The organism is Paracoccus onchidii, from assembly GCF_028294535.1.
Taxonomy (GTDB): domain Bacteria; phylum Pseudomonadota; class Alphaproteobacteria; order Rhodobacterales; family Rhodobacteraceae; genus Paracoccus; species Paracoccus onchidii.
In genome coordinates, this window is the sequence record NZ_JAQBIE010000017.1 from 1 (window position 1) to 56,503 (window position 56,503).

Here is a 56,503-nt window from a genome sequence, read left to right on the forward strand (position 1 = left end):
GGCAGCCTCAAGGATTGGCGGCGTGTGGCGACCCGCTATGACCGATGCCCCGTGGTGTTCCTATCGGCCATCGCCCTCGCGGCGACCGTAATCTATTGGTTATGAATCCTGACCCTAGCGGTGTCGCTAGTGCTATGTTGGATGTGGATGGGCCATGCGGGGTGAGGTTCCCGGGATTGAGCAGCGGCGGTTTTAGTGCGAAGATCAGCAGCTCAAGATCGTATTGGCGGTTGGCGTTGAAGGTGCGACGGTCACCGCAGCGCCACGAGGTCTTCCACCGGCAGATCTACGCTTGGCGGCGCGAGTTGAAAAAGTAGGCTGTGATGGCCGGACGATGGCGCGATTTTCTTCGCCGATCAGCGTTCCTGCCGCGGAGCGCACGCCCGCAGGGCGGCCCGCCGGGCCCTTGCGCGGTTAGCAATGCCAGAAAGACATCGACTGATGGCGCCCAGACCGGGGCGCGCCTCCTGCGTACGCACAACTGATCCAATTATTCCACCTGCGGATAACCCGGCTCCAGAAGCAGTTGCTCTGCCTTCCAACTCTGGACCACCCGAGGCTGGGGTTTTCGGGCTTTGCCCACGGTGACGGGCTGGTTGCGTCACGGTGAAAGTGAAGCGCGCCCGGGGCTTTGGGTCCGATGGTGCTGTGTGGTCTGTCGTCGTTGTCGTGTCCACGCCAATCCTCCAGCTTTTCACCGGCATCTGCCAGGTTCATGAACCAATGCGCATTCAGGCATTCGGATCCAGGCTTGCTGTTGAATGGAAGGAGGATCAGAAAACAGTCTGGGGGACTGTTTTCCCGACGCAAGATGAACCCCGTTGTCAGTCGGTTGGCCCGGTCGTGAGACGTCGCCGTGAGCAGTCCAGGGTCATACCCTTTGCGCAGGCCCGGAAAACGAGGTCACGAGACAGGAATCCGGTTCCGTTATCGCCCCTTGTCGTCTTCGGACAACCGATCTGGGCACATCTTTTCCAAGGTCTGGGCGACGCCTTCGCCACGCGAGCTGACGCGGGCATCCCGGGCCAGACAGAGGCGCGTGGGTGTCGACGGCCGTCAGAATGCACCGCTTTTGCCCCGAGCGAGCTGATCATGGACATTCGCCCGGACATCGCTTGGCCCGACGGCTTCTGCCCGATCCTCTCGCAGCGTCGCCTTCACACGCCTTTTCGGCGTCCTGTTTCTCAACTGCATGCCCATCGCCCTGTAAACACGAGAGGTTTTCTTGATGCTGCGGCGCCAACCATCGCGATCAGGGACAACATGCACGCGTCGATATCCGTATCGAACAGGCGTTTCGCAGATCTCCTTGATCCGCGCCTGTCACACGCTGCCGGATCCGTGCGGCGGGACTGGTCGCACTAGCCGGAGCAGTCAATTCGCAGGCCCCACAAGCCCTGCGGATCGAGACCGCCCAAGCCGCGCAACGCGTCCGTTCCGGCCTCAGCGTTTTCGGCGGATGACATCCTGAAGCATTTCGCGCGCCGGCGTCAGGTCCGCAACGATCTTCTTGAGCGGCGAATTCTCGTCCGCAAGCAGCGTCAGCCGGCGCATCTCGTCGGGCAATGGCCCGCCATACCGCTTCCACTTGAAACAGGCCGCCTGACTGATCCCAGCCTTCCGGCAGATCTCGACAACCGGCATTCCGTCTTCGCCTTACCGCAAGATGAACGATTTCTGCGCGGCCGTGAACTTCGATGCTTTCATGCGTTTGCGCCCCTTTCCCAGCCAGGAAAGTCTACCTGAAAACTCCAGATCCAAATGAGCCAGTTCTCAGGGGGAAAAGCAGGGGGCGGGCGGAGCAAGACAGTGACATGTTGCGCTTACGGCATCAGGCGCCAGAAGAAGATCGCGGCCATGCCGAAGCCGATCACCGCGATCAGCAGGCGCAGGACCTGTCGCGGAATGAGGCGCGCGACAGGGGCGCCCGCATAGCCGCCGATGATGGTGCCCAAGGCAAGCACGGCACAGGGAAGCCAGACGATCTTGTCGCCCCCCGAAAAGACGATGGCTGCAACAACCGACAAGGCGAAGCTGAGCCAGCTTTTCAACCCGTTCATCTGATGCAGATCTGTCATGCCCCACATGGCGAACACGGCCAGCATCACGATCCCTAAACCGCCGTTGAAATAACCGCCATAGATTGCCATCGGCAGCAACGTGGCCAGGCTGAACGGGGTGACGGCTCGGCTCCAACGGAGTGCCTGGCGGCGGAAGGTGTCGGACCAGTAGAACAGGATCGTGGCGGCCAGCAACAGGAAGGGGACCAAGACAGAGAACGCATCGTTTGAGCTGACCAGCAACAACACGCAACCCATAGCCCCGCCCAACATTGTCCATATGGTCAATGACCACAGGGGCGCGTCATTCATTGCCCTCAAGTCCTGTCGAAATCCCCAGGTTGCCGCCAGATAGCCGGGCAGGGCAGCGACGGTCGAGGTGGCGTTTGCAGCGACGGGTGGAACGCCAATAAAGACCAGTGCGGGAAACGTGACAAATGTCCCTCCGCCAGCGACCGCATTCAACATGCCGCCAACCACCCCGGCGCAGAACAGCAGGGCGAATTCCAGCAGCATGCGTGAACTCCGACGACGGGGAAGACTGGAGCGGGTGAAGGGAATCGAACCCTCGTCGTTAGCTTGGGAAGCTACTGCTCTACCATTGAGCTACACCCGCCGCGACGTTTTTCCTATCGCTTCGGCAAACCACCTGCAAGTGTTGTTTGAGGCGACCGGGCTTTGGGCAATCAGGCTGGCGCCGGTGCCATTGGTCGCAAATGCCACATGGCGTGACGCATTTGCCGTTTTCGACCGGATTGCCGCGCGATTAGGCTGATGGTGGCAAGAATGAGGACCGAGATGCCGGATGAAGTCATGGTGGTGTTTACGCCGTCGGGGCGGCGCGGACGCGTCGAGGCAGGGATTTCTGTTCTTGATGCCGCACGCAAACTGGGCGTCGACCTGAACTCGGTCTGTGGCGGCAGGGGGATTTGCTCGAAATGCCTGATCGCACCAACGATCGGTCAGTTTGCCAAACATGGCATGACATCGGGCCCGGATGCGCTGAGCGACTTGAACGAGGTCGAACAGCGCTATGACCGCATTCGTGGTCTGCCTGACGGGCGGCGTCTGGGGTGTCAGGCCAGGTTGCTGGCGGATGCGGTCATCGACGTGCCGCCGGGAAGCCAGCTGCACCGTCAGGTCGTCCGTAAATCCGCGGCCGAGCGGGTGATGGAGATGGATCCCGCGGTGCGAAGCTATCTGGTCGAGGTTTGTCAGCCGTCGCTGGAGGACCCCAGCAGCGATTTTCAACGCTTGTCGGATGCGCTGGCACATCAATGGGGGATCCGCGGGCTTGCGGCTGATCTTGCCGTTCTGGTGCGGGTGCAACAGGTATTGCGCAAAGGTGGTTGGCAGGTGACCGCCATCATCGGGCATCAGGATGACGGATCGGCCCGCCTGATCGATCTGCGACCCGGCTTTGATCAAAATGCCCTGCTGGGCCTGGCGATCGATCTGGGAACGACAACGATCGCGGGACATCTTGTCAGCCTGGATGACGGACGGGTGTTGGCATCGAGTGGATTGATGAACCCCCAGATCAGGTACGGAGAAGACCTGATGAGCAGGGTCAGCTATGGCATGATGAACGCAGGCGGCGCGCAGGAAATGACCGATTCCGTGCGGGTGGGGTTGGCCGAACTGGTGGCGCAACTTAGCGCCGAGGCAGGGCTTTGTGCGGAACAGATCGTTGATGCGACCATCGTCTGCAACCCGGTCATGCATCACCTGCTGCTGGGGCTGGACCCTGTTGAATTGGGTCAGGCACCGTTTCCACCCGCTATTTCTTCGGCGTTGCATCTTGCGGCCAGCGAATTGCAGATACCGATCAATCCCGGTGCAACGGTGTATATGCTGCCATTGATTGCGGGGCATGTCGGCGCGGATGCCGCGGCTGTCGTGCTGTCCGAGCAGCCGCAAAAATCGTGCAAACCGGTTCTGGTGGTTGATGTCGGTACGAATGCTGAACTTGTTCTGGGTGACCGGACGCGGGTTCTGGCCTGCTCATCCCCCACCGGACCGGCCTTCGAGGGCGCGCAGATCAGCCATGGACAACGTGCCGCGCCGGGGGCGATCGAACGGGTCCGGATCGATCCACAGACCAAAGAACCCCGGTTTCGGGTTATCGGTATTGATGCATGGTCAGATGAGCCCGGCTTTGCAAAGGTGGTTGGTCCGGGCGGGGTGACCGGCATCTGTGGATCCGGGATCATTGAAATCGTTGCAGAAATGCGGATGGCCGGGATCATGGATCAATCGGGGCTTATCGGTTCGCCCGAACAAACCGGCACCCCCCGTTGCATTGCTGATGGCCGGACCTTTTCCTATGTGCTTCACGATGACTCGGCGCAAGGCGGGCCGGTCATTACGGTATCACAAGGTGATATTCGCGCGATCCAGCTTGCGAAATCCGCGGTTCATGCGGGTGCACGCCTGCTGATGGATGAGTTTGGAATAGACGAGCTGGATCGGGTTGTGTTGGCGGGGGCGTTCGGTGCCCATATCTCGCCGCTTCACGCGCTCGTTCTCGGGATGATCCCGAATTGCGATCCTGCGCGCGTCACCAGTGCGGGGAATGCGGCTGGTACCGGGGCCAGAATGGCGCTGTGTTCGCGTGCCGCGCGCCGCGAAATCGAGGCCCAGGTTCAGCGGATCACGCGTATCGAAACCGCAATCGCCCCCCTGTTCCAGCAACATTTCGTGGCAGCAAACGCGATCCCGCATGCGACGGACCGCTTTGAGAAACTGGCGGGCCATGTCAGTTTGCCCGAAATCAGTTTTCAGGCGGCCGCAGGACGAAACCGGCGCAGGCGACGTTAGCTGCGCAGACCCGTGACCTTCAACAATCCCTTGCGCTTGGCCTCATAGTAGTAGCCGCGTGCATACCACATCACCGTGTCATCGGGATCGCCTTCGGCCACCAGCCAGGCACCGCGCAAGTATTTGACGCCATAGCGCAGATTGGTATCCGCATCCAACAATCCCGACGCAGGACCGCGATACCCCATCGTGCGGGCGGTCTGGGGCAGGATCTGCATCAGACCGTAATAGGGGCCATTGCGGGCCTCGGGGCGATGCGTGGATTCACGGATGACGACGCGTTGAACGATTTCGGCGGGAACGCCGTAATGGCGCGACCAATAGTTGATACGACTACGCAGATACGGGGTCTCGTTCGGATACAACCCGTTTGCGCCCAACCCCGGCGGCACCTGTTGTGATCGGGGCTGGCTGCGCCCGCAGGCTGCCAAAGCCAGACAACCCAGCAGCATTGCGCGACGACCAAGCCCATGGCGGTGGTCGCCGCCATGGGGAAGGGGGGCTGCAAAAACCCGCCGCAGTTCAGACATGGATTGCGCCGTCTCCGCATGCCAATGCAGCTTCGCGAACGGCTTCCGATGTCGTCGGATGAGCGTGGCAGGTCAGTGCGACATCCTCGGCCGAGGCACCGAATTCCATCGCAACGCAGATTTCGTGGATCATCTCGCCGGCGTTGGGGCCGACGATATGGCAACCCAGAACACGGTCGGTCTCGGCATCTGCGATCAGCTTGACGAAGCCATCCGCCTGCATCATGGCCTTCGCCCGTGCATTGCCCATGAACGGAAATTTACCAATCTTGACCTTGTGACCGGCCTCTTTCGCCGCGGCTTCGGTCAAGCCGACATTGGCCACTTCGGGCGTCGTGTAGATGACGCCTGGAATGACGTCATAATTGACATGGCCATGCTTGCCCGCGATCACTTCGGCAACGGCCATGCCCTCGTCTTCGGCCTTGTGGGCCAGCATCGGACCGGGGACACAATCGCCGATGGCATAGATGCCTTTGACATTCGTTGCCCAATGCTTGTCGATCTTCACGAAACCCCGATCGGTCAGTTCCACGCCCAGTTTGTCGAGTCCGACATTGTCGACCTTTGGGCGACGCCCGGTGGCCACCAGAACGCACTCGGCCTCGATGCTGTGTTCGCTGTCATCTTTTTTCAGCGCATAGGTCACGGTTGCCTTGCCCTTGCCGACGCTGGTGCCTTTGACCGCGGCACCCAGGACGAATTTTAGACCTTGCTTGGTCAGAACCTTCTGGAACTGTTTCTGGACCTCGGCATCCATTCCGGGCGTGATGACGTCAAGATATTCGACTACCGTGACCTCGGCGCCGAGGCGGGAATAGACGGACCCCAGTTCCAGGCCGATCACCCCCGCGCCAATGACGACCATCGATTTCGGGATCTTGGGCAATGCAAGCGCACCGGTTGAATCAACAACAATTCCGGTGTCGTTATCCACGTCGACTCCGGGAAGGCTGGAGGGCACGGAACCCGTCGCAAGGACGATGTTCTTGGTTTCATGCACCGTATCGCCAACCTTGACCTTTCCGGCGGCTTCGATGGTGGCCCATCCCTTCAGCCAATCGATCTTGTTCTTCTTGAACAGGAATTCGACGCCCTTGGTATTGCCGGCCACGGTTTCGGCCTTGTAGTTCAACATCTTTTCCCAATCGACTTTCACCTTGGCGCCGGTCAGGCCCATCTTGTCAAAGTTCTCATGGGTTTCATGCAGCATGTGGCTGGCGTGCAGCAGTGCCTTGGACGGGATGCATCCCACATTCAGGCAGGTGCCGCCAAGGGTTTCGCGACCTTCGACACATGCGACTTTCAAGCCAAGCTGTGCGGCACGGATCGCGCAGACATAGCCGCCGGGTCCGGCGCCGATCACGATCAGATCATAGGTGGACATGGCTTTCTCCTTCTTGTCCCTCGGACCCCGCGAGGCGTCCACATCATAGGTCGGGCTGATGGCTGAAGATCAGGTCAGGCCCGGATTACGGTGACCGCGCCTAGATCAGCGCCGCCAAAATCATTGTCATGGTGGCCGCAAAGCCGATCGCCCAGATGATCGAACGCCACGGCACCCAGCCGAAGACATATGCCGGAACATAAAGGACCCGGGCAGCGAGATAGATCCAGGCACATAGGGCTGTCATTCCCGACGCGGCGTCGCCAAGCGTCACGACAACCACCGCGATGATGAACAGGATCAAACCTTCGAAATGGTTGTTGAGTGCGCGCTGCAACCGACCGGGAATGCCGGTCAATGCAGGTGTGCGATCACGGGGACCCATTGCCACATGCGGTCCGACCTGACGGTTCGCGGCAACCGAATAGGCGACGAACTGCAATCCTTGCAGCAATCCCGCCAGCGCCAATGCAGTCAACTCGGTCGTCATCATGCGGTCTCGACGAAATGATAATCAGTCTTGATGACCCCGCCATGGCTGTAAAAAACACCTGCGGCCCCTTGCAGATAGTCGCGCGCCGCCTTCGTGTCGCTGACGCTGAACAACGCCCAGGCATTGCGGTCGTCTTCCCGCCACAGCTGCAACAGCGAAAGGCCGTTATTGGCACGATCTTCGGCATCCGCGTCGAATGCCGTCTTGAAGGCGGCATATTCGGCAACGTTGTATCGGGCAATCATCTGCATGGCGTTTCACCCCTTCCATCCTGAACCGGGCATCCCGGCGCGGCAAAGAAATGTCGTCGCCAAGATCGTGTGCCCGTGTTCAAACGACCCAACAGGAAAGCGGTTCCGAACCAGGCTATCCGCGCCGGGCTGCAAAATGTGTTCGGACGGGGAAAAGCAAGCATTGCACGACCCTCGGGCGGGAAGTGGCCGGGCGTATACCGCCCGACCGATGATGATATCAAAGATCCATCAGCAGGCGGCGCGGATCTTCCAGCGCCTCTTTCACGCGCACCAGGAAGGTCACGGCGCCTTTGCCGTCGACGATGCGGTGGTCATAGGACAGCGCCAGATACATCATCGGGCGAATGACGATCTCGCCGCCGACGACCATCGGGCGTTCCTGGATCTTGTGCATGCCCAGGATGCCGGACTGCGGAGGGTTCAGGATCGGCGAGGACATCAGCGAGCCATAGACGCCACCATTTGAGATGGTGAAGGTGCCGCCCTGCATTTCCGCCATCGACAGCTTGCCGTCGCGACCCTTCTTGCCAAGCTCGCCGATTTCCTTCTCGATCGCGGCAAAGCTTTTCTGATCGGCATCGCGCACGACCGGAACGACCAGCCCCGAGGGCGTGCCCACGGCGACGCCCATGTTGACGAAGTTCTTGTATACCACGTCGGTGCCATCGATTTCGGCGTTGACCTCGGGGACTTCCTTCAGCGCGTGGCAGCAGGCCTTCACGAAGAAGGACATGAAGCCCAGCTTGACCTTGTGCTTCTTTTCGAAGGCGTCCTTGTATTCGTTGCGCAGGCCCATGACGCCGGACATGTCGGCCTCGTTATAGGTGGTCAGCATCGCCGCGGTGTTCTGCGCGTCCTTCAGACGGCGGGCGATGGTCTGGCGCAGACGGGTCATCTTGACGCGCTCTTCGCGGGCCGCGTCCTCGGGCGCCCACGGCGCGCGAGGTGCTGCCGCCGACGGTTTCGGTGCAGCGGCGGCCTTGGCCACGTCTTCCTTCATGACGCGCCCGTCGCGGCCCGATCCCTGCACCTCGTCGCGGCTGACGCCTTTTTCGGCCATGGCTTTCTTGGCCGAAGGCGCATCCTCGACATCCTTGCGCGGGGTCATTTCCTCGGGGCCGGCATTCGCTGCACGTTCCGATGGCGCGGCGGGGGCGGGCTGACTGCCGGCGGCACCTTCGGCGATAACGGCCAGCTTGGCGGTCGCATCGACGGTCGCACCTTCCTCGGCGAGGATTTCGGTCAGAACACCGGCACTCGGGGCGGGAACTTCGACCGAAACCTTGTCGGTTTCCAGCTCGCACAGCATTTCATCGGCGGCAACCTGATCACCGACCTTCTTGAACCAGGTGGCAACGGTCGCTTCGGTGACGCTTTCACCAAGTGAGGGGACCATCACGTCCACGGGTTTGCCGCTCATGTTCTTGTTGTCCTCCGAGGAAGTCTGCGCCGCGCTCTGTTCGGCTTTGGGTTGGGATTTCGGGGTGGCACTGCTTGCGGCGCTGCCGGCTTCGTCGATTTGCGCCAGCAATGCATCGGGGGCTACGGTGTCGCCTTCCGCGGCAACAATCTCGGCCAGCACCCCGGCGGCGGGGCTGGGAACCTCGACCGTTACCTTGTCGGTTTCCAGTTCGCACAGCATCTCGTCGACTTCGACACGGTCGCCAGGCTTCTTGAACCAGGTGGCAATCGTGGCTTCGGTGACGGATTCGCCCAATGTGGGCACACGCACTTCGGTGGTCATCGGATCATCCTTCGATAACAAGCGCTTCGTTCACCAGCGCCTCTTGTTCTGCTTTGTGGCGCGAGGCCAGACCTGTTGCGGGCGATGCCGCCGCATTGCGGCCGACATAGCGTGCCCGAGCATGCTTGGCGCCCAGACGCTCGAGAACCCATTCCAGATAGGGTTCCACGAAGCTCCAGGCCCCCTGGTTCTTGGGCTCTTCCTGGCACCAGACAACTTCGGCCTGGGTGAACCGGCCCATTTCCTTGACCATGGCCTGTGCCGGGAAAGGGTAGTATTGTTCCAGGCGCAACAGATAGACATCGTCGATGCCTGCTTCGTCGCGGGCTTTCAGCAGATCATAATAGACCTTGCCCGAACAGATGACGACCCGGCGGATCTTGTCGTCTGCGACCAGCTTGGTGGGTGAATTTCCACGCTCGGCATCGTCCCACAAAATACGGTGGAAGGTTGAACCCGACTGGAATTCTTCGGCTTTGCTGACCGCCATCGGGTGCCGCAACAGCGATTTCGGCGTCATCATCACCAATGGCTTGCGGAACCCGCGGTGGATCTGACGGCGCAGAATATGGAAATAGTTTGCCGGTGTCGTGCAGTTCGCGACAATCCAGTTGTCTTCCGCACACATTTGCAGGAAGCGCTCAAGTCGGGCCGAGGAATGCTCGGGGCCCTGGCCTTCCCAGCCATGGGGCAGCAGCATGACCAGACCGGACATGCGCAGCCATTTCTTTTCACCCGAGCTGATGAACTGATCGAACATGATCTGCGCGCCATTGGCGAAATCGCCGAACTGCGCCTCCCACATGACAAGGCTGTTGGGTTCTGCCAGCGAATAGCCATACTCGAAGCCCAGAACGGCATATTCCGACAACATCGAGTCGATGACTTCGTAGCGGGCCTGACCTTCGACGATATTGTTCAGCGGGTAATAACGGTCTTCGGTCTTTTGATCAATGAAGGCCGAGTGACGCTGGCTGAAGGTGCCGCGTGTGCTGTCCTGACCAGACAGGCGAACCCCATGCCCTTCGGTCAGCAACGATCCGAAGGCGAGTGCTTCGGCCGTGGCCCAGTCAAATCCTTCGCCCTTGGCAAACATCTGCTTCTTGGCTTCCAGCAGGCGACCGACGGTCTTGTGCATGTTGAAACCGTCGGGCGCTGTGGTCAGCGCCTTGCCGATATTCCCCATAGTGTCCGTGGGGATTCCGGTGTCGCCGCGGACATATTCGGCACCCTCGCGTTCAAAGCCCGACCACTTCCCGTCCAGCCAGTCGGCCTTGTTCGGCTTGTAGTTCTTGCCGATCTCGAACTCTTCGTTCAGATGCGCCTGGAAGGCCGCTTTCATGTCCTCGATTTCGCCTTCGGGGATCAGCCCGTCGGCGACCAGACGGTCGGTATAAAGTTGCAGCGTGGTCTTGTGCGATTTGATGCTGGTATACATCGCCGGGTTGGTGAACATCGGCTCGTCGCCTTCGTTGTGACCAAAGCGGCGATAGCAGAAAATGTCCAGAACCACGTCCTTGTGGAATTTCTGACGGAATTCGGTTGCCACGCGGGCTGCATGGACCACGGCCTCGGGGTCGTCGCCATTCACGTGGAAGATCGGTGCCTCGACCATCAGCGCGATATCCGTGGGATAGGGCGAGGTGCGGCTGAAATGCGGCGCGGTGGTAAAGCCGATCTGGTTGTTCACGACAATATGGATCGTGCCGCCGGTGCGGTGGCCACGAATGCCCGACAGCTGCAGACATTCCGCCACGACGCCTTGCCCGGCAAATGCCGCGTCGCCATGCAGAAGAATCGGCAGAACCGCGGTGCGTTCGGCCAGATCGCCGAGCTGGTCGCTCTTGGCGCGCGCCTTGCCCAGAACGACCGGGTTTACGGCTTCAAGGTGGCTCGGGTTCGCGGTCAGCGACAGGTGGACGCTGTTTCCGTCGAACTCACGGTCCGAGCTGGCGCCGAGGTGATATTTGACATCGCCGGATCCATCGACATCCTCGGGTTTGAAGCTACCGCCCTGGAATTCGTGGAAGATGGCACGGTAGGGCTTGGACAGCACATTGGCCAGAACCGACAGGCGGCCGCGGTGGGGCATGCCGATGACGATATCCTGCACACCCAGCGCGCCGCCGCGCTTGATGATCTGTTCCATCGCTGGAATCAGGGCTTCGCCGCCGTCAAGGCCAAAGCGTTTGGTGCCCATGTATTTGACATGCAGGAACTTTTCGAAACCTTCGGCTTCGACCAGCTTGTTCAGAATAGCGCGGCGGCCATTCTTGGTGAACTGGATTTCCTTGCCATAACCCTCGATCCGCTCTTTCAGCCAGGCGGCTTCTTCGGGGTTCGAGATATGCATGTATTGCAGCGCGAAGCTGCCGCAATAGGTGCGTTCCATCAAATCTGTGATCTGACGGATGGTCGCAACCTCCAGCCCCAGAACGTTGTCGATGAAAATCGGGCGGTCCAGATCATCGGGACCAAACCCGTAAGTGGATGGCTTGAGTTCTCCGTGATCGGGCGCGTTGCGCAAACCCAACGGATCCAGCTGGGCGTGAAGATGGCCCCGGATCCGGAATGCCCGGATCAACATCAGGGCGCGGATGCTGTCCAGAACTGCCTGGCGCATCTGGTCCGTGGTCAGGTTTACACCCTTGGCCTCGGCCTTGGACGCGATTTTCTTCATCGCAGCATCGGCTTCTGCCTTGCCTGACATCGGCCATTCGCCGGTCAGCGCGGCCGTGTTGTCATCGGCGGGCATCGGCGGCCAATCGGGGCGCGCCCAGCTTGCGCCCTGAGATTCGCGCACGGCATCCGCCTCGGAATCTCCCAAACCGCGAAAGAACTCGTCCCATGCCTGATCTACGGCTGCCGGGTCCTTGGCCCATTGGCCATAGAGCTGTTCGACATAGGCCGCGTTGTGACCCTGCAAGAAGGAGGAGTCGTGAAAATCTGAATTTTTGGGTTGGTCATTCATGGCGTTTCCCCGGTCAGGGCAGGAGGGTGGCTGTAAGGGTCTCAGGCACAGGTAATGTCGATGATGGCAGCGCCGGGATCGGCATAGGGATCAAGGCGCGGGATATGCTCGATTCCGGCGACAGGGCGTCGTTCAAGGGCGCAAAGCGCGCGGGCGGCGCCTTGTTCGGCATTCGCAGGGGCGCGGGAAGGGTGGTAGATCAGGCGCCAGCCATAGTCGCGCCGTGCGACGGTGCGCACGGATTCGGCGGGCAAGGTGCTTGCCTGATGAAGATCGGTGCTTGCGGGGATCCCGCCGGGCAGAATGTCGGTCGTCATCCTGTCACCGCAGGCCGAAAGGCTTAGCAGGGCAGCGACAGATACCGGCGCAACCCGCAGTCGGGCAACGCGGACCCGGCCATTTCTGGCCATCTCTCGGTCGGCGCTGGGATGTTGTTCGGTCACTTTTTTCCCCGAAGCCTCGGTTTGCCGTGCCCCACAGTCCAGAGGGGGACACGGCTTGTCAAATTATCCGCCGCAGGTGACGGTCAGTTTCTTGACGCCATCCGCGAATTCCGGAGTCGTGGGATCCACACCGTCGGTCGAGAATACATCGCTTTCAAGGTTGGAGCAGATCTGCGCAGGTGCGGCAGCAACCTGTTCCTCGGTCACGGCGTCGTCGCGATAGAACACGATGACGCGGTTTTCCGCCTTGGAGGCGGCGATGATCGCTTCGCCGGGCATGCCGGTGGCCGCATTCAGATCTTCTGCAGACCAATCGGTGACCGAGACTTCGACGGCAGGTTCCGTCGGCGCGCAAGCGGCCAATGCGGTGGCGGCCAGGACGGCTGCTGTCGCAAAGAGTTTCATGGTTCGTCTCCCTACTTGGTAAAGGTGCATGCTGCCCGCAACTTCCGGGGCAGCATGCACGCATCGTGCATCAGGAATTGATTGCCTTCAACACGGCTTCACCCAGACCGGCGGGGCTGTCGGCGACGATGATCCCGGCCTTCTTCATGGCCTCGATCTTCGATTCCGCGTCACCCTTGCCGCCCGACACGATCGCGCCGGCATGGCCCATGCGACGGCCCGGAGGCGCCGTGCGGCCCGCGATAAAGCCAGCGGTCGGCTTCCACTTGCCCTTCTTCTTCTGCTCGGCCAGGAACTCGGCGGCTTCTTCCTCGGCCGAACCGCCGATCTCGCCGATCATGATGATCGACTCGGTCTCGGGATCGTCCAGGAACATTTCCAGCACGTCGATATGTTCCATACCCTTGATCGGGTCACCACCGATGCCGACGGCGCTGGATTGGCCCAGCCCCACATCGGTCGTCTGCTTGACGGCCTCGTAGGTCAGGGTGCCCGAACGCGACACGACGCCGACGCTGCCGCGACGGAAGATGCTGCCCGGCATGATGCCGATCTTGCATTCGTCGGGCGTCATGATGCCCGGGCAGTTCGGGCCGATCAGGCGCGAACCGCTACCTTGCAGCGCACGCTTGACGCGCATCATGTCCAGAACCGGGATGCCTTCGGTGATGCAGACGATCAGCGGGATCTCGGCGTCGATGGCTTCCAGGATCGAATCCGCCGCGAAGGGGGGCGGGACATAGATCGCGGATGCGTTGGCACCGGTCTTTTCCACGGCCTCATGGACCGAGTTGAAGACGGGCAGGTTCAGGTGCTCGGTCCCGCCTTTGCCCGGCGTGACGCCACCGACCATCTGCGTGCCATAGGCGATCGCCTGTTCGGTGTGGAAGGTGCCCTGCGAGCCGGTCAGGCCCTGGCAGATGACTTTCGTGTTCTTGTCAACGAGAACGGCCATCATGGTCTCCTTGCGTGTGGTGCGACGCTGCGCACCGAATTTCCAAAGGACGCCGCGCCACGTTCGGGCGCGGCCTGCTGCTTAGCCCTTGACGGCCTTGACGATTTTCTCGGCGGCATCCGACAGGTCGTCGGCCGCGATCACGTTCAGACCGCTGGAGCCGATGATTTCCTTGCCCTTCTCGACATTCGTGCCTTCCAGACGAACAACCAGCGGAACCTGCAGGCCGACCTCTTTCACGGCGGCGACGATGCCTTCCGCGATGATGTCGCAGCGCATGATGCCGCCGAAGATGTTGACCAGAATGCCTTTGACGTTCTGGTCGCTGGTGATGATCTTGAAGGCCTCGGTGACCTTTTCCTTGGTCGCGCCGCCGCCGACATCCAGGAAGTTGGCCGGCTCGGCGCCGAACAGCTTGATGATGTCCATGGTGGCCATGGCCAGACCGGCGCCGTTCACCATGCAGCCGATTTCACCGTCCAGCGCGATGTAGTTCAGGTCGAATTTCGACGCGGCCAGCTCCTTGGGATCTTCTTCGGTCTCGTCGCGCAGCGCGAGGATGTCGGCCTGACGATACAGCGCGTTGTTGTCAAAGCCCATCTTCGCGTCGAGGCATTTCAGGTTGCCTTCGGTGGTGACGATCAGCGGGTTGATCTCCAGCATCTCCATGTCCTTCTCGATGAACATGCGATACAGGTTTTTGACCAGCGCGACGCATTGCTTGACCTGCTGGCCCTTCAGGTTAAGGGCAAAGGCGACGCGGCGGCCGTGGAAATCCGACAGGCCCGAGGCGGGATCGACGCTGAAGCTGACGATCTTTTCCGGGGTCGAGGCTGCGACTTCCTCGATGTCCATGCCACCCTCGGTCGAGGCGACAAAGCTGACGCGGCTGGTCTGACGATCGACCAGCAGGGCCAGATACAGTTCGGTTTCGATATCCGAGCCGTCTTCGATATAGATGCGGTTGACCTGCTTGCCCGCGGGGCCGGTCTGATGCGTGACCAGCGTGCGGCCCAGCATCTGACGGGTCAGTTCCTCGGCTTCTTCCACCGACTTGGCCAGGCGGACGCCGCCTTTTTCACCGGCTTCGGCTTCCTTGAAGCTGCCCTTGCCGCGACCACCTGCGTGGATCTGCGCCTTTACCACCCAAAGCGGGCCGTCCATTTCGCCTGCCGCAGTCTTTGCCTCGTCGGCTTTCATGACGATGCGGCCATCGCTGACCGGCGCGCCGTACTGACGCAGCAGCGCCTTGGCCTGATATTCGTGGATGTTCATCTCGACCCCCTCATTCGGTTCGACAGATTTGAGGGTTTATTGGCACAACAAATGACAAGGTAGAAACAGTTTCCCGTCATTTTAGCGAAAAAGCGCCTGTGCGGGCATGTTGTGATCACGCCATCAAATGCTGTGATCACAAATTCCCTGATGTTAACGCAAGCAGACGAATCTGGATGATCTCGCGGGTTTTCCATGAACCCTTGGGCGTCAGGGTGGATCGAATCGCCGCCCGAAACAGAAAACGGCGCGCCATCCGCGGCGCGCCGTTTCGAAAACTTGCTTCAAGGCGTGTTGATCACGCCAGGCTGCTGTCGATCCCCTTGCAGGCTTCGACCAGGCCCTTCACGGCGTCAATCGACTTGTTGAACATGGCCTGCTCGTCCTTGTCCATCTTGATGTCGATGACCTTTTCGATGCCATTTGCGCCGATCACGGTCGGAACACCGACATACATGCCTTTCAGGCCGAAGGCGCCATCGACATAGGCCGCGCAGGGCAGGACGCGCTTCTGGTCCTTGAGATAGGCTTCGGCCATCTCGATCGCGCTGGTCGCGGGCGCATAGAAGGCGCTGCCGGTTTTCAGCAGGCCGACGATCTCGGCACCGCCATCGCGGGTGCGCTGCACGATTGCATCCAGTTTTTCCTGCGTTGTCCAGCCCATCTTGACCAGATCCGGCAGCGGGATACCGGCAACGGTCGAATAGCGCGTCAGCGGAACCATGGTGTCGCCATGCCCGCCCAGCACAAAGGCCGAAACGTCTTTCATCGACACGTCGAATTCCAGCGACAGGAAGTGGCGGAAGCGCGCCGAATCAAGGACCCCGGCCATGCCGCAGACTTTGTTATGGGGCAGGCCGCTGAATTCGCGCAGCGCCCAGACCATCGCATCGAGCGGGTTGGTGATGCAGATCACGAATGCATTCGGGGCGTGTTTGGCAATGCCTTCGCCGACCGATTTCATGACCTTGAGGTTGATTCCCAGCAGGTCGTCGCGGCTCATGCCCGGCTTGCGCGGAACGCCTGCGGTCACGATGCAGACATCGGCGCCCGCAATATCGGCGTAGTCATTGGTGCCTTTCAGCGAGGCGTCGAAACCCTCGGATGGGCCCGATTCCGCAATGTCCAGCGCCTTGCCTTGCGGCGTGCCCTCGGCGATGTCGAACATGACGACGTCGCCCAGTTCCTTCATCGCTGCCAAATGCGCCAGCGTGCCGCCGATCTGCCCTGCACCGATAAGTGCGATCTTGGGTCGGGCCATGGTTAACCTCCGGTTTCATGGATGGATTCTTGCGCGGTGGTTAAGGGGTTGCGCAACGAATCGCAAGTCTATGTCGCTGCAACGCGGCGGCAAGGTCACGAACACTTGTGTCTTTCGGTCCGCCGACGCATGCATTGCGCAACGTCGAACGGAGGGTGTGCGATGATCGAACTGACATTGCAGGGCTGGCTGATTGCGGTGTTGGCAGCCATGGCGGTCGGCCTTGCCAAAGGCGGGCTGGCGATGGTCGGCATTCTGGCCGTGCCGCTGTTGTCATTGGTCATGTCGCCCGTGCAGGCGGCCGGGATGATGCTGCCTGTATATGTGCTATCGGATATGGGTGGGTTGCTGGCCTTCAGGCGGGCACTCGATCCGACGGTGCTGCGCACGGCATTGCCCGGCGCGATTGCAGGTGTGGGGCTTGGCTGGGCGACCGCCCATGTGGTTCCCGATCGCGGGGTCACGACCATTGTCGGATTGATTGGTTTAAGTTTCGCCATCAATGCATTGATTAAACCGGACTTGTCTTCACAAGCCCGCAAGCCGGACATTGCCCGTGGCAGCTTTTGGGGGGCACTGGCAGGATATACCAGTTTTGTCAGCCATGCCGGGGCACCGCCTTATCAGGTCTATGTTCAGCCCTTGCGCCTGCCCAGTCTGGTCTTTGCGGGAACGACCACCTGGTTTTTTGCCGTAGTCAATTTCGTGAAGCTCATTCCCTACGCGGCGCTCGGGCAGTTGTCTGCCAACAATCTCAAGGTTGCGGCGGTGTTGACGCCGGTCGCTTTGGTGTCGGTCTGGATCGGTTTGCGTATCGTGCGCGTGGTGCCACAGGCATTGTTTTACAAGCTGATCACCTGGGGTCTGGCTTTGATTTCCCTGCGCCTTGTCTGGCAGGGCCTTATGGGGTGATGCCGCAGTGCGGCGAAAGTTCTTGCCATTTCTGACGCGCCGAGGCAGTTTTTCGCAAGATAATTTCTCGGAGGATTTCATGGCACGCCCCTACAGGTCCGTACTTTACATTCCAGCCGCAAATGCCCGCGCCATGGAAAAGGCGCAAAATCTGCCAGCTGATGCAATCATCTTTGACCTCGAAGATGCCGTATCGCCGACAGAAAAGGCCATCGCCCGTGAGGGGTTGGAAAGCGCGCTGGCTGGTGATTACGGAAGTCGCGCAAGAATCCTGCGCATCAACGGATTGGACAGCGAATGGGGCAGGGATGATGCATTGGCCTGTGGGGGGCAGTTGAACGGGGTTGTGGATGCCGTGCTTGTCCCCAAGGTCAATGCGGCGGCGGATCTGGACCTTGTTGCCGGGATGGTTCCCGATCTTCCGCTATGGGCCATGATGGAAACGCCGGTTGCAATGTTGAACGCTGCGGAAATCGCCGCCCACCCGCGCCTGGAAGGCATGGTCATGGGCACCAATGATCTTGCCAAAGAGTTGAACAGCCGTTTTCGCCCCGATCGTTTGCCGATGCAGGCGGGGCTTGGGTTGTGTCTCTTGGCGGCAAAGGCGCATGGCAAGGTGATCGTGGACGGCGTTTACAATGCCTTCAAGGACGATGACGGGCTGCGCGTCGAATGCGAGCAGGGGCGTGACATGGGCTTTGACGGCAAAACCCTGATCCACCCGGCGCAATTGTCCATTGCCAATGAATGTTTCGCCCCCTCCGAGACCGAAATCGAACTGGCGCGCCGCCAGATCGATGCCTTTGAACAAGCCATGGCTTTGGGCAAGGGCGTCGCGGTGGTCGATGGCAAGATTGTCGAGAACCTGCATGTCGTCACTGCGCGCAAGACCATTGAACGCGCGGATGCGATTGCAGCCATGGCCGGATAAGGGCAGGGTGTCCGCAAGTTTCATCCAGCGAAAGGAAGCCAGATGCTGATCCTGATCCTTGGCCTTGCCCTTTGGTGGGGCGCGCATCTGTTCAAGCGTTTTTCACCGGAAAAACGGGCGGCGTTGGGCGACAAGGGGCCGCGCATGGTCGCCATCGCCCTGGCGATCTCGGTCTTGTTGATGATCTGGGGCTACAAGGTCGCGGACGGGCCGGTCTGGTGGGGCCGTTCCGCTGCATTGGTTGGATTGAACAATCTGCTCGTGCTGGCGGGTTTCTACATGTTCGCGGCCAGCGGCATGAAGACGCGGGCGACGGCGGTGATACGCAATCCCCAACTTGTCGGGTTTTCACTTTGGTCGCTTGGGCATCTGGTGGTGAATGGTGACCTGGCCTCGTTCATCTTGTTTGGAGGCTTGCTGGCATGGGCGCAGGTCGAGATCCTTGTGCTCAACCGTTTGCCCTGGACTCCGCCGGAGGGGCCGTTCGCCACCAGAAAGGAAGTGATGGCCGCCGCCGGTGCCATCATCGTGACCGTTGTCGTGGGCTTGATCCACGGCATTGTCGGACCTTGGCCATTCGGAGGGTGATATGCCCAGAATTTACAGACTGATCACCGAAGATGACACTTCGGCATTTTGCCACCGTGTCAGCGAAGCGCTGTCCAAAGGATGGGAGCTGCATGGTTCGCCCGCGACGGCGTTCGACAGTGCGCGCGGCGTTATGCGCTGCGCACAGGCTGTCACAAAGATGATCGAGGCCGAATACACACCTGATATGAAGCTGGGACAGCAATGACAAAGACCAATCAGGGCAACTTCTTCGAAGATTACCGTATCGGGCAAGTGATCCGGCATGCCGTTCCGCGCACCGTCGCCGAGGGCGAGCGTGCATTATATCATGCGCTGTATCCGGCCCGGCATGCGCTGTATTCCAGCGATGAATTTGCCGCATCATGTGGTTTGGAAAGCAGCCCGATTGACGATCTGGCGGCCTTTCACCTCGTTTTTGGCAAGACCGTCCCCGATATCAGCCTGAACGCCATCGCCAATCTTGGCTATGCTCAGGGGCGGTGGCTGCGGCCTGTCTGGCCGGGGGATACGCTGCGGGCACAATCCGAAGTGATCGGACTCAAGCAAAACAGCAATGGCAAATCCGGGGTGGTCTGGGTGCGAACCCAGGGGCTGAATCAGGTCGATGAACCGGTTCTGGAATATATACGCTGGGTGATGGTGAAGAAGCGCAATCCCGATGTCGATACCACTGAAATCGTGATCCCCGAACTCAGACCGGCGCTGGACGCGACGGATCTTTGCATTCCCGAAGGGTTGGATTTTACCGGCTATGATTTCGGATTGGCGGGCGAACGCCACAGGTTGCATGATTACGCGCCGGGCGAGAAAATCGACCATGTGGACGGGATCACCATAGAAGAATCCGAGCATATGCTGGCCACGCGCCTGTGGCAGAACACGGCCAAGGTGCATTTTGATGCGACCCATCGCACGGATGGACAGCGACTGATCTATGGCGGACATATTATCAGCCTTGCGCGCAGCCTGTCCTTCAACGGCTTGGCGAATGCACAGATGATCGTTGGGCTGAACGCTGGCGCGCATGCGCACCCCGCCTTTGCCGGAGACACGATCCGCGCTTGGTCCGAGGTTCTGGACAGGTCGGAAACCGTTGCGCCCGGGGTCGGCGCAATCAGGCTGCGTCTCGTTGCGACCAAGGGCGACAGCAGCAATTTCACCCTGAAGGGCGCAGACGGGAAATACAGCCCCGATGTTCTTCTTGATCTCGATTACTGGGCGTTGATGCCGGTCTAGCGGGCCATACGATCCGGATGCCGGGATCTTTTCACCATCACGTCGCGATATTGTGATCACAGCAGATGCGCACGTGATCACAAACCATGAAAACCGCAGTTTTTCGTTGCGCGGGGTGGCATAACCGGGTGACAGATGGCAGAAATACGGCCAGAAGCATCGTCAATCGCCAGCCTGCGCGGCCAGCCAAAAGCCTGCGACGGGTCGAGCTTGAACCGACAAAGGAGGGCCGCACCATGGCCGATGTGAACCGGGGTAACCGGCCGCTTTCCCCCCATCTTCAGGTCTACAAACTGCCAATTGCGGCTGTGACCTCTATCCTGACGCGGATCACCGGCCATGCGCTGGTTGCAGGTGTGCTGCTGCTTGTGTGGTGGCTGGTCGCGGCCGTCAGCGGGCCAGAGGCCTTTGCATGCGCGGATTGGGTCGTGCGGTCCTGGATCGGCTTCATCGTCCTGACCGGGGCGGCCTGGGCGCTGTGGTATCACACGCTGGCCGGTATCCGGCACCTGTTCTACGACGCCGGCATCGGGCTGGAAATCGACGAGGCACGCAAATCGTCCTGGGCAATCATCATTGGTTCGGTCGTTCTGACGCTGATCTCTCTGATCTTATTCTTCATCGGTTGAGTGAGGGCAAAATCATGCGTTACATCACCCCCCGCAAAGCTGCGACCGGCATGGGCTCGGCCCGCTCCGGAACCCAACATCATTGGGCCATGACCGTCAGCGCCTGTGCGCTGGTCCTGCTGACGCCGGCATTCCTGCTGGTGGTCGGCAGCGCCATAGGTCTGCCGCGCGAAGGCGTGATCGCCTATTTCGGGCGCCCTTATCCCGGCATCGTGACGGCGCTGTTCGTCATCGTCGGCATGGTGCATTTCATGAAGGGCACCCGGATCATGATCGACGACTATATTTACAACACCGAACGCAAGGTGGCGATCATCGCATCGGTTATCTTTGGCTGGGCCGTCATTTCGGCGGCGGTCTTCGCTTTGGCGAAGATGGCGTTCATCACCATTGCGATCTGAGGATAACATGGCTGCTTACGAAACCCATACGCATGAATACGACGTGGTTGTTGTCGGGGCCGGGGGCGCCGGTCTGCGCGCCACGCTGGGGATGGCGGAACAGGGCCTGCGCACGGCCTGCGTGACCAAGGTCTTCCCGACCCGTTCCCACACCGTTGCCGCGCAGGGCGGCATCGCCGCCAGCCTGTCCAACATGGGCCCCGATAACTGGCAGTGGCATATGTATGACACCGTCAAGGGCAGTGACTGGCTGGGCGATACCGACGCCATGGAATACCTGGCCCGCGAAGCGCCCAAGGCGGTCTACGAGCTGGAACATTACGGTGTGCCCTTCTCGCGCACCGAAGAGGGCAAGATCTATCAGCGCCCCTTTGGCGGCCACACCACCGAATTCGGTGAAGGCCCCCCCGTGCAGCGCACCTGCGCCGCCGCCGACCGGACCGGCCACGCCATCCTGCACACGCTGTATGGCCAATCGCTGAAGAACAACGCTGAATTCTTCATCGAATATTTCGCGCTGGACCTGATCATCACCGACGGGGCCTGCACCGGGGTTGTCTGCTGGAAGCTGGACGACGGCACGATGCATGTCTTCAACGCCAAGATGGTGGTGCTGGCGACCGGCGGCTATGGCCGCGCCTATTTCAGCGCGACCAGCGCCCATACCTGCACCGGCGATGGTGGCGGCATGGTTGCCCGCGCTGGCCTGCCGCTGCAGGACATGGAATTCGTGCAGTTCCATCCGACCGGCATCTATGGCTCGGGCTGCCTGATCACCGAAGGCGCGCGCGGCGAAGGCGGCTATCTGACCAACAGCGAGGGCGAACGCTTCATGGAGCGTTACGCACCGACCTACAAGGATCTGGCCAGCCGCGATGTCGTGTCACGCTGCATCACCATGGAGATCCGTGAAGGACGCGGCGTGGGTGAGCACAAGGACCACATGTTCCTGAACCTCATGCATCTGCCGCCCGAAAGCCTTGCCGAACGCCTGCCCGGGATCAGTGAATCCGCCAAGATTTTTGCGGGTGTGGACGTGACGCGCGATCCGATCCCGATTTTGCCGACCGTTCACTATAACATGGGCGGTATTCCCACGAATTACTGGGGCGAGGTTCTGAACCCGACCGCAGAAAATCCCGATCAGGTCTTTCCTGGGCTTATGGCTGTCGGCGAAGCCGGATGTGCCAGCGTGCATGGCGCAAACAGGCTTGGCTCGAACTCGCTGATCGATCTGGTTGTCTTTGGGCGCGCCGCCGCAATTCGCGCGGGTGCGATCGTGGATCGCGAATCGGCCGTTCCGGCGACCAACCAGCAAGAGGTGGACAAGGCGCTGGATCGCTTTGACAGCCTTCGCAACGCGTCGGGGGGCACCGGCACCGCGGATCTGCGCCTTGAAATGCAAAAAACCATGCAGGCCGACGCCGCCGTTTTCCGGACCGACAAGACGTTGGCTGAAGGCAAGGATAAAATGGGCGGAATTGCCGCCAAGCTGGACGATCTGCATGTCACCGACCGCGGCCTGATCTGGAATACGGATCTGATGGAAACGCTTGAACTGACGAACCTGATGCCAAACGCATTGGCGACGATTGTCGGTGCCGAAGCACGCAAGGAAAGCCGCGGCGCACATGCGCACGAGGACTATCCGGATCGCGATGACAGCAATTGGCGCAAGCATTCGCTTGCGTGGGTCGATGGAAACGAGGTTAAACTTGCCTATCGTCCCGTCCATCTGGAGCCTTTGACAAAGGCCGAGGAAGGCGGAATCGAGCTGAAGAAAATTGCTCCGAAGAAAAGGGTTTATTGATGCGTTTTCAACTGACAGCAATCTGCGGTGCCGCCGCTTTGACCTTGGCTGCATGTGTTGCGCCGCTGCCGACCACCGGTCCGGCACCGACGGCACCGGTTACGACCGCGCCGACAACGCTTGATGCCGCGTCGCGCCAGGCCGCGCGCACGGTCATCAACTCGGAAATGCAGAAGCGCCTGCCTGGTGTGAATGTTGCACCCTACACCGATTGTGTCGTGAACAACGCCACGACCGCCGAAATGATCGACATTGCGCAGATGTCGGCGGCAGGATCGGTTGGTGCGGCTGACAGCGTTGCATCGATCGTTTCGCGTCCGGCAACGACCCAGTGTATCGCCAGCGCAGCAAGCTCGGCTTCGACCTGATCCGATGCTTGCGCGGATCGCCATGACACTTGCGTTGCCGCTGGTGACGTTCGTTTCGGCCTGTGGACCGGTGCCGGTCGAGCAGGCCGAGGCGAGCTGCCTGCGCGATGCAGAGCTGGCAGCGCGACCGCGTGGCGAAGTCAGAATGGGCGTTCTGGCAGGGTCCGGGGGGTATCAGGGCGTTGCCGGGCAGATCGATCTGGATGTGTCGACCGACTATCTGGCCGGACGAGATCCCTCTGATGTCTATAATAAATGTGTGATCAGGCGGTCAGGGCAATATCCGACACGCTCGCTTCATGATCAGCCGAATTGGCGGGGCTGAGGATGTCGGTTGCGAACATTCACCGCACTGGCAAGCTCCGGCGCCGGCTCATCATGCATCTTGGCGTGCACAAGACCAGCAGCACCGCTATTCAGCGGCATCTTTATCGAAATGCCGGCCTGCTGTCTGATCAATTGGTCGTGCGAACACCGGCTCCCGGGACCGCGATGCAATCGCTGGGACAGGCCGCGATGCGGTATAGTCTGGCGCCCAGCCGCGATTGCGAAAAGCTGTTGCAACTGGCTGTTGAGGAACTGCTTGACGATTTGCCCGCCAATGATCTGCCGGTTCTGGTCAGCCATGAAAATGCAGCCGGGGCACCACCGGGAAAGGGTGGTGAAACCCGCCTGTATCCGATGATGCCCAGGATCGCCGCAAAGATCGCCGAATGGGCGCATGAATATGACACGAGCTTTGTGTTCTATAGCCGCAACATGAACGCTTGGCGGTCCAGTCTATGGGCTCAGGTTGTCCGCAGCGAAGGATATAGCCGCGGATTGGATGACTTTATCGCAGAAACCACAGAGCTGCCCGGTTGGGGCGATCTGCGCAAGAGGATGGGGCGGGCCGTCGGGGCAGAGCGCGTTCTGCGCTTGCGCCTTGAAGACGAAGCGGCCTATGCGCGTCCGGGTACGCAATTGTTGCGCCATGCCGGGCTGACAGATGAGGCGATTTCCGCCATGCCCGAACTGTCCGGATCGTCGAACGAGCGGCTGCGCCCTGCAGCCACAGAATTTATCAGGCAAGTGAATGGCTTGTCCTTGAATCCTCATGCCCGCCGAAAGGTTGCCGATCTGGTTGCCCAGGCGCAGCACCTGTTTACGGCCGAGACGCCGTCCGAAGGCGCTCTTTGAAAGGAGTAACCCATGGTTCAGTTCACACTTCCCAAGAACAGCCAGATCACGGTCGGCAAGACCTGGCCCAAGCCCGAAGGGGCAACGAATGTGAAGAAGTTCCAGATCTATCGCTGGGATCCCGATACGGGCGAGAACCCGCGGTTGGATACCTATTTCGTCGATCTGGATAAATGCGGTCCGATGGTTCTGGACGCGCTGATCAAGATCAAGAACGAGATCGACCCGACTTTGTCATTCCGCCGGTCATGCCGCGAAGGGATCTGTGGATCCTGCGCGATGAATATCGGTGGGGGCAATCATCTGGCATGTATCTATGGCATCGACGAGGTTCAGGGCGATGTCGCGATCTATCCCTTGCCGCATATGCCGGTGGTCAAGGATCTGGTTCCGGATCTGACGCATTTCTATGCGCAACATGCCAGCGTGAATCCCTATCTGATGACCAAATCGCCCACGCCGGGCAAAGAGTGGAAGCAGTCGATCGAGGATCGCAAGAAGCTGGACGGGCTTTACGAGTGCATCTTGTGCGCGTCCTGTTCGACCGCATGCCCCAGCTATTGGTGGAACGGCGATCGGTATCTGGGCCCGGCGGCGCTGCTGCATGCCTATCGCTGGATCATCGACAGCCGTGACGAGGCCACGGGCGAGCGTCTGGATGAGCTGGAAGATCCGTTCAAGCTGTATCGTTGCCACACGATCATGAACTGCACCAACACCTGCCCGAAGGGGCTGAACCCGGCGAAGGCGATTGCCTCGATCAAGCATATGATGGTCGATCGCGCGGTCTGATTTCGGCGCCGGGGGCCCGCCCCCGGACCCCTGGGATATTTCGACAAAGAAGAAGGGCCGAGGGTGGAAACACCTTCGGCCCTTTCGATTTTGGGATATGGCGGAGGTCAGCCCTCGATGTGGGTGAAATCGGCGATCTGGCGGCCGGCCTCGCGGATGCGGCTGAGCAGGTTCAGGCGGTTGCGGCGGACGATCTGGTTGTCGCTGTTGACCTGAACCGCCTCGAAGAAGGCGTCGATGGGCGCGCGCAGGGCCGCGATGGCGGTCATGGCGGCGGGGAAATCTTCGGAGGCGGTGGCCTGTTTGATCGCGGGTTCGGCGGTGTCGAGGGCGGCGAAGAGGGCGCGTTCCTCGTCGGTTTCGGCGAATTTGACATCGGCCCCGAAGCTGTATTCGACGCCGTCCTTTTCCTCGGCCTGGGTCAGGATGTTGCTGGCGCGTTTCAGGCCCTGGGTCAGGTTCTGGCCATTTTCGGTCGCCATCATGTCGTTCAGCGCGGTGGCGCGGTTCACGACCAGCACGAGGTCGTCGTTGCCCGGTTGGGCAAGGACGGCGTCGATGATGTCGTGGCGGATGCCCTGATCGCGGAGATAGACCTTGAGGCGGTCGTGGAGGAAGGAGAGGAGGTCGTCGGTGATTGATCCCGCAGCCTCTTTCAATTTTTCAATATCCGCCCGGTAGCGATCCGATGTCGCTGCTCCCATTTTGTTCAGAATCGTGCGTGCATCATCCTCGTACCCCAAGGACGCCAGTTTGCTGACGAGCTCGCGATCTCTGGGTGCGGTGTCGTGGTGATCGGTTACTACGCGCTTGATAACTGGCCAGAACATTAGGTTCTTCGCTGTGAAGCGTACTCCATTCTCGAGTACCGAACGAATAACCCCTAGCGCCGCGCGACGCAGCGCGAAAGGATCCTTGGAACCGGTTGGCTTTTCATCAATCGCCCAGAACCCTGTCAGCGTATCAATCTTGTCGGCCATTGCGACGGCGACAGAGACGGGGGCGGTGGGCACGGCGTCGGAGGGTCCCAGCGGTGAATAATGGTCGCGGGCGGCGTCGGCGACGGCTTCGGGATGGCCTGCTGCCAGCGCGTAATAGCGGCCCATGGTGCCTTGCAGTTCCGGAAACTCGCCCACCATGGCGCTGCGCAGGTCGAGTTTGGCCAGTTTCGCGGCCAGTGCGGCCTGATCGGGGCCGGTGCCGACCAGCGGGGCGATGTCGCGCGACAGCGCCGCGATGCGGGCGATGCGGTCGGCCTGGCTGCCCAGCTTGTTGTGGAAGGTCACGGATTTCAGGCCCTCGGCCCAGTTTTCCATGCCCGATTTCGCCTCGCGGAGGTCGTTTTCATAGAAGAAGGCGGCATCCGACAGGCGGGCGGCCAGAACGCGCTGATTGCCGGCGAGGATCGTCGCGCCGTCATCGGGTGTCTCGATATTGGCGACGGTGACGAAGCCTTCGATCCTGCCGGTCTTTGGGTTCTTGGCCGAGAAGAATTTCTGGTGTTCCTTCATCGAGGTTTGCAGCACCTCGGGGGGCAGGTTGAGAAAGCGGTCCTCGATCACGCCCATCAGCGGCACGGGCCATTCGACGAGGCCAGCGACCTCGGTCATCAGGGCGTCATCGGGGACGATGTCCCAGCCGCGTGCGAAGGCGAGGTTTTCGGCTTGCTGGCGGATGGCGGCTTCGCGTTCGGCGGGGTCCAGCATGACGCGGGCGCGGCGCAGCTTGGCGGCGTAATCGTCAAATCCGGTGACGGAGAAGGCATCGGGGGCTATGAAGCGGTGGCCGCGCGTGCTGTCGCCAGCGGTGATGCCTTCGATCGTCAGGGGAACGACGGTGGCGCCGGAGTCGTCGCTGAGCAGGCAGATGATCGAATGCAGCGGGCGGACCCAGCGCATCGCGCCTGCGCCCCAGCGCATGGATTTCGGCCAGGGGAAGTTGCGGATCGTACCGTCCAGCACCTCGGCCACGATCTGATCGGCAGAGCGGCCCGGCTTTTCGATGGTGGCGAACCAGACCTGGCCCTTCTTGTCGTCGCGGGTCTCGAGCTGATCGCGGGTCAGGCCGGTCGAGCGCAGAAAGCCTTCCAGCGCCTTTTCGGGGGCGTCGGTGCGCGGGCCCTTGCGTTCCTCGCGGGTGGTGGGGCTGCCGGCGCTGAGGCCTTCGATGGTCAGGGTCAGGCGGCGCGGGGTGCTGAACGCGCCCGCGCTGGCATAGGTCAGCCCGGCCTCGACCAGGCCGTCGGTGACCAGGCGTTTCAGATCCTCGCGCGCGCGGGCCTGCATCCGGGCGGGGATTTCCTCGGAAAAGAGTTCGATCAGCAAGTCAGGCATCAGTCCATCACTCCGCGTTCCGGGGTCTTGTCATTAAATTGGTGCCAGCCAAAGACGCGACCGTCGGGATAGACGGCCAGCACGCGATCCACATCGGGGCGGATCTCGGACTGGCTGAGGACGGCGCGGGCGGCGCCGGTTTCAAGGTCCTGACCGATCTGTTCGGCGTCATAGCAGTCGAACCAGCCGGGGCCGTTCAGGGGTTGGGGATCGTCAAAGGACAGTGTCGCGTCGGGCAGGGGGGTATCCAGTTGCAGACAGGCCCGCCAGCGCAGCGGCGAGCTGTTGGCATCGATCCCTTCGAAGCCATGTGCATCCAGGGGAACGGCGCCCCCTTCGGTTTGGATCACCACGGTTGCCGCAGGACTGTCAGGGTCGATCCGGTCATAAAAACCATATTCTTGCGCATACCACATGCCGGCCCCCGCCGCGACGGTTGCCCCGATCAGGGTAAGGCCGACCAGCTTTCCGTTCACGCCGTCACCCCTGCGGCATCGGTGGTCAGGAACAGGTCGGCGCAGGCCTTGGCCAGCGCCCGGACCCGACCGATATAGGCCTGACGTTCGGTGACCGAGATCACGCCGCGCGCGTCCAGCAGGTTGAACAGATGGCTGGCCTTGATGCATTGATCATAGGCGGGGTGCGCCATCGGAATGCGGCGGCCTGCGCTGTCGGTTTCCGCGGCGGCCAGGATACGGGCGCATTCGGCCTCGGCATCCTTGAAATGCTGGAACAGCATGTCGGTATCGGCCTGATCGAAATTCCAGCGCGAATATTCCTGCTCGGTCTGGCGGAAGATATCGCCATAGGTCAGCGCGATGGGCGCGTCGGGATCGTTGAAGGGCATGTCCATCACATGCTCGACCCCCAGAACATACATGGCCAGACGTTCCAGACCGTAGGTCAGTTCGCCCGAGACCGGTTTGCAGTCATGGCCGCCGACCTGCTGGAAATAGGTGAACTGGCTGACTTCCATGCCGTCGCACCAGACCTCCCATCCAAGGCCCCACGCGCCAAGGGTCGGGCTTTCCCAGTCATCCTCGACAAAGCGGACATCGTGGATCATCGGGTCCAGCCCGATCGCGCGCAGGCTGCCCAGATACAGGTCCTGCAGGTTCGGGGGGCTGGGTTTGATGATGACCTGATACTGGTAATAGTGCTGCAGGCGGTTCGGGTTTTCACCATAGCGGCCATCGGTCGGGCGGCGCGAGGGCTGCACATAGGCCGCGGCCCATGACTTGCCCCCAAGCGAGCGCAGCGTTGTCGCCGGATGGAAGGTGCCCGCGCCCACTTCCATGTCATAGGGTTGCAGCACGGCGCATCCCTGGGCCGCCCAGTAATTCTGCAGGCGCAGGATGATTTCCTGAAAACTGCGGGGTCGGTTGGGGCTGGTCATCGGGCCATCCTTTTGCATAGATCAGGCAAAGTGTTGGCGCCTTCTAGGCGCGCCATCGAACAGGGTCAATAAAGGCCCAATGAACAAGGGGCGTCTTATCGCCCGAATAAGGAGAGCGGAATGCGGCGTTTGGCTTGGATCGTGATGGCGGCAGGGCTGCCGGCGACTGGATTTGCTCAGGACGCGGTGATCCGAATCGAAGCCAAGCGCGGCGATTCCGCCGTGACCGAGGCGGCAACGAACTGGAGCTCTCAGTTTGACGAGGTGGTGACTTTTTCCTTGCCACGTGGCTGGACCGCGATCGGATTGGGGCCATTCGCGCAGAAAGACGCCGAAGACCGGCTGCAAGAGCTGAAAGCCGCAGGTCAAATCCCCCAGGACAGTTTTGTTGCCGTGCCGGGGCGCGACACCATCCTGACACCTTTTGGAGACGGAAATACCGACAGGGACATCCAGACAGATGACGGGCAAGCGGCCACGCCCGTCACCGAGGCCCTGTCGGGCAGCTATATCCGTCTGCAATCCGTGCAAACCGAAGCAGAAGCCCGCGCCGCGCTGGAGGAATGGCGCAAGACTTTTCCTGCGGCCGGAATCTGGGCTTTGGACAATAGCTGGTATTCCGTCACGCTGGGGCCGGCTTCGGCCGATGTCGCAGCGGCGTGGCTGACGGCCTTCAAGGCGGGCGGAGCCGCACCGAACGATGCGTTCATATCTGACGCGGCGGATCTGGGCACGGTTCTGGTCGAGGGGCGCGATCCCGACCTTTCGCTTGGTGACAGGGCGGAATTGCCGCCTCTGGATCAGGTGCAGCGCGTTCTGCGTTGGGCGGGGCGCTATGATGGCGATATCGATGGTCAGACGGGCCCAAAAACACGCGAGGCGATTGCCCGCGCGGTATCGGAGTTGCGGTTTTCACCCGATGCGGGCGCAACGATCAAGGAACTGATGCGCCAGCGCGACGAATGGCGCAAAGATCTGGGGCTGGCCGAGCTGCGCGATGCGGCAACGGGCCTTGCTCTGATCGCGCCACTGGAAAAACTGAGCTTCGACCGGTCGGAACGCGCCCTGTCGATTTACAAGCCCAAGAACGGTTCGGGGGCCGCGTTGATCCTGTTCAGTCAACAGGGTGGTCAACAGGAATTGCTGGATCTTTCTGGTCTTGTCACGGCGCTGGGTTGGGTTCCCCGCCCCGAACGCGATATTGAAAACGGGCATATCCTGTTGCGCGGCGCGAATGAGGATCACATCAGCATTGCCGAAGGATGGGTGCGCGACGGGCGCGCCGAGGGGTTTGTGCTGATCTGGCCTGCGGCCGACGCGGAAAACCAGCCTCGTATCGCCCGGGAGATTTCCGATAGCATCGCACGCCATGCCCCGGGCGAAAATGAATCCCCGCAAGCCGCTGCAACAACCGGTCTGGCACCCTGATCAGGGGCGCCAGAAGCGCGGCATCAGCAGCACAAGAACCGAAACGAGTTCCAGCCTGCCCAGATACATGCCCAGAATCATCAGCCATTTGGCCGAGGTCGGAAATTCCGAGATGGATCCGTTCGCCGTGATTTCCGGTCCCCATGCGGGGCCGACATTGGCGATGGCCGTCCACGCGGCGGTCAGCGCGGTCTTCGGGTGCAGGCCAGACAGTGACAGGGCGACGATCAGCAGGCCGAATGTCAGCATGAACAGTGTAAAGAATGCCATGACCGAATTGACCACGTCCTTGCTGAGTGGACGGCCCTCGTAGCGCAACGGATAAACCCGCGAAGGTGAATGCATTCGGCGCACCTGCGCGCGCACGGCCTGAAACAGCACCAGATAGCGAAACACTTTCACCGAACATCCGGTCGAGCCGGTGCAGCCGCCGATCAACCCGACGACGATCAGGACCGCAAAGGGCAAATGCCCCCAGGCCATCATGTCGGTCGATGCGAACCCCGTACCCGAGAAGGTCGAGATCGTGTTGAAGACCGTTTCACGCACCAGTTCGACCGGGTGCTTGTCCTGTTGCATATAGATCAGGCGATAGATCACGATGATCGCACAAGCGTAAAAGACCCAGCGCAGATAGGCGTGGATCTGTTTGTCCTGATACAAGGGTACGAAATTGCCGCGCATGGCCTGAACCATTCTGATGAACGGAATAGAGGCGAGTATCATGAACACGCATGCGGCCCATTCCGGTCCCCCCAGATAGGCCCCGAAACTGGCATCATAGTTGGAAAACCCGCCGGTCGAACAGGTCGCCAGGGCGTGCACCACGGCGTCAAAGCCGCTCATGCCCAGCATGATATAGGTCAGGGTGCATGCTGCGGTCAGCATCACGTAGATGCGGGTCATCTCTGCCGCGATCTCCCCGGCGCGGGGCAGAACCTTGCCGAGGGTGTCGAACCCTTCCGAACGAAAGAACTGCATGCCGCCGACCTTCATTACCGGCATGAATACCATGGCCACCACGACAATTCCCAACCCGCCCGACCATTGCAGGATTGCGCGCCACAGATGCGTGCCTTTGGGGAGCCCATCCAGCACTGGAAAGGCCGTCGTGCCGGTGGTGGTCACGCCTGACATGGCCTCGAAATAGGCGTCGGAAATGCTGGCATTGGGTGCACCCAGAATAAAGGGAAGTGCCCCGAAAACCGGCAATACCGCCCAAAGCCCCGAGGTGATCAGGAATGCCTGCTGGATATTCAGCGTTTCACTGGCGGTTCTGGTCGCAACGGCGGTCAGCAGCCCCAGCACCATGGTCAGCAACCCGCATTGCAGGAACACGACCCAATGGGGATCGCCATGCCATAGATCGACCGCCATGGGCAAAGCCATCCCGGCACCCAGTGCAGAAACGATTTTTCCGATCGGATGGGCTACCGGGCGCAGATCTATCATAGCGCCTGATTGCCGCGCACCGCCGTCTGCGTCAAGTTGAACCCGACAAAACCGCGCATCCATTCCTGCTTGACTTGAACGGGTGTGTTCATGAAGCTGCGCAGCAACAAGGCGGGGTCAGGCGTCCGAACCGGCGCAGAAACGGCCCGCATCGCAGCCTGCAAGGAGGTCATATGACCGATTTTCCCGTCGATATGGAAACCCGCCCCGAGGTCAGCGGCCATTTCGATCCCGCGACGAACACGATCAGCTACATCGTCAAGGATCCGGCCTCCAATGCCTGCGCCATCGTGGATTCGGTCATGGATATCGACTATGCAGCAGGTCGGATCACACATGAGCATGCCGATCTGCTGATTTCGGAAATTCGTGACCGGGGGCTGGATCTGGCGTGGATCATTGAGACCCATGTTCACGCCGACCACCTGTCAGCCGCGCCTTATATCCAGCAACATCTGGGCGGCAAGATCGGCATCGGCAGCGGGATCATGGAGGTGCAGGACACCTTTGGAAAGGTCTTCAACGAAGGGACCGAGTTTCAGCGCGACGGCAGCCAGTTCGACCGCCTGTTCAAGGATGGCGACAGTTACGAGATCGGCGCGCTTCGGGCCTTTGCGATGCACACGCCGGGGCATACACCTGCCTGCATGACGCATGTCATGGGTGATGCCGCTTTTGTCGGTGATACGCTGTTCATGCCCGATGGCGGCTCGGCGCGCGCCGACTTTCCGGGCGGTGACGCGGGTGTTTTGTATGACAGCATCCAAAAGGTTCTGTCGCTGCCCGACGGTATGCGTCTGTTCATGTGCCATGATTATGGCCCGAACGGGCGTGACATTCAGTGGGAAACCACCGTGGGTGAGGAAAAGGCCAACAACATCCATGTCGGTGGCGGAAAGAGCAAAGAGGATTTCGTGGCGTTTCGGACCCAGCGCGATGCGACCCTGGCGATGCCCAAGCTGATCATCCCCTCGCTTCAGGTGAATATGCGTGCCGGTGAAGTCCCAACCGACAAGGATGGGCGCCCGATGCTGAAAGTGCCTGTCAACGGGTTATGATGACGGGCCGGATCATCCGCGACCTTGGGGCGCGTTGACCACCGCGGCCCGGCGCGGAACATATAACGCATGACCTCGCCGGCTTTACGATATCTGACCCGGATCTGTGCGCCCCAGCGGCGCCGTTTGAAACTGGGTTCGGGGTTGGCGGTGCTGGCCGAAGCCCTGTGGTTGCCGCAAGCGGCCGTCCTGGCAATGGTGCTTGGGGGGATGGCCAGCGGACAAGACCCCGATCTGTGGATGAGTGCCGGGGCGATCGCGATCCTGGGCGTGGCGCGAAGCGGGCTGATTTTTTTGGCGAGCCGGCAGTTCGAACAGGGCGCTGATGCGGTCCTGGCTGCGACACGCGCGCAGATTCTGGCGCGGGCCCAGCAGTATGCGCCTGGCCCCGAGGTGCCGTCATCGGCGCAGACCGCCGTGTTGATGGTCGAAAAGACGTCTTTGATACGCGCCCATCTGTTGCGCTGGCCTGCGGCACGCGCACGCGTTGCGGTGATCCCGGTGTTGATCCTGGCGGTGATTTTTCCCGTTTCATGGCCGGTGGCATTGATCCTGATGATCAGCGGGCCGTTGATCCCGGTTTTCATGGCGCTGATCGGGATGGCGGCAAAAGATGCCTCGGCGCGACAAATGGAGGAAATCTCTGGCCTGAACTCGCTGCTTGTGGACCGGCTTGGTGCGTTGATCGACATTCGGTTGTTGCGGGCCGACAAGCAAATGAAGAACGATTTTCAGATTCGCGCCGATCGTTTGCGTCAGCAGACCATGCAGGTATTGCGGGTGGCATTCCTGTCCAGTGCAGTGCTGGAACTGTTCGCGGCGCTTGGGGTTGCCATGACGGCGGTCTATGTCGGCTTTACCTTGCTGGGGGAACTGCGTTTCGGAAGCTGGGGGCGGGTTCTGACAGCTTCCGAGGGAATCTGGCTGCTATTGCTTGCGCCGGTGTTCTTTCAGCCGTTGCGCGACATGGCAGCCGCTTGGCATGACCGTGTCGCGGCGCAGGCCGCCGCGGACGAGCTGTTGATGGACGAGGAACGCAGTTTGACCCGTATTCCGGGGCAGGGTGCCGATGCGGATCGAATGGCCGGTGCCATTTCGGTGCGGGGCTTGCGCTTGCGCGGTATTTCCTATCCGGATCTGGACATCGCGCCGGGCGAGATGCTGGCCATTACCGGGCCGAGCGGCAGCGGCAAGACCACATTCCTGATGGCACTTGCCGGTATTCTGCCAAGCGATGGGGCATTGAAGGTCGGTGATGTGATCGTTGACGACAAGACGGCGGATGGCTGGCGCCAATCCGTCGCATTGATAACACAGCATGTTCATTTTCTCGACCTGCCGCTACGCGAAAATCTGACGCTTGCGCCCAGCATCGACGATGATCGTCTGGCGCAAGCACTGACTCTTGCCGACGCAGACGAGATCGTCAACCAGCTGCCTCAGGGATTGGATACGGTTCTGGGCGAACGGGGCGGCGGCGTTTCGGGCGGCGAGGCCCGGCGCCTGATCGTGGCACGCACTGCCTATTGGAACCGACCATATGTAATGGCGGATGAGCCGACGGCCGATCTTGACGATATGACAGCACAGCGTGTGATCCGCGGTCTGCTGGATCTGAATGCGCAAGGTGCGGGCTTGATCGTTGCAACGCATGATCCGCGCTTGATCCGCGTCATCGAACGAAGAATCGATCTGGCCGCATGACTCCGCTCTGGCAGATATTTCGGCTGATATGGCGGGATCGACGCGCATCAATGTCGCGCGCCGTGCTGTTGACCATTTGGGTCATGGTCGCAGGGATCGCCCTGTTGTCGTTGTCAGGATGGTTTATCGTTGCGGCGGGCATGGCGGGGCTTGCCGGAACAGGGGCCGTCTTTGACGTGTTTCGCCCGTCGGCCGGGATCAGGTTTCTGGCGATGGCGCGCACAGCCGGGCGTTATGGGGAACGGTTGCTGTCTCATGATGCGACATTGAAGGTGCTGACCAGCCTTCGGGTGCGCTTGTTGGTCGGTATGTCCCGAGAAAACCATGCGATGCTGCTGCGATTGCGCAGCGGCAAGGCGTTGAACAGGTTGACCGCTGATATTGATGCCCTTGATGGCGTTGCAATCCGCGTCGTGTTTCCTGTTCTCGGCGCGGCATTTGCTGCCTTGGCAACCTTTGCGGGGCTTTGGTTTCTGGTCGGGCCGCTGGTGTCTGTCTGGGCGGTGGGCAGCCATGTTTTCGGGGGGGCACTGGTCCTGTTCTGGGGCGGATGGGCAGGGGCGCATCTGTCAGAGCGGGCCGAGGATCTTTCCCAGGATTTGCGTGCCGGCGTCATTGATCACTTGCGCGGCCGTCTGACCCTGATTTCAGCAGGGCGACTGAGGGACAATATGGCAGTGCTGGGCCGTATCGACGCAGCCGCACGTGCCGCGATGATGAAACAGGCGGGGATCGAATGGCGTGTTGCGGCAGGATTGCAGCTCGTCGCGCTGAGTTCATTGGTGGGCACGATCCTGATCTCGGGGCGGCTGCTCAGCGATGGTCATATCGGTGCGGCGCAGGCAGCCTTGGCCATTTTCGCGGCCCTCGCCCTTGCGGAACTGGGGGGCGCGATACAGCGCGGTGTATTCGAGCTTGGTCGCATGCGCGCCGCAGCGCGACGCGTGGCACCCGGACTGTCGGGCGCGCCCCTCGATCCTCAGATCGTCGGGAATGAAGATGGACTTGCTATGCCGGGATCAGAATTGACGGGGCTTGCGCTGACGGGGCTTGATCTTTGTCCGGCTCCGGGGACCGGCACCATTGTCGAGAATTTCAATCTTGTGGTGAGCGCCGGCGAAACCGTTGCGCTAATCGGCGCAAGCGGTTCGGGCAAGACCAGCCTCTTGAATGCCATCGCGGGGTTGATTCCGGTGTCGCGCGGCCAGATCAGCACAGGGGGGCGGTTGGGCTATTTGCCACAGCGCCCTGCGTTGATGGCCGGAACCATACGGGATGCGCTGCATCTGGCCGCGCCTGACAGCGACGATCGTGACAAGGCCCTGATCATGGCGGTTTGTGCCTTCCCGGTCGATCTGGACTACCGGCTGGGTGAATCTGGCAGCGGCCTGTCCGGGGGTGAACAACGCAGGCTGGCCTTGGCAAGGGTGCTGATCCAGCGACCGGCAATCCTGTTGCTGGACGAACCGACAGAAGGGCTGGATCACGCGACAGCCGAATCCGTCCTGCATGGAGTGCGCGCATGGCTGCCCGACGCAGCGATTCTGATTGCGGCCCATCGTCCGGCCGAGCGGCAGGCGGCCGATCGCGTCATCAGCCTTTAGACGCGCGTGACCGGCGTCCGCCGCGTCTTCCCGCCCCCGCTTGTGCCAAGGCGCTCTTGCTGGCTTCGGCAAAGCTGGCACCTTGTTCGACGGCTTCGATAACCCGTGCAAAGCGGATCCATTCGCCTCCGTTCGGATCATGGTCCATCAACATGTTGGCGGCACGGATCGACTCCATCTCGACCAGCCGTATCGGGTTCATGATGGCGCTTGTCATCCCGGCGCCAATGGCCATCGGCAAGAAAGCGGCGTTGATCCCGTGGCGATGAGGCAGGCCAAAACTGATATTGCTGGCCCCGCAGGTCGTGTTGACGCCAAGTTCTTCACGAAGACGACGCACAAGGGCAAAGACCTGTCGCCCGGCAGTCGCCATGGCACCAACCGGCATGACAAGGGGGTCGACCACGATGTCATGGGCCGGAATGCCAAAATCCGCGGCGCGTCGGACAATCTTGCGCGCGACGTCAAAGCGGATATCGGGGTCTTCACTGATGCCCGTATCGTCATTGCTGATCGCGACGACCGGGACGTCGTATTTCTTGACGAGGGGCAGAACCATTTCGAGCCGGTCTTCCTCACCCGTGACGCTGTTGACCAATGGACGTCCCTGCGCCGCGCCCAGTCCCGCCTCAAGTGCGGCCGGAACCGAACTGTCGATGCAGAGCGGCACATCGACCAACCCTTGCACCAGTTCGATCATCTGCCGCATCAAGGGGGGTTCGGTCACGTTGGGGTCCGGGTTCGAATTGTAGACCACGCCTGCATTCACATCCAGAACCATCGCCCCACAAGCAACCTGCAGGACGGCATCTCGTTCCACGGTCGAGAAATCGCCGGCTTCCAATTCTGCGGCAAGCTTCTTTCGCCCGGTCGGGTTGATCCTTTCCCCGATGACACAGAAGGGTTCGTCGAATCCGATTGTCGCCGTTTTCGTGGCCGATTGCAGGATTGTTCTTGTCATCAGATACCTTTCATTCAGCGCGGGCGCGATCCAGCCAACCGGTTGATGCCGCAATGCCACCCAGAGGGAACAGATGGGCAGCCGAAATCGGGAAATCGGGGTCGCTGTTTCGGGCCAGTGCCAGGGCGGTCACGAATTCGGTCGGTTCGTAAGGCACGAGCAGCTTGGTCACATCACGCGCGCGCCGCTGCAGGACCCGCAATGACGGGCCGACGCCGCACATGATCGCAAATTTCAGCATCGTCTGCAGTTTGGCCGGACCTGCCACCCCGATGCGAATCGGCATGGTGATGCCCTGATCGTGCAGCCGTCTGGCCCATTGGATCACCGGATCAGCCTCGAATGCGAATTGGGTCACGATCTGAAACGCGGCATCGCTGCGTTCCGCGAAATCGGCCTTCCACTTCAGGGCGCGCAACACCTCGGCCTCGCCGCCACCGGGGTCGATATCGCGATTGCCTTCGGGATGGCCGGCGATGAATAAGCTGGGGAACCCGTCCAGCAGGCCGGTGCCAAGCAATTGCATCGAATCCGCATAGGGCCCACGGGGCTGGGGCAGGCCGCCGCCAAGCACCAGTATCCCCGCCGCGCCACAATCGCGATATCCGCTGACCCATTCCCGCAACGACATGGCGTCCGGTACCAGTCTTGCGGGCAGATGGGGTATCGCGCGATACCCCTGCGCCGCCAGACGCGCGACCGCCGAATGCATGTCGGCGATCGGGGTTCCGTCGATATGGGCAACGAAAACCAAGGCGCCCTGTTGCATATGCGCCGGGAAATCATCGACTTTTTGCAATGTGCGCGGCATCACCTCGATCGACGCATCGTCCAGAAACCGGGCCATCGCGGCATTATTGGTGGAAGGAGTGCGAAATCGCATCAACGTCATCCTAGTCAACCTTGCCTTCGGGGTGAAAGCCGCCATTGTCGATCAGGTCACGCAATCGCTGCCTGTCATATTCGGCTTCGATCCAAGCAGCCAGGCTGTCAGCATCGGGCGCTTCGCGCAATTCACGGCGCCATTGCGACAGGTAGTCATCCGTGCCTGCCAGACCTGCCTTCATGGCCGCGCGGTCAATGGCCTGTTCGAATCGTTCGGACAGCGATTTGCGGCGCGCGGTGCGGCCCTTTCCCTGCATCACCTGTGCAGGAATGTCGCGCCAAAGAACCAAAGTCACGTCCACCATTCGCAACGCCTCTCCTTTCTTCAAAGACTGGCATGGTGGACCGGTCAGGATGGTTCAGTTGCGACCATCAAGAGGGCCGTTTGCGACCTGTCGGGCATTTGCGGGTGCGGCCTCTTGTATGCTCAGGGTTCAGAGGTTACGTTTTAACTAACTTACGAACGGAGGGCGTGTATCATGGCGCCCAAGCGTCCTGCGGGTGCGGGCGCGTTCCCGAAAAATGCGGTCGAGCCGTCTGTCACCCGCCAGTCCGAGGAGGGGGCGCTTTATGCGGCCCTCGATCTCGGGACAAATTCGTGCCGTATGCTGATTGCGCGACCGCGCGGCAGTCAGTTCACGGTTGTGGACAGCTTTTCCAAGCCCGTGCAGCTTGGACAGGGGCTGGAAGCTTCGGGGCGCTTGTCCCGCGGCTCGATGGCGCGCACCGTGCACGCATTGCAGGTGTGTCGGCGCAAATTGGATATGCATCGCGTTCGGAATATGCGTCTGGTTGCGACCGAAGCTTGCCGCCGTGCGCGCAACAGCAGGGATTTCATGCGTACGATCCGGCGTGAAACCGGGCTTCCCTTTGAAATCATCGGTGCCGAAGAAGAGGCCCGGCTGGCAGTGATTTCCTGTGCGCCGCTGGTCAGCCAGACGACAGAGACCCTGATGGTGGTGGATATCGGCGGTGGTTCGACCGAACTGGTCTGGATCGATCTCGAGGATGTCGAACCGGGCGAACGTTCGCGCGCGATCATGCGGCTGTCTGATGGCTTTGCCAATCCGCAGCCGGGCGGTGCGCGGGTGGTGGATTGGATCAGCGTGCCTCTGGGCGTGGCGACCTTGCGTGATCAATTCGCGGATGTCGAGGATGATCAGGGTCGCTTCGCGCTGATGAGCTGGTATTTCGAAGAACTGCTGTCGGATTTCGCGCCATACGCGGATGGTTCCCCGGATGAGGGTTTTCAGATCATCGGCACATCGGGCACGGTCACGACGGTCGCAGCCAGTCATCTGGGGTTGCGGCGGTATGACCGGACCAAGGTTGATGGTCTGGAAATGACCAGCGATCAAATCGACAAGGTGATCCACTCGTATCTGCAACTGGGTCCGGACGGGCGACGGCGCGACCCGCGTATCGGGCGTGAGCGCCACGCGCTGATCATGTCAGGGGCCGCGATCCTGCAGACATTGATGCGCGTATGGCCCACAAACCGCCTGTCAGTCGCGGATCGCGGTCTGCGAGAGGGGTTGCTTTATGCCCAGATGGTGCGCGATGGGGTGTTGACGCCTGATGGCATGAACGGAGTGGCATGATGAGTAAGGGACCGGGCAGCCGCGCGGGAAAATCCAGCGGGCGCGGACAGCGCGATCTGCGTGTGCGGGTCAAAACGGCCAAGGGGCGCAAGCTGTCCAGCAAGCTTTGGCTCGAACGTCAGTTGAACGATCCATATGTCGCCCGCGCCCGGCGCGAAGGATATCGTGGTCGCGCGGCGTTCAAGATACTTGAGCTTGACGACAAGTATCGTTTTCTGGTGCCGGGGGCGCGGGTCGTTGATCTGGGTTGTGCGCCAGGTGGCTGGTGCCAGGTGGCCCTGCAACGTGTGAACGCGCTGGGAGAAAAGGGCGACAAGGCCGTCGGGCGGGTTGTCGGCGTTGACCTGCAAGAGGTTGACCCGATCGCGGGGGCTGAAATTCATCAGCTGGATTTCCTGTCGGAAGGGGCGGATGATCTGGTCAAGGAATGGCTTGGCGGCCCCGCAGATGTCGTCATGTCGGATATGGCGGCAGCATCATCAGGGCATAAGGCGACGGATCACTTGCGGATTGTCGCGCTTGTCGAGGCGGCTGCCCAACTTGCATTTGATGTCCTGGAGCCGGGTGGAACATTCGTCGCCAAGGTCCTTGCAGGAGGGGCCGAGGCAGAGATGCAGCTGACCCTCAAGAAGGCATTCACGAAAGTGGCGAATGTCAAACCGCCGGCCAGTCGCAGCGATTCATCCGAGAAATTCGTGGTCGCAACCGGGTTTCGCGGTCGGCCTGAAACCGATCAGGACAGCTGATCGGCGCGGGCCTGAAATGCGTCCGGGGTTTGGCCCGTCGCATCAACCACGGCACGTGTGAAATGGGTCAGGCTGGAATATCCCAGCCGCGTGGCAATGGCAGCAGGAGCAAGGCGCTTGCCGCGCAGCATGATGATCGCCAGTTCCAGACGCACGGCATTGAGAATCTCGACGGCGCGTTGTCCCCTTGCGGCCATGCAGGCACGGTCCAGCGTGGTCAGGTTGCTGCCCAGGGCGGTTGCCAGTTCCGACACGGATACCTGTTCCAATGGATGGTCCCGCGCCAATGAGATGAACCGTTCGACAAGCGGGCGGTCCTGCACATCGTTCGGCATGTGTCGGGCGTGACCCTGAATGGCGGGTTGCAGATGTTCGAAAATCTCGGCAAGTCGTTGCAGCGCCGGGGCCGTCGAACCGTTTTCCTTGTCTGTCAGGGCGCGAAGGCAGCTTAGCAAGGGGTCGCAAACGCTGCCGATATGCCCTGATAGCCCGTCACCGGGCAGGACTGCGCCAAACTGCTCGGTCAGCCGTGACGGGATCAGAGCGACATAGCCTTCGCTGTCCACCATCGGTGTGCAGGAATAGGCCGTGCCCGCAGGAATATAGCGCAGATCCCCCGGACCCATACGATGGTCGCGGCGCGGAAAACTGACGGCATTGCGCCCTCGGGTGACCCAGATCACACTGTGTTCCGGGCGCGTGCGCGGCCCAAGTCGCGTTCCGGACGCGCCCCAGATATAAGTCGCCAGTGGTAACAAGACCGGTGAAGGCGGGGTGTTGATGCGCCGCGCCCCGACAGTCGGCGCGACTTGGGCGGTCGGGGCAGCACGATCATGTCGTTTGATTCTGGAAGTTTCGGGCCTGTTTTGCGCAGGCAAATTCACCGGACCGTGATCCGCGAGCCTTGCCGCGACGATATTGCGATCCTTGCCGGAGATGCGGGTTCCCGAACCCAGTTTTCCCAAACCCGTTTGAGAAAAGGGAAAACCTGACGAAATCTCTGTGTTCTTGCTGTGCATCGTTATGCTGCCCGCACCATGATTGGCCTTAGGCGGATTATCGCCTATTGGGCGATTCGGCTCAACTGTCCAAAGAGACAAGGTTAGTTTTGCGGGCCAACAGGCCAGGCTTGCCAGTCGCGCATGCGCCCGCGAAACCAGATCCGCTGGGACTTGGCGTATTGTCGCGTGGCGATGATGGCCCGCTCGGTCGCGGTCTCAAGGTCAAGCTTGCCCGCCAGATGCGCCATAAGCTCTGGGGCGCCGATTGCGCGGGCCCATTGTTGCGCCGGATCCCAGAATGGCTGCATGTGGCGGGCTTCGGCCAAGGCACCAGATTGAACCATCTGCGCGAACCGGGTCGCGATCCTGTCGGCAAGCCAGTCCCGATCGGCTTGCAGGACAAGGCGCTGTGATTGTGTTTCATCGACAAGGGGGGGCGGTGTGTCGGCCTGCCATTCCGAAAGTCCCCGGCCGGTTGCGCGCCAGACCTCCCAGGCGCGTTGGACGCGCACGGGGTTGCGGGTGTCGATACGTTCGCGGGTTCGTTCATCCAGCTCGCCTACAAGCTGTGCCAGACCGTCGTCCCGCGCAAGGATCCGGTCGGATTCATCGCGGTATTCCGGCGGGGTCGGGGGCACATAGGCTAGCCCCCGCGTCAGTGCCGACAGGTATAAACCTGTTCCGCCCGCAATGATCAGGCGCTGGTTCAACAACGGTTCCACATCGCGCAGCCAGTCGCCGACCGAATAGCTGCATCCCGGATCGACATGGCCGTAAAGCCGGTGTGGCGCGGTGGCTTCGTCCTTGATGTCGGGGCGCGCCGTCAGCACCCGCCAACAGGACCAGATCTGCAGGGCGTCCGCATTGACGATGATACCGCCCTGAACCTGCGCGACCGCCATCGCAAGCGAAGATTTACCGCTTGCGGTGGGACCTGCAATCAGCAGGTGGCGGGACGGATCGATCCGCGATAAATCAGTGGTGCGCATCTGGGATCTCGGGCAGTTGATTGTCGGGGCCTTTTGCGACATTTTGCGTCGCGATGAAAGCGGCGGGCCCAAGGAAGGACAGCTCATGACCGAACAATCGGGCCCCGCGCCCACCCAGTATAACCGGGTTATGCTCAAGATTTCGGGCGAAGCACTGATGGGCGATCAGGGATTTGGGCTGCATCCCCCGACCGTGTCGCGAATCGCCAACGAGGTGGACACCGTCGCCAAGATGGGCGTCGAGGTGTGCATGGTGATCGGCGGGGGCAATATCTTTCGCGGCCTGCAGGGCAGCGCGCAAGGTATGGAACGCACCACCGCCGATTACATGGGTATGCTGGCCACGGTGATGAATGCGCTGGCCATGCAATCCGCGCTTGAGGCGATGGGTCATCATTGCCGGGTGATCAGCGCAATCCGCATGGATGAAGTCTGCGAACCTTATATTCGCCGCCGTGCGATCCGGCATCTTGAAAAGAAACGGATCGTCATATTCGCAGCCGGGACCGGGAACCCCTATTTCACGACCGACACGGCTGCCACGCTGCGGGCGAATGAAATGAACTGCGAAGCGATCTTCAAAGGGACAAAGGTTGACGGGGTGTATGACAAGGACCCGGCCAAATTCCCCGATGCCAAGCGGTATGGCGATGTCAGCTATGACGAAGTCTTGCAGAAACATCTGGGCGTCATGGATGCTTCGGCGATTGCCCTGGCGCGTGACAATCGCTTGCCCATTGTTGTGTTCTCGCTGGACGAGCCGGGTGGGTTCCGTTCGATCCTCGAAGGGCGGGGTACCTACACGCGCGTGCATGTGTGACGGTCTGACATGACAACGCTGCGCGCCAGCATCGACCGGGGTGTTCACAGCCCGGTCGTTCAGCATTTCATCACTGCGGTCATCATCTTCAACGCGCTGATTCTGGGGCTGGAAACCTCGGAACATGTGATGCAGCGGTTCGGCCCGCTGATCCTGTTCCTCGATTCCCTTTGTCTGGCGATTTTCGTGGTCGAACTGGCGTGCAAATTGTTCGCGCGCGGCCTGCGGTTTTTCCGCGATGGTTGGAATATCTTCGACTTCGTGATCATCGCGGTCGCATTGATGCCGGCCACGCAGGGCCTGTCGGTGTTGCGCGCCTTGCGGATCCTGCGCTTGTTGCGCATCGTATCGGTCACGCCAAGGCTGCGCCGCGTTGTCGAAGGGTTTCTGGACGCCTTGCCCGGCATGGCCAGCGTCTTTCTGCTGATGGGGATCATCTTCTATATCGCGGCTGTTATCGCGACGAAGATGTTCGGCCCCTCTTTCCCCGATTGGTTCGGCACATTGGGTGAATCGGCCTATTCGCTGTTTCAGATCATGACATTGGAAAGCTGGTCGATGGGGATCGTGCGCCCGGTCATGGAAACCTATCCCAATGCCTGGTTGTTCTTTGTGCCCTTTATTCTGGTGACGACATTTGCCGTGATGAACCTGGTGGTCGGTCTGATCGTCAACTCGATGCAGGACGCGCATCACGAAGAGGAAACCGAGAATACAGGCGTCTATCGGGACGAGGTTCTGGCCCGGCTGGAAAGCATCGAAAAACGTTTGTCCGGCATGGCGGCGCCCTCAGAACAATCGACGCAGACCGACGACAGAACGCACAACTAGGCAGTCTTACCAAGTGGCAAATCCGGGACCTTTCGGATTGAAGGCATTCTACCGCCCATGGATCGGGCAAAGCCTTTGCCAACACTGTGCATAATGGTTACAAGCAAACAAAATTCAATTCAGAGGCAGTCCGAAATGGCAGAGGACATCGAAATCGACATTGACGATCTGGAACGGCGTATGAAAGGCGCGATGGAAAGCCTGCGCCATGAATTCGCGTCGCTGCGGACCGGGCGCGCTTCGGCCTCGATGGTCGAACCGGTTCAGGTCGAGGCGTATGGCCAGATGACGCCGGTCAACCAGCTTGGCACCGTGAACGTGCCCGAGCCCCGGATGGTGACGATCAACATCTGGGACAAGTCGATGGTCGGCAAGGTTGAAAAGGCCATCCGCGAAAGCGGTCTGGGCATCAACCCGCAGACCAATGGGACGATCATCATGCTGCCCATCCCCGAACTGAACGAGGAACGCCGCAAGGAACTGACAAAGGTTGCCGCGCAATACGCCGAAAGCGCCCGCGTCGCGATCCGGAATGTGCGTCGCGACGGGATGGATCAGGTCAAGAAGGGCAAGGCCAACGGCATGCCGGAAGACGATCAGAAATTCTGGGAAGGTGCCGTTCAGGAACTGACCGACAAGATGATCGGGCATGTCGACGAATCGCTCGAGGCCAAGCAGGCCGAGATCATGCAGGTCTGAGGGCAACATGGCCGCCGAAACCGCACAAAGTCTTGCTTCCGGGGGCAGCTCGGCGCCCCGACATGTCGCCATCATCATGGATGGCAATGGCCGTTGGGCGGTCGAACGCGGCTGGCCGCGCCTTGTCGGTCATCGTCGTGGCGCGGAACGGGTCAAGCAGATCGTTCGCGCCTGCCCGGATCTGGGCGTGAACTGGTTGACGGTCTATGCGTTCTCGACCGAAAACTGGAAGAGGTCGACCGAAGAGGTGCTTGGCCTGATGAAGATCTTCAGGCGGTATATCGAGCGCGAGGCCGAAGGCATGTCCGGCGAAGGCGTTCGCATGCGCTTTATTGGTGGTCGCGAACGTCTGGATCCGAAATTGCAGGCATTGATGACTGCGATCGAGGCTCGGACGGCAGGCAACACCCGCCTGAACCTGACGGTTGCAATCAATTATGGCGGTCGTGATGAACTGGCCCGCGCGGCAGCACGTCTGGCACAAAAGGTCGCGCGCGGCGAGATCGCCGCGCCCGGCGAGGCCGATCTCGAAGCTTGCCTGGATACAGCCGGACATCCCGATCCCGATCTGGTGATCCGGACATCGGGTGAAACCCGGACTTCGAATTTCCTGCCCTGGCAGGCGGCCTATGCCGAATATGAATTCACGCCGACATTGTGGCCCGATTTCACACCGGAGCATCTTGCGGCAATTCTTGACCGATATGGCCTGCGCGAGCGCCGCTTCGGGGGCGTATGAGTGACAAGACCCCGATAGCCGGCCCGCCGGGCGCAACCGGAAAATGGGCAGATTTGTCACGACGCATCGCCTCGACGGTGGTGCTTCTGGGGATCGGGGTTCTGCTTGCTGTGGCGACCGGGCTTTGGCTGCGGTTGGGCATGGCGATCATTTGCGCGATCACGTTCTGGGAACTGGCCAATATGACCGGCTGGCGCCATCCGCAAATGCATGCGGGGCCGTTCGGGTCATGGCGGCCGCTGGCGCTGGCTGCGATCGCAGGTGTCGCACAGCTTTGCGCGCTGGTTCTGTATCACCCGATGTCCTGGCTGTTCCTGTTGCTGCCGATCCTGGCAGGTTTGCCCGGCGCGGCGCGGCGTGATCGCGGAACCTATGCCATTTTCGGGGCGGCAATCCTGTTGGTTGCCTATGGTCTGGTGATTTTCCGCGAGGATTTCGGCCTTGCCTTCGTGTTATGGCTGATGGGTATCGTGATCGTTTCCGACACTGCCGGCTATTTCTTTGGCCGCATTCTGGGCGGCCCGAAATTCTGGCCATCGCTCAGCCCCAAGAAAACCTGGTCGGGTACGATTGCCGGTTGGGTTGGCGCCGGGCTTCTGGGGACGCTGCTTTGGCTGTCGGGGCATGGTGACTGGTCTTTGATATGGGTTTCGCCGATTGTCTGCTTTGCGGGGCAAATGGGTGATATCGCGGAAAGCTGGCTGAAACGCCGTGCGGGCGTCAAGGACAGTTCCAATCTGATCCCGGGCCATGGGGGTTTCATGGATCGGTTCGACGCCGTGACGGGCGCGGTTCTGGCAACCATGCTGATCGGGTTTGTCACGAACCTGCCCGCGGTGAATTGAGATATGCGACGCATTTCCATCCTTGGCGCGACCGGCTCGGTCGGCAGCAGCGGGTATGACCTGATCCGTCGGGCAGGCGGTGCCGCTGCCTATGATGTTGTTGCGCTGACCGGGGGGCGCAATATCGCGCGTCTGGCGCGAATGGCACGCGAGTTGCGGGCAGAGATTGCCGTCACCGCGCATGAAGACCTGCTGCCGGATCTGCGGGACGCATTGAAAGGTTGTGATGTCGAGGCGGCTGCCGGGCGCGATGCTCTTGTAGAGGCCGCGGCCCGCCCAGCCGATTGGGTTCTGTCCGCGATCGTGGGATCCGCCGGATTGGCGCCGGGCTTGCAGGCATTGGAACAAGGCGCGACCCTTGCCTTGGCCAACAAGGAATCGCTTGTCTGTGCCGGGCCTTTGATTACTGGTGCAGCAGCAAGAGCAAAGACAAAAATCCTGCCGGTAGATTCCGAACATTCTGCAATTTTTCAAGCTCTTGGATCTGAAAACCTCGATTCCGTCAAGGATATCACCATCACCGCTTCGGGCGGAGCCTTTCGTGATTGGCCCATCGAACGCCTGGCCGCGGCCACGGTGGCCGAGGCTTCGACCCACCCGAATTGGGCAATGGGGCAGCGCATCACCATTGATAGCGCATCCATGTTCAACAAGGCCATGGAAGTAATAGAAACCAAAGAATTTTTTGGTGTTCCTGCGCAAAAGATCAAAGTCGTGGTCCACCCGGAATCGATTATTCACGCCATTGTCAATCATATCGATGGCGGATCGATTGCACATATGGGGGCACCTGACATGCGCCACGCCATCGGTTACGCGCTCAATTGGCCGACACGCGCCGCGCTGCCGGTCGCGCCGCTTGATCTGGCCTTGACTGGAAGCCTGACATTCCGCGCCCCGGATGAAAATCGCTGGCCGGCACTGCGTCTCGCCCGCGAGGTGATGGCTGCGGGGGGCATGGCCGGCGCCGTATTCAATGCCGCGAAAGAACAGGCTCTGGATGATTTCATCGCGGGGCGGATCCGTTTTACCGAGATGGCACCACGGGTTGCCTTGGTGCTTGACAAGTTGAGCGCCCGGGACGGGTTCAGTGTGGACCCCGATTCACTTGATACGGTTCTGTATTGGGACCGGTTGGCGCGACGCGAGGGCGCAGCATGACAGACATCATTCCCCAGTTTGGCGGCACGATCTGGACGTTGGCCAGTTTTGTCGTGGCCCTGGCCGTTATTGTGACAGTGCATGAATACGGGCACTACATAATCGGCCGCATCTCGGGAATACGCGCCGAGGTGTTTTCCGTCGGGTTCGGACCGCGCCTGTTCTCGCGGCGTGATCGGCGCGGAACTGTCTGGCAGGTCGCGGCGGTTCCGCTGGGTGGCTATGTCCGTTTTCTGGGCGATTCCAATGCCGCAAGTGCCGGAACCGGGCAGGCGGTCGACCCGGCGTTTCGTCGCCAGACATTGACCGGGGCACCGCTATGGGCGCGTTTTGCAACGCTATTGGCAGGGCCCGTGTTCAATTTTGTTCTGTCGATCCTCATCTTTGGCGGTTTCGCTCTGTTTCAAGGATTGCCGACACAGGATGTCAGGGTCGGTGAAATTGCCCCTGCACCCCCGGGTGTTGTGAATGAACTTCAATCCGGCGATGAAATTCTGGCGATTGACAGCATGAATGTGACGAACTGGTCCGATATCGGTCGTATCGCCGCTGAACTTGCCCCTACCGATCGGTTCGACTGGACGCTGCGCCGCGATGGTGAGGTGATGACGGTTCAGGGACCGGATCCTGTTCCCCCACGCATTACCGGTGTTGCACCGCGCAGTGCTGCTGCCGATGCGGGGTTGATGGCCGGTGATGTGGTCCTGGCGATCGCCGGCACGCCGATCTCGCGATTTTCACAGATGCGCAGCAGTGTCGAAGCCGCGCAAGGTCAGCCATTGCTGCTATCTGTGTGGCGTCCCGGGCAGGGTGTCGCCGAATACACGCTTGTTCCAAAAGAACAGGATCTTCCCAGTGCCGAAGGCGGGTACGAGCGGCGCTGGCTGATCGGGGTCACCGGCGGTGAGGGCTATTTCGCACCCGCAACGCGGCGCGCAGGTCTGGCGGAATCCGCCTGGTTGGGGGTGATACAGACCTGGGGGATTATCACATCGTCGCTTGCAGGAATGTGGGCGATGATTTCCGGACAGATCGGAAGCTGCAATCTTGGCGGGGCGATCAGCATCGCGGAAAGCACGGGGCAGGCGGCCAGCGCGGGTGGTGCCAGCTTCCTGTGGTGGATAGCGGTTCTTTCCGCAGCCATCGGTTTCCTGAACCTGTTGCCCATTCCCGTTCTGGATGGCGGGCATCTGATGTTCTATCTTTACGAGGCGGTTACCGGGCGACCGCCATCCGACCGGGCACTGAACCTGCTGACGGCGATCGGGATGGCGGCAGTGCTGAGCCTGATGATTTTTGGCCTCACGAACGATCTTTTCTGCCCATAGGGTGCGATGTGCTTTTGACAGCAACGTCTGTTTGAGGCACAAGCTAGGACCAAAAGAAGGTGCCGGCAGCGCACCAAAGCAGGCTTGAAAGAGGGGCAGCGATGACACGGAAACTGGGCAAGGGCGCGGTTGCGCTTATGACGGCTCTGACCATTTCGGTGCCGGCGACACTGTTGATACCGCAACTGGCTTCGGCATATGTGTTCAACGACGTCCGGATCGAAGGATCGCAACGGGTCGAGCCGGCCACGATCCTGTCTTATGCAAATATCGCGCGCGGGCAGGATGTTTCGGCGGGCGAGTTGAACGATGCCCTGCAGCGCCTGCAAGGGTCGGGCCTGTTTGAAACAGTCGAAATTCAACCCCAAGGCGGGGTGCTGGTCATCAAGGTCAGCGAATATCCCACGATCAACCAGATCAGCTTTGAGGGCAATCGCCGCATCAAGGATGACCAGCTTGCCGAAATCGTGCAAAGCCAGTCTCGGCGCGTCTATCAGCCGTCGCAGGCCATTGCCGATGCCTCGAATATCGCGCAGGCCTATTCCAGCGAGGGGCGGCTTGCCGCGCGGGTCGACCCCAAGATCATTCGTCGCAGCGGCAATCGTGTTGACCTGGTCTTCGAGATCCGTGAAGGCGATCTGACCGAGATCGAACGTATCAGCTTTACCGGCAACCGCGCCTTTAGTGATCGTCGCTTGCGGCAGGTGCTAGAGACCAAGCAGGCCGGCATCTTGCGGACCTTCATTCGCGCGGACACCTTTGCGCCCGAACGGATTCCGCTGGATCAGCAATTGCTGACGGATTTCTATCGGTCGCGGGGCTATGCCGATTTCCGCGTTCAGGCGGTTGCGCCCGAACTGGCGCGAGAGCGCGATGCGTTCTACATCACCTTCAACATCCAGGAAGGTCCGCGCTATCGTTTTGGCAACGTGGATGTGATTTCCGAGATTCCCGGCGTCGATGCAACCGCTTTCGCGCGGCAGAACCGCGTTGATCGTGGCGATGTTTACAACCCGGCCGCCATCGACAATACCATTCTGCGCATGGAGACGGTGGCGATCCAGCAGGGGCTGGATTTCGTGAGTATCGAACCGCGGATCACGCGCAACCCGTCTTCGCAAACGCTGAACCTGACCTTTGCGTTGACACGTGGGCCGCGCATCTTTGTTGAGCGTATCGACATCGAAGGTAACACGACGACACTGGACGAGGTGATCCGCCGTCAGTTCACCACCGTCGAAGGCGATCCCTTCAATCCGCGCGAAATCCGCAATGCGGCCGAACGTATCCGCGCCCTTGGATATTTCGCGGACGCCCAGGTCGAAAGCCGTCAGGGCAGCAGCCAGGAACAGGTTATCGTTGACGTCAATGTCGAAGAACAACCGACGGGTTCGCTGTCCTTTGGTGCCTCTTACGGTGTCAGCACGGGTGTCGGCCTGAACGTCTCGCTGAATGAAACGAATTTTCTGGGACGCGGCCAGACGGTTGGCGTTACGCTGTCGACCGCCGAGGGCGACAAGGAAGGTTCGTTCAATTTCGTCGAGCCCTATTTTCTGGGCCGCGATCTGCGCTTCAAGTTCAATACCTGGTATAGCGAAACCGAAGATTGGAACGCAGATTACGATACCCGTTCGATGGGCTTCAGCCCCGCGATCGAGTTTCCGATTTCGCCCAACGGACGGCTGGAACTGCGCTATCGTCTTTCCAAGGACCGCCTGAGCAATATCAACGAAGACAGCTCGGCCATCCTGCAACGCGAAGAAGGCGAACGGCTTAGCTCGGCGCTGGGGTATTCCTATAGCTGGGACACGCGCAATACCGGGCTTGATCCGCTGACCTCTTACAAGTTCCGCTTTTCGCAGGACATTGCAGGGGCCGGAGGGGATGTCAAAAGCATCACAACCTCAGCGATTGCCGGTTTCGAATCGAATGCCTGGCGTGATGACGTGACCTTCCGCGGCGAAATCGAGGGCGGTGGCGTTCATGCCTATGGCGATTACGAAACCTGGATCCTCGATCGGTTCCGCGCAGGCACACGTGTTCGCGGTTTCGAGCCCAATGGCATCGGCCCGCGGGATCTGGCCTCGGTCAATGAAGACGGGCTGGGCGGCAAGTATTTCTGGGCGGCACGTGCCGAAGCACAGTTCCCTGTTGGCCTGCCGGAAGAATACGGCATTACCGGCGGTCTGTTCGCGGATATCGGTTCGATCTGGGGGCTGGACGACACGTCTGGCACCAATGGCGAAATCGTTGATGACGACATGCATGTCCGTGCCGCCGTCGGGGCCTCGATTTTCTGGACCACGCCTATCGGTCCGCTTCGTTTCAACTTCTCGAAGGCGATCCAGAAGGAAGATTACGACGAAGAGCAGAATTTCGACCTGACGATTTCGACCCAGTTCTGATGCGTTTCGGGGCGATATGCCTGGGATTGGTGGCCTGCCTGTTTGCGGGCATGTCACCGGTCTACGCCCAGCAGGTCGAAACCTCGCCTGTGCCGGAACTGACGGATCAGCCGTCGCAACCCTCGGTGCGTCGTGATGGGGACCGGGCGCTTCCCACAAGAACCATCCAATCCGAGGGGCAAAGCCTTGTTGATGCGCCGATCCTGACCGTCGATCAGGAAAGGCTGTTCGATGAATCCGATTGGGGGCAACGCGCCCTGCGTGAGCTGGAACAACGCGGTGGTGAAATTGCGCAGGAAAATGATCGTCTTGCGACGCAGCTTTCCAACGAAGAGGCCCAGCTGACGCAACAACGCAGCGTGTTGGAGCCCGCCGAATTTCGAAAGCTGGCCGAGGCATTTGATAGCCGCGCAACCACGATCCGGCGCGAACGTGCACAGATGGTCCAGAAATTGAATGCCGAGGCAGAGGCCGATCGCAACGCCTTTTTTCAGGCGGCGCTTCCGGTGATGGGTGAGGTCATGCAGGAACGTGGGGCCACCGCGGTTCTGGACCGTCGGACCGTTTTTGTGTCACTGGATGCGATCGACATCACGTCGGATTTGATCGAAAGGTTGAACCAGCGGATCGGGGACGGAACCGAAGACGACACGGCTCCGCCCGTTTCGTCGTCAGACGATAACTGATTACGGCAATCTGGAAATCCGGTCGGTCAGCAAGGCAAACAGTCCATCTCGATCCACATGCCGGATGAAGAGTGCGTTGGCTTTCCTGTCACTGACACCCCACCAATCCGCCACGGTCATCCCGGTGGTGAACCTGCCTTCTGTTTCGATTTCGACATTGATCTGACGTCCCGAGAACAGCTTGGGGTTCAAAAGCCAGGCAATGGTGCAGGGATCATGCAGCGGCGCGCCCTTGCTACCGTATTTTTCCTTGTCATAGCGTTCGAAGAAATCCGTCCAGCTTGCAACCGCCGGACCGCAACGGTTTGACATGTTGCGCATATCCTGAACCCAGTCGGCCGATGTCAGCGCCTCATGCGTTGCATCCAGCGGCAGCACCACAAGCGGCACACCGGATCCGAAGACCTCTTTTGCCGCGACTGGATCGACATAAATGTTGAACTCGGCTGCGGGGGTGATGTTGCCAACCTCGAAATAGGCGCCGCCCATCAGCACGATTTGCTTGACCCGCGCCGCGATATCGGGGGCCTGACGGAATGCTGCGGCAATATTGGTCAATGGTCCGATCGGCACCAGCGTGACCGCGCCGGCGGGCTGGCTGCGCAGTGTATCTATGATGAAATCGACGCCATGTTGTTCTTGCAGTGGCATCGTCGGTTCAGGCAACTCGATACCGTCCAGCCCCGATTTTCCGTGAACATGTTCGGCCGTGACAAGATCGCGATCAACCGGTGCGGCACAGCCAGCATGGACCGGAATATCCTGACGCTGCGCCAGTTCAAGGATCTTGCGGGCATTCAATGCGGTCAGGGAAAGCGGCACGTTCCCGGCGACCGCCGTGATGCCCAGAACTTCCAGTTCGGGACTGGCCAGCGCCAAAAGTATGGCAACGGCATCATCCTGCCCCGGATCTGTGTCGATGATGATCTTTTGGGTCATCCGAATTCTCCTGCCTGTTGCGACAGTTCTGCGCCGCCATAGAAAAGGGCGCAAGCCAAAAGCCTGCGCCCCATATGCGTTCCCGTATCTTCCTGGCCGGTTCAGCCGTCGAAATTAACCTCTTCGATCAGGTCGAGGGCCTGCGGGCGCAGATCCGAAATTTCACTGAGCGGCAGGCTGTCGGGGGTGAATTCGCCCCAGCTTTGAACGATCTCGGAACGTTCTACATGATCAGAGACCGGAAACTCGAAATTGGTTTCGGCATAGATTTTCTGTGCTTCGTCGCTGACCAGGAACTCGATCAATTGCAGGGCGGCATCCTTGTTCGGAGCGGCGCTGGTCAAGGCAACACCGGACACGTTCACATGCGTTCCGCCATCTGCGAAGGTCGGGAACAGGATGCGGACGGATTCTGCCCATTCCTTTTGTTCATCATCCTGCAGCATCTTGCCCATGTAGTAGGTATTGCCCAGACTGATATCGCATTCACCCGCCCAGATGGATTTGACTTGCGCCCGGTCATTCCCCTCGGGCTTCTTGGCCAGGTTGGCCTTGATGCCTTCCAGCCATGTCTTGGTTTCCTCGGCGCCGTGATGTCCAAGGAATGCCGCGGTCAATGCGACGTTGTAATCATGCGTGAAGGGGCGTGTGCAGATGCGTCCCTTCCATTTCGGATCAGCCAGATCTTCATAGCTGGTCAATTCGCCATCGGCGACGCGATCTTTGCTGGCATAGACGATGCGCGCGCGCGTGGTCAGGCCCATCCACTGACCGTCCGCGTCACGCAATGTTTCCGGCACGGCATCAAGCGCGTCGCCGGCAACGGCTTGTGTGACGCCTGCATCCTTGACTTCACCAAGGCGGGCAACATCGACGGTCATGATCAAATCCGCAGGGCTGCGATCGCCTTCGGCTTGCAGACGTTCGACCATCCCCTTGTCGACAAAGGCGGTGTTGACGGTGATGCCGGTCTTTTCGGTGAAGGCATCGGTCAGCGGCTTCAACAGCTCTGGTTGACGATGAGAGTAGATATTCACCTCGTCTGCAAATGCCGGCAAGGCGACGGAAACGGCCAGGGAAGCAAGGATCAGGGAACGCATCGGTGACTCCTTTGGTCAGATTTACACCGCTTCTCGCAAGTTGGCTTGCCCGCGTCAATGCCTGATAGATTGTCTCGGGATATGCAGGTGATTGACCATCACGACCGCGCAGGATAGGGCGCAGAACATGGCACGCGCACCCCTGTTACAATTGACCGATATTTCGCTGACCTTCGGAGGCGATCCCGTATTTCAGAACCTGTCATTGACGGTTCAGCAAGGTGATCGGGTCGCCCTGGTCGGGCGCAACGGTTCGGGAAAATCCACCTTGATGAAGGTGATGGCCGGTCTGGTCGAGGCGGATCGGGGGCAGGTCGTACTGAACGCCGGCGCACAAACGGGTTATATGGAACAGGAACCCGATCTGTCGGATTTCGAGACCCTGGGCGAATTTGCGGCTTCGGGTCTGGCCGAAGCAGAAGAATACCGCGTCGAAATGGCCGCCGAGGGTTTGAAGTTTGATCCAGCACGTCCGGTTTCGACCGCCTCGGGGGGCGAACGTCGCAGGGCAGCCCTGGCGCGATTGCTGGCCCAGGCACCGGAACTGATGTTGCTGGACGAGCCGACAAACCATCTTGATATCGAAGCGATCGGTTGGCTCGAAGATCACCTCAGCCAGACCCGCACGGCCTATGTCATCATCAGCCATGACCGCGCATTTCTGCGACGCCTGACGCGCGCGACCTTGTGGATCGATCGCGGTGAAGTTCGTCGTCAGGAAAAGGGCTTTGAGGCGTTCGAGGATTGGCGCGAAACGGTTTGGTCGGCCGAGGATGACGCCCGGCATAAGCTGGATCGCAAGATCAAGGCCGAGGCACGTTGGGCCGTCGAAGGCATCAGTGCCCGGCGCAAGCGCAATCAGGGGCGGGTGCGGGCGCTGGCCGCCTTGCGTCAGGAACGGGCGTCGCAGATACGCCGTCAGGGGACGGCTGCGCTTGCGCTGGATGCCGGGCCGCAATCGGGCAAGCGCGTGATCGAAGCCAAAGGCATTGCCAAGAGCTTTGGCGAACGCGTCATTCTGAAACCCTTTGATCTGCGGGTGCAGCGTGGCGACCGCATCGCGTTTGTCGGGCCGAATGGCGCAGGCAAGACCACCTTGATCAAGATGCTGACCGGCGAAATCGCACCCGATGACGGTTCGGTGGCGCTTGGCACCAATCTGGATGTTGCGGTGTTCGATCAGGCTCGATCAAGGCTGAACCCTGATCAAAGCCTGTGGGAATCGCTGACCGGTGACCCGGACATGAGCGTTTCGGGGCGCGCAGACCAGGTGATGGTCCGTGGCCAGCCACGCCATGTTGTCGGTTATCTGAAGGATTTTCTTTTCGATGATGCTCAGGCGCGCGCACCGGTTCGCAGCTTGTCGGGCGGCGAAAAGGCGCGGCTTTTGCTGGCGCGGCTGATGGCGCGGCAATCGAACCTGTTGGTCATGGATGAACCGACCAATGATCTGGATGTCGAGACCCTTGATCTGTTGCAGGATCTGCTGGGTGAATATGACGGGACAGTTCTGCTCGTCAGCCACGATCGCGATTTCATCGACCGGGTTGCCGATACCACCATCGCAATGGAAGGGGATGGCCGGGCGGTCGTGTATGCCGGCGGCTGGAGCGATTATCGCGACCAGCGGGGCGCCGAGCAGGAGCCCGCTTCGCCGCCACCTGCAGCGCCCGTGAAAAAGGCCGCAACCATCGCGCCGCGCGACAAGGTTGTGAAAGCCGGCCTGAGCTTTACCGAACGGCATCGCCTCAAAGAGCTGCCCTCGGTGATTGATCGCCTTGAGGCCGAGATTGCAAAACTGACGGAGTTCTTGTCCGATCCGGACTTGTATCGCACGGCGCCAAAAAAATTCGACAAGGCCACCGAGGCGATAGCTGAACGCCAGGCCGCGCTTGCTGCGGCCGAGGAAGAGTGGATGGCGCTTGAAGAAAAGAGCGCAGGCTGACCCGTTCAGCGCCGCTTGACTTGGCCCTTTGAATAAGCCATATGGTCATGACCGGCCGGGCTTTTGCTTTTGGCCGGTGAATTATTTTAATGACATCCTGACGATGGATGCGCTGTCCGAAGGCGGGGAACCGGAAACACCGACCTGGTCGGGGCCAAAGGACGCGGCAGACGAAGGAAAGATGCGATGTTCGCAGTTCTGAAAACTGGCGGCAAGCAGTACAAGGTTCAGGCCGGAGACGTGTTGCGCGTCGAAAAGCTTGACGCGGCTGCTGGCGAAAAAGTCCAGTTCAATGATATTCTCATGGTGGGCTCGACCCTGGGCGCGCCGCTGGTTGACGATGCCTGTGTACAGGCCGAGGTTGTCGACCAGATCAAGGCTGACAAGGTCATCACCTATG

General features: G+C 60.6%; 53 protein-coding genes, 1 tRNA gene and 3 pseudogenes (1 of these 57 cut by a window edge). 31 read left to right on the forward strand and 26 right to left on the reverse strand.

Features of this window, described 5'->3' with window-relative positions; translation table 11 throughout:
• Positions 1 to 105: pseudogene (locus PAF17_RS13290) on the forward strand (IS5/IS1182 family transposase); the annotation flags it as partial.
• A 477-nt stretch (positions 106 to 582) separates the two neighbouring features.
• Here PAF17_RS13290 and PAF17_RS13295 read toward each other — a convergent pair.
• The 3 genes and pseudogenes from PAF17_RS13295 to PAF17_RS13305 form a co-directional block, all read right to left on the reverse strand.
• A pseudogene (locus tag PAF17_RS13295) lies at positions 583 to 1,707 on the reverse strand (integrase core domain-containing protein); the annotation flags it as partial.
• A gap of 116 nt (positions 1,708 to 1,823) precedes the next feature.
• The gene (locus PAF17_RS13300) at positions 1,824 to 2,576 is read right to left on the reverse strand and encodes a sulfite exporter TauE/SafE family protein (RefSeq protein WP_271889594.1); all 753 of its coding nucleotides are present in this window, start codon (positions 2,574 to 2,576) and stop codon (positions 1,824 to 1,826) included.
• A gap of 26 nt (positions 2,577 to 2,602) precedes the next feature.
• Positions 2,603 to 2,676 (reverse strand) — tRNA-Gly (locus tag PAF17_RS13305).
• 182 nt (positions 2,677 to 2,858) lie between these two features.
• Here PAF17_RS13305 and PAF17_RS13310 point away from each other — a divergent pair.
• A complete protein-coding gene (locus PAF17_RS13310) occupies positions 2,859 to 4,880 on the forward strand; it encodes an ASKHA domain-containing protein (protein ID WP_271889682.1) in 2,022 nt (673 codons plus the stop codon).
• On the opposite strand, the gene PAF17_RS13315 is transcribed toward PAF17_RS13310, so the two are convergent.
• From PAF17_RS13315 to mdh, 11 genes are all read right to left on the reverse strand, one after another.
• Positions 4,877 to 5,332 (reverse strand): lytic transglycosylase domain-containing protein, encoded by a 456-nt coding sequence (locus tag PAF17_RS13315; protein ID WP_271889683.1) that lies wholly within the window; start codon positions 5,330 to 5,332, stop codon positions 4,877 to 4,879. The genes PAF17_RS13310 and PAF17_RS13315 overlap by 4 nt on opposite strands.
• A gap of 70 nt (positions 5,333 to 5,402) precedes the next feature.
• Positions 5,403 to 6,797 carry a dihydrolipoyl dehydrogenase gene (gene lpdA, locus PAF17_RS13320; RefSeq protein ID WP_271889595.1) on the reverse strand — a complete coding sequence of 465 codons (1,395 nt, stop codon included), beginning with the start codon at positions 6,795 to 6,797 and terminating at the stop codon, positions 5,403 to 5,405.
• Positions 6,798 to 6,897: 100 nt separating this feature from the next.
• Complete coding sequence (locus PAF17_RS13325; RefSeq protein ID WP_271889596.1) at positions 6,898 to 7,287, reverse strand: MAPEG family protein; 390 nt, start codon at positions 7,285 to 7,287, stop codon at positions 6,898 to 6,900.
• Complete coding sequence (locus PAF17_RS13330) at positions 7,287 to 7,541, reverse strand: hypothetical protein (RefSeq protein ID WP_271889597.1); 255 nt, start codon at positions 7,539 to 7,541, stop codon at positions 7,287 to 7,289. Before PAF17_RS13330 ends, PAF17_RS13325 begins: the two co-directional genes overlap by 1 nt.
• Positions 7,542 to 7,761: 220 nt before the next feature.
• Positions 7,762 to 9,288, reverse strand: a complete 1,527-nt coding sequence (gene odhB, locus PAF17_RS13335) for a 2-oxoglutarate dehydrogenase complex dihydrolipoyllysine-residue succinyltransferase (RefSeq protein ID WP_271889598.1) — start codon at positions 9,286 to 9,288, stop codon at positions 7,762 to 7,764.
• Positions 9,289 to 9,292: 4 nt separating this feature from the next.
• Positions 9,293 to 12,259 (reverse strand): 2-oxoglutarate dehydrogenase E1 component, encoded by a 2,967-nt coding sequence (locus PAF17_RS13340; RefSeq protein WP_271889599.1) that lies wholly within the window; start codon positions 12,257 to 12,259, stop codon positions 9,293 to 9,295.
• Between the two features lie 41 nt (positions 12,260 to 12,300).
• Entirely contained in the window at positions 12,301 to 12,702 is a 402-nt protein-coding gene (locus PAF17_RS13345) for a hypothetical protein (RefSeq protein ID WP_271889600.1), read from the reverse strand.
• A 63-nt stretch (positions 12,703 to 12,765) separates the two neighbouring features.
• Positions 12,766 to 13,107: a hypothetical protein gene (locus tag PAF17_RS13350; RefSeq protein ID WP_271889601.1), complete on the reverse strand. Its 342-nt coding sequence runs from the start codon at positions 13,105 to 13,107 to the stop codon at positions 12,766 to 12,768.
• Positions 13,108 to 13,177: 70 nt separating this feature from the next.
• Positions 13,178 to 14,062 carry a succinate--CoA ligase subunit alpha gene (gene sucD / locus PAF17_RS13355; protein WP_271889602.1) on the reverse strand — a complete coding sequence of 295 codons (885 nt, stop codon included), beginning with the start codon at positions 14,060 to 14,062 and terminating at the stop codon, positions 13,178 to 13,180.
• 81 nt (positions 14,063 to 14,143) lie between these two features.
• Complete coding sequence (sucC, locus tag PAF17_RS13360; protein ID WP_271889603.1) at positions 14,144 to 15,337, reverse strand: ADP-forming succinate--CoA ligase subunit beta; 1,194 nt, start codon at positions 15,335 to 15,337, stop codon at positions 14,144 to 14,146.
• Between the two features lie 298 nt (positions 15,338 to 15,635).
• Positions 15,636 to 16,598: a malate dehydrogenase gene (gene mdh / locus PAF17_RS13365; protein WP_271889604.1), complete on the reverse strand. Its 963-nt coding sequence runs from the start codon at positions 16,596 to 16,598 to the stop codon at positions 15,636 to 15,638.
• Positions 16,599 to 16,760: 162 nt separating this feature from the next.
• Here mdh and PAF17_RS13370 point away from each other — a divergent pair, with 162 nt between their 5' ends.
• From PAF17_RS13370 to PAF17_RS13425, 12 genes are all read left to right on the forward strand, one after another.
• The gene (locus tag PAF17_RS13370) at positions 16,761 to 17,510 is read left to right on the forward strand and encodes a sulfite exporter TauE/SafE family protein (RefSeq protein WP_271889605.1); all 750 of its coding nucleotides are present in this window, start codon (positions 16,761 to 16,763) and stop codon (positions 17,508 to 17,510) included.
• Between the two features lie 79 nt (positions 17,511 to 17,589).
• Positions 17,590 to 18,441 carry an HpcH/HpaI aldolase/citrate lyase family protein gene (locus PAF17_RS13375; RefSeq protein WP_271889606.1) on the forward strand — a complete coding sequence of 284 codons (852 nt, stop codon included), beginning with the start codon at positions 17,590 to 17,592 and terminating at the stop codon, positions 18,439 to 18,441.
• 42 nt (positions 18,442 to 18,483) lie between these two features.
• Positions 18,484 to 19,029, forward strand: a complete 546-nt coding sequence (locus PAF17_RS13380) for an NnrU family protein (protein ID WP_271889607.1) — start codon at positions 18,484 to 18,486, stop codon at positions 19,027 to 19,029.
• 1 nt (position 19,030) lies between these two features.
• Positions 19,031 to 19,237, forward strand: coding sequence for a DUF1737 domain-containing protein (locus PAF17_RS13385; protein ID WP_271889608.1), 207 nt, complete (start codon positions 19,031 to 19,033; stop codon positions 19,235 to 19,237).
• Positions 19,234 to 20,268, forward strand: a complete 1,035-nt coding sequence (locus tag PAF17_RS13390) for a MaoC family dehydratase (RefSeq protein ID WP_271889609.1) — start codon at positions 19,234 to 19,236, stop codon at positions 20,266 to 20,268. Before PAF17_RS13385 ends, PAF17_RS13390 begins: the two co-directional genes overlap by 4 nt.
• A 236-nt stretch (positions 20,269 to 20,504) precedes the next feature.
• Positions 20,505 to 20,897, forward strand: coding sequence for a succinate dehydrogenase, cytochrome b556 subunit (gene sdhC, locus PAF17_RS13395; RefSeq protein ID WP_271889610.1), 393 nt, complete (start codon positions 20,505 to 20,507; stop codon positions 20,895 to 20,897).
• A gap of 14 nt (positions 20,898 to 20,911) precedes the next feature.
• Positions 20,912 to 21,298, forward strand: coding sequence for a succinate dehydrogenase, hydrophobic membrane anchor protein (locus PAF17_RS13400; protein ID WP_271889611.1), 387 nt, complete (start codon positions 20,912 to 20,914; stop codon positions 21,296 to 21,298).
• A gap of 7 nt (positions 21,299 to 21,305) precedes the next feature.
• Positions 21,306 to 23,108 carry a succinate dehydrogenase flavoprotein subunit gene (gene sdhA, locus PAF17_RS13405; RefSeq protein ID WP_271889612.1) on the forward strand — a complete coding sequence of 601 codons (1,803 nt, stop codon included), beginning with the start codon at positions 21,306 to 21,308 and terminating at the stop codon, positions 23,106 to 23,108.
• Complete coding sequence (locus PAF17_RS13410; RefSeq protein ID WP_271889613.1) at positions 23,108 to 23,476, forward strand: hypothetical protein; 369 nt, start codon at positions 23,108 to 23,110, stop codon at positions 23,474 to 23,476. The genes sdhA and PAF17_RS13410 overlap by 1 nt, the downstream gene beginning before the upstream one ends.
• 22 nt (positions 23,477 to 23,498) lie before the next feature.
• Positions 23,499 to 23,801: a hypothetical protein gene (locus PAF17_RS13415; protein WP_271889614.1), complete on the forward strand. Its 303-nt coding sequence runs from the start codon at positions 23,499 to 23,501 to the stop codon at positions 23,799 to 23,801.
• Positions 23,802 to 23,968: 167 nt separating this feature from the next.
• Entirely contained in the window at positions 23,969 to 24,655 is a 687-nt protein-coding gene (locus tag PAF17_RS13420; protein ID WP_271889615.1) for a hypothetical protein, read from the forward strand.
• Between the two features lie 12 nt (positions 24,656 to 24,667).
• The gene (locus PAF17_RS13425; protein WP_271889616.1) at positions 24,668 to 25,447 is read left to right on the forward strand and encodes a succinate dehydrogenase iron-sulfur subunit; all 780 of its coding nucleotides are present in this window, start codon (positions 24,668 to 24,670) and stop codon (positions 25,445 to 25,447) included.
• Positions 25,448 to 25,554: 107 nt separating this feature from the next.
• On the opposite strand, the gene glyS is transcribed toward PAF17_RS13425, so the two are convergent.
• Genes glyS through PAF17_RS13440 form a run of 3 tightly spaced genes read right to left on the reverse strand, consistent with a single transcriptional unit; the run spans position 25,555 to position 29,176 of the window.
• Positions 25,555 to 27,780: a glycine--tRNA ligase subunit beta gene (glyS, locus tag PAF17_RS13430; RefSeq protein ID WP_271889617.1), complete on the reverse strand. Its 2,226-nt coding sequence runs from the start codon at positions 27,778 to 27,780 to the stop codon at positions 25,555 to 25,557.
• Positions 27,780 to 28,256, reverse strand: coding sequence for a DUF6446 family protein (locus PAF17_RS13435; RefSeq protein WP_271889618.1), 477 nt, complete (start codon positions 28,254 to 28,256; stop codon positions 27,780 to 27,782). Before PAF17_RS13435 ends, glyS begins: the two co-directional genes overlap by 1 nt.
• On the reverse strand, positions 28,253 to 29,176 hold the full coding sequence (locus PAF17_RS13440) for a glycine--tRNA ligase subunit alpha (protein WP_271889619.1): 924 nt from the start codon (positions 29,174 to 29,176) through the stop codon (positions 28,253 to 28,255). The genes PAF17_RS13435 and PAF17_RS13440 overlap by 4 nt, the downstream gene beginning before the upstream one ends.
• A 120-nt stretch (positions 29,177 to 29,296) precedes the next feature.
• Between PAF17_RS13440 and PAF17_RS13445 the strand changes: the two genes are divergently transcribed.
• Positions 29,297 to 30,604 (forward strand): peptidoglycan-binding domain-containing protein, encoded by a 1,308-nt coding sequence (locus tag PAF17_RS13445; RefSeq protein WP_271889620.1) that lies wholly within the window; start codon positions 29,297 to 29,299, stop codon positions 30,602 to 30,604.
• Here PAF17_RS13445 and PAF17_RS13450 read toward each other — a convergent pair whose 3' ends face one another.
• Both PAF17_RS13450 and PAF17_RS13455 read right to left on the reverse strand, forming a co-directional pair.
• Positions 30,605 to 32,056: a TrkH family potassium uptake protein gene (locus tag PAF17_RS13450; protein WP_271889621.1), complete on the reverse strand. Its 1,452-nt coding sequence runs from the start codon at positions 32,054 to 32,056 to the stop codon at positions 30,605 to 30,607. It abuts the gene before it with no gap.
• Positions 32,053 to 32,229 carry a hypothetical protein gene (locus PAF17_RS13455; RefSeq protein WP_271889622.1) on the reverse strand — a complete coding sequence of 59 codons (177 nt, stop codon included), beginning with the start codon at positions 32,227 to 32,229 and terminating at the stop codon, positions 32,053 to 32,055. Before PAF17_RS13455 ends, PAF17_RS13450 begins: the two co-directional genes overlap by 4 nt.
• Between PAF17_RS13455 and PAF17_RS13460 the strand changes: the two genes are divergently transcribed.
• The 3 genes from PAF17_RS13460 (at position 32,230) to PAF17_RS13470 (ending at position 36,422) form a co-directional block, all read left to right on the forward strand.
• Entirely contained in the window at positions 32,230 to 33,114 is an 885-nt protein-coding gene (locus tag PAF17_RS13460; RefSeq protein ID WP_271889623.1) for an MBL fold metallo-hydrolase, read from the forward strand.
• Positions 33,115 to 33,183: 69 nt separating this feature from the next.
• Complete coding sequence (locus PAF17_RS13465; RefSeq protein ID WP_271889624.1) at positions 33,184 to 34,818, forward strand: ABC transporter ATP-binding protein/permease; 1,635 nt, start codon at positions 33,184 to 33,186, stop codon at positions 34,816 to 34,818.
• Positions 34,819 to 34,880: 62 nt separating this feature from the next.
• Positions 34,881 to 36,422 carry an amino acid ABC transporter ATP-binding/permease protein gene (locus tag PAF17_RS13470; protein ID WP_271889625.1) on the forward strand — a complete coding sequence of 514 codons (1,542 nt, stop codon included), beginning with the start codon at positions 34,881 to 34,883 and terminating at the stop codon, positions 36,420 to 36,422.
• Here PAF17_RS13470 and PAF17_RS13475 read toward each other — a convergent pair.
• The 3 genes from PAF17_RS13475 to PAF17_RS13485 are packed head-to-tail and all read right to left on the reverse strand — an operon-like array spanning position 36,412 to position 38,573.
• Positions 36,412 to 37,383 carry a methyltetrahydrofolate cobalamin methyltransferase gene (locus tag PAF17_RS13475; RefSeq protein ID WP_271889626.1) on the reverse strand — a complete coding sequence of 324 codons (972 nt, stop codon included), beginning with the start codon at positions 37,381 to 37,383 and terminating at the stop codon, positions 36,412 to 36,414. The two genes, PAF17_RS13470 and PAF17_RS13475, sit on opposite strands and share 11 nt — an antisense overlap.
• Before the next feature lie 10 nt (positions 37,384 to 37,393).
• Positions 37,394 to 38,266 (reverse strand): methylenetetrahydrofolate reductase, encoded by an 873-nt coding sequence (locus PAF17_RS13480; protein WP_271889627.1) that lies wholly within the window; start codon positions 38,264 to 38,266, stop codon positions 37,394 to 37,396.
• Positions 38,267 to 38,276: 10 nt separating this feature from the next.
• Positions 38,277 to 38,573 carry a virulence factor gene (locus tag PAF17_RS13485; RefSeq protein WP_271889628.1) on the reverse strand — a complete coding sequence of 99 codons (297 nt, stop codon included), beginning with the start codon at positions 38,571 to 38,573 and terminating at the stop codon, positions 38,277 to 38,279.
• 174 nt (positions 38,574 to 38,747) lie between these two features.
• On the opposite strand from PAF17_RS13485, the gene PAF17_RS13490 reads away from it, so the two are divergent.
• Together PAF17_RS13490 and PAF17_RS13495 are read left to right on the forward strand one after the other, a co-directional pair.
• Positions 38,748 to 39,869 carry a Ppx/GppA phosphatase family protein gene (locus tag PAF17_RS13490; protein WP_271889629.1) on the forward strand — a complete coding sequence of 374 codons (1,122 nt, stop codon included), beginning with the start codon at positions 38,748 to 38,750 and terminating at the stop codon, positions 39,867 to 39,869.
• Positions 39,869 to 40,615, forward strand: a complete 747-nt coding sequence (locus PAF17_RS13495) for an RlmE family RNA methyltransferase (RefSeq protein WP_271889630.1) — start codon at positions 39,869 to 39,871, stop codon at positions 40,613 to 40,615. Before PAF17_RS13490 ends, PAF17_RS13495 begins: the two co-directional genes overlap by 1 nt.
• On the opposite strand, the gene PAF17_RS13500 is transcribed toward PAF17_RS13495, so the two are convergent.
• Together PAF17_RS13500 and miaA are read right to left on the reverse strand one after the other, a co-directional pair.
• Positions 40,603 to 41,634 (reverse strand): helix-turn-helix domain-containing protein, encoded by a 1,032-nt coding sequence (locus PAF17_RS13500; protein ID WP_271889631.1) that lies wholly within the window; start codon positions 41,632 to 41,634, stop codon positions 40,603 to 40,605. The genes PAF17_RS13495 and PAF17_RS13500 overlap by 13 nt on opposite strands.
• An 83-nt stretch (positions 41,635 to 41,717) precedes the next feature.
• Positions 41,718 to 42,605, reverse strand: coding sequence for a tRNA (adenosine(37)-N6)-dimethylallyltransferase MiaA (miaA, locus tag PAF17_RS13505; protein ID WP_271889632.1), 888 nt, complete (start codon positions 42,603 to 42,605; stop codon positions 41,718 to 41,720).
• Between the two features lie 85 nt (positions 42,606 to 42,690).
• Here miaA and pyrH point away from each other — a divergent pair, with 85 nt between their 5' ends.
• The 9 genes from pyrH (at position 42,691) to PAF17_RS13550 (ending at position 52,119) form a co-directional block, all read left to right on the forward strand.
• Complete coding sequence (gene pyrH, locus PAF17_RS13510; RefSeq protein WP_271889633.1) at positions 42,691 to 43,425, forward strand: UMP kinase; 735 nt, start codon at positions 42,691 to 42,693, stop codon at positions 43,423 to 43,425.
• A 9-nt stretch (positions 43,426 to 43,434) separates the two neighbouring features.
• Entirely contained in the window at positions 43,435 to 44,256 is an 822-nt protein-coding gene (locus PAF17_RS13515; RefSeq protein WP_271889634.1) for an ion transporter, read from the forward strand.
• A gap of 135 nt (positions 44,257 to 44,391) precedes the next feature.
• Positions 44,392 to 44,955, forward strand: coding sequence for a ribosome recycling factor (gene frr, locus PAF17_RS13520; RefSeq protein WP_271889635.1), 564 nt, complete (start codon positions 44,392 to 44,394; stop codon positions 44,953 to 44,955).
• Positions 44,956 to 44,962: 7 nt separating this feature from the next.
• Complete coding sequence (uppS, locus tag PAF17_RS13525; protein WP_271889636.1) at positions 44,963 to 45,694, forward strand: polyprenyl diphosphate synthase; 732 nt, start codon at positions 44,963 to 44,965, stop codon at positions 45,692 to 45,694.
• Positions 45,691 to 46,539: a phosphatidate cytidylyltransferase gene (locus PAF17_RS13530; protein WP_271889637.1), complete on the forward strand. Its 849-nt coding sequence runs from the start codon at positions 45,691 to 45,693 to the stop codon at positions 46,537 to 46,539. The genes uppS and PAF17_RS13530 overlap by 4 nt, the downstream gene beginning before the upstream one ends.
• A gap of 3 nt (positions 46,540 to 46,542) precedes the next feature.
• Positions 46,543 to 47,700: a 1-deoxy-D-xylulose-5-phosphate reductoisomerase gene (gene dxr / locus PAF17_RS13535; protein ID WP_271889638.1), complete on the forward strand. Its 1,158-nt coding sequence runs from the start codon at positions 46,543 to 46,545 to the stop codon at positions 47,698 to 47,700.
• Positions 47,697 to 49,028, forward strand: coding sequence for an RIP metalloprotease RseP (gene rseP / locus PAF17_RS13540; RefSeq protein ID WP_271889639.1), 1,332 nt, complete (start codon positions 47,697 to 47,699; stop codon positions 49,026 to 49,028). The genes dxr and rseP overlap by 4 nt, the downstream gene beginning before the upstream one ends.
• Before the next feature lie 101 nt (positions 49,029 to 49,129).
• Positions 49,130 to 51,433 carry an outer membrane protein assembly factor BamA gene (gene bamA, locus PAF17_RS13545; protein ID WP_271889640.1) on the forward strand — a complete coding sequence of 768 codons (2,304 nt, stop codon included), beginning with the start codon at positions 49,130 to 49,132 and terminating at the stop codon, positions 51,431 to 51,433.
• 50 nt (positions 51,434 to 51,483) lie between these two features.
• On the forward strand, positions 51,484 to 52,119 hold the full coding sequence (locus tag PAF17_RS13550) for an OmpH family outer membrane protein (protein WP_271889641.1): 636 nt from the start codon (positions 51,484 to 51,486) through the stop codon (positions 52,117 to 52,119).
• Here PAF17_RS13550 and PAF17_RS13555 read toward each other — a convergent pair whose 3' ends face one another.
• Positions 52,120 to 53,058 (reverse strand): nucleoside hydrolase, encoded by a 939-nt coding sequence (locus PAF17_RS13555; RefSeq protein ID WP_271889642.1) that lies wholly within the window; start codon positions 53,056 to 53,058, stop codon positions 52,120 to 52,122. It abuts the gene before it with no gap.
• Positions 53,059 to 53,159: 101 nt separating this feature from the next.
• Entirely contained in the window at positions 53,160 to 54,158 is a 999-nt protein-coding gene (locus PAF17_RS13560) for a Fe(3+) ABC transporter substrate-binding protein (RefSeq protein WP_271889643.1), read from the reverse strand.
• 127 nt (positions 54,159 to 54,285) lie between these two features.
• On the opposite strand from PAF17_RS13560, the gene PAF17_RS13565 reads away from it, so the two are divergent.
• Together PAF17_RS13565 and rplU are read left to right on the forward strand one after the other, a co-directional pair.
• Entirely contained in the window at positions 54,286 to 56,103 is a 1,818-nt protein-coding gene (locus tag PAF17_RS13565; RefSeq protein ID WP_271889644.1) for an ABC-F family ATP-binding cassette domain-containing protein, read from the forward strand.
• Between the two features lie 186 nt (positions 56,104 to 56,289).
• Positions 56,290 to 56,503: pseudogene (gene rplU / locus PAF17_RS13570) on the forward strand (50S ribosomal protein L21); its annotated part runs 161 nt beyond the window's last position; the annotation flags it as partial.

Coding starts and splice junctions, on each gene's coding strand:
- PAF17_RS13350 (WP_271889601.1), bottom strand. CDS start 13,107: ATGAAACTCTTTGCGACAGCAGCCGTCCTGGCCGCCACCGCATTGGCC.
- PAF17_RS13330 (WP_271889597.1), bottom strand. CDS start 7,541: ATGCAGATGATTGCCCGATACAACGTTGCCGAATATGCCGCCTTCAAG.
- PAF17_RS13560 (WP_271889643.1), bottom strand. CDS start 54,158: ATGCGTTCCCTGATCCTTGCTTCCCTGGCCGTTTCCGTCGCCTTGCCG.
- PAF17_RS13450 (WP_271889621.1), bottom strand. CDS start 32,056: ATGATAGATCTGCGCCCGGTAGCCCATCCGATCGGAAAAATCGTTTCT.
- PAF17_RS13375 (WP_271889606.1), top strand. CDS start 17,590: ATGGCACGCCCCTACAGGTCCGTACTTTACATTCCAGCCGCAAATGCC.
- frr (WP_271889635.1), top strand. CDS start 44,392: ATGGCAGAGGACATCGAAATCGACATTGACGATCTGGAACGGCGTATG.
- PAF17_RS13315 (WP_271889683.1), bottom strand. CDS start 5,332: ATGCTGCTGGGTTGTCTGGCTTTGGCAGCCTGCGGGCGCAGCCAGCCC.
- dxr (WP_271889638.1), top strand. CDS start 46,543: ATGCGACGCATTTCCATCCTTGGCGCGACCGGCTCGGTCGGCAGCAGC.
- PAF17_RS13410 (WP_271889613.1), top strand. CDS start 23,108: ATGCGTTTTCAACTGACAGCAATCTGCGGTGCCGCCGCTTTGACCTTG.
- sdhA (WP_271889612.1), top strand. CDS start 21,306: ATGGCTGCTTACGAAACCCATACGCATGAATACGACGTGGTTGTTGTC.
- PAF17_RS13420 (WP_271889615.1), top strand. CDS start 23,969: ATGCAATCGCTGGGACAGGCCGCGATGCGGTATAGTCTGGCGCCCAGC.
- PAF17_RS13555 (WP_271889642.1), bottom strand. CDS start 53,058: ATGACCCAAAAGATCATCATCGACACAGATCCGGGGCAGGATGATGCC.
- odhB (WP_271889598.1), bottom strand. CDS start 9,288: ATGACCACCGAAGTGCGTGTGCCCACATTGGGCGAATCCGTCACCGAA.
- PAF17_RS13415 (WP_271889614.1), top strand. CDS start 23,499: ATGACACTTGCGTTGCCGCTGGTGACGTTCGTTTCGGCCTGTGGACCG.
- PAF17_RS13340 (WP_271889599.1), bottom strand. CDS start 12,259: ATGAATGACCAACCCAAAAATTCAGATTTTCACGACTCCTCCTTCTTG.
- PAF17_RS13530 (WP_271889637.1), top strand. CDS start 45,691: ATGAGTGACAAGACCCCGATAGCCGGCCCGCCGGGCGCAACCGGAAAA.
- PAF17_RS13490 (WP_271889629.1), top strand. CDS start 38,748: ATGGCGCCCAAGCGTCCTGCGGGTGCGGGCGCGTTCCCGAAAAATGCG.
- PAF17_RS13385 (WP_271889608.1), top strand. CDS start 19,031: ATGCCCAGAATTTACAGACTGATCACCGAAGATGACACTTCGGCATTT.
- glyS (WP_271889617.1), bottom strand. CDS start 27,780: ATGCCTGACTTGCTGATCGAACTCTTTTCCGAGGAAATCCCCGCCCGG.
- PAF17_RS13325 (WP_271889596.1), bottom strand. CDS start 7,287: ATGACGACCGAGTTGACTGCATTGGCGCTGGCGGGATTGCTGCAAGGA.
- PAF17_RS13400 (WP_271889611.1), top strand. CDS start 20,912: ATGCGTTACATCACCCCCCGCAAAGCTGCGACCGGCATGGGCTCGGCC.
- PAF17_RS13310 (WP_271889682.1), top strand. CDS start 2,859: ATGCCGGATGAAGTCATGGTGGTGTTTACGCCGTCGGGGCGGCGCGGA.
- PAF17_RS13495 (WP_271889630.1), top strand. CDS start 39,869: ATGAGTAAGGGACCGGGCAGCCGCGCGGGAAAATCCAGCGGGCGCGGA.
- sucC (WP_271889603.1), bottom strand. CDS start 15,337: ATGAACATCCACGAATATCAGGCCAAGGCGCTGCTGCGTCAGTACGGC.
- PAF17_RS13550 (WP_271889641.1), top strand. CDS start 51,484: ATGTCACCGGTCTACGCCCAGCAGGTCGAAACCTCGCCTGTGCCGGAA.
- PAF17_RS13300 (WP_271889594.1), bottom strand. CDS start 2,576: ATGCTGCTGGAATTCGCCCTGCTGTTCTGCGCCGGGGTGGTTGGCGGC.
- miaA (WP_271889632.1), bottom strand. CDS start 42,605: ATGCGCACCACTGATTTATCGCGGATCGATCCGTCCCGCCACCTGCTG.
- PAF17_RS13500 (WP_271889631.1), bottom strand. CDS start 41,634: ATGCACAGCAAGAACACAGAGATTTCGTCAGGTTTTCCCTTTTCTCAA.
- sdhC (WP_271889610.1), top strand. CDS start 20,505: ATGGCCGATGTGAACCGGGGTAACCGGCCGCTTTCCCCCCATCTTCAG.
- PAF17_RS13370 (WP_271889605.1), top strand. CDS start 16,761: ATGATCGAACTGACATTGCAGGGCTGGCTGATTGCGGTGTTGGCAGCC.
- PAF17_RS13475 (WP_271889626.1), bottom strand. CDS start 37,383: ATGACAAGAACAATCCTGCAATCGGCCACGAAAACGGCGACAATCGGA.
- uppS (WP_271889636.1), top strand. CDS start 44,963: ATGGCCGCCGAAACCGCACAAAGTCTTGCTTCCGGGGGCAGCTCGGCG.
- PAF17_RS13515 (WP_271889634.1), top strand. CDS start 43,435: ATGACAACGCTGCGCGCCAGCATCGACCGGGGTGTTCACAGCCCGGTC.
- PAF17_RS13565 (WP_271889644.1), top strand. CDS start 54,286: ATGGCACGCGCACCCCTGTTACAATTGACCGATATTTCGCTGACCTTC.
- bamA (WP_271889640.1), top strand. CDS start 49,130: ATGACACGGAAACTGGGCAAGGGCGCGGTTGCGCTTATGACGGCTCTG.
- PAF17_RS13425 (WP_271889616.1), top strand. CDS start 24,668: ATGGTTCAGTTCACACTTCCCAAGAACAGCCAGATCACGGTCGGCAAG.
- lpdA (WP_271889595.1), bottom strand. CDS start 6,797: ATGTCCACCTATGATCTGATCGTGATCGGCGCCGGACCCGGCGGCTAT.
- PAF17_RS13485 (WP_271889628.1), bottom strand. CDS start 38,573: ATGGTGGACGTGACTTTGGTTCTTTGGCGCGACATTCCTGCACAGGTG.
- rseP (WP_271889639.1), top strand. CDS start 47,697: ATGACAGACATCATTCCCCAGTTTGGCGGCACGATCTGGACGTTGGCC.
- sucD (WP_271889602.1), bottom strand. CDS start 14,062: ATGGCCGTTCTCGTTGACAAGAACACGAAAGTCATCTGCCAGGGCCTG.
- PAF17_RS13445 (WP_271889620.1), top strand. CDS start 29,297: ATGCGGCGTTTGGCTTGGATCGTGATGGCGGCAGGGCTGCCGGCGACT.
- PAF17_RS13390 (WP_271889609.1), top strand. CDS start 19,234: ATGACAAAGACCAATCAGGGCAACTTCTTCGAAGATTACCGTATCGGG.
- PAF17_RS13380 (WP_271889607.1), top strand. CDS start 18,484: ATGCTGATCCTGATCCTTGGCCTTGCCCTTTGGTGGGGCGCGCATCTG.
- PAF17_RS13440 (WP_271889619.1), bottom strand. CDS start 29,176: ATGACCAGCCCCAACCGACCCCGCAGTTTTCAGGAAATCATCCTGCGC.
- PAF17_RS13455 (WP_271889622.1), bottom strand. CDS start 32,229: ATGACCTCCTTGCAGGCTGCGATGCGGGCCGTTTCTGCGCCGGTTCGG.
- PAF17_RS13460 (WP_271889623.1), top strand. CDS start 32,230: ATGACCGATTTTCCCGTCGATATGGAAACCCGCCCCGAGGTCAGCGGC.
- PAF17_RS13480 (WP_271889627.1), bottom strand. CDS start 38,266: ATGCGATTTCGCACTCCTTCCACCAATAATGCCGCGATGGCCCGGTTT.
- pyrH (WP_271889633.1), top strand. CDS start 42,691: ATGACCGAACAATCGGGCCCCGCGCCCACCCAGTATAACCGGGTTATG.
- mdh (WP_271889604.1), bottom strand. CDS start 16,598: ATGGCCCGACCCAAGATCGCACTTATCGGTGCAGGGCAGATCGGCGGC.
- PAF17_RS13465 (WP_271889624.1), top strand. CDS start 33,184: ATGACCTCGCCGGCTTTACGATATCTGACCCGGATCTGTGCGCCCCAG.